The sequence below is a fragment of the Limimaricola cinnabarinus LL-001 genome (assembly GCF_000466965.1).
Taxonomy (GTDB): domain Bacteria; phylum Pseudomonadota; class Alphaproteobacteria; order Rhodobacterales; family Rhodobacteraceae; genus Limimaricola; species Limimaricola cinnabarinus.
Genome location: NZ_BATB01000005.1, coordinates 57,672 through 114,761, shown reverse-complemented (window position 1 = coordinate 114,761; position 57,090 = coordinate 57,672). Strand labels below are relative to the sequence as shown.

Below are 57,090 nucleotides of genomic sequence, written 5' to 3'. Positions count from 1 at the left end.
GCGATGTCGCGCGCGAGAATCTCCTCGGCCTCATCGAGCGCCATCACCCGCTCCAGCGCCTTCACCGGCGCCTCCGCGGGCAGAAGGATCCGCTGGTCGCGGTCGAGCACCAGATCCCAGCGCCGTTCGCCCATGCGCACCAGCCCCCGAATGCGCGGGGCGACGGGGGCGGCGGCGGCAAATAGCGCCAGCGCCTCGTCGATCTTTTCGCGCGCGCCGTCGCCCGCGATGAGAGGCAGGTCCGCGCGGTCGGAACGCGCCGGGATCATCCCGGTCATCACGCCCTCGGCATCGACGAGCCGCAGCCCGTCGACATAGCGCCACACCGCCACCGGAACCCGCTGGGTCACCGCGACCTCGAGCGTGCCGCCGGGGCGGACGCGCACCGTCGCGTCGGCCACCGCCGTCAGCTCGCGGATGCGGCTGCGGATCTCCGGCAGGTCGAGATCGAAGGAGGACACCGGCATCTTCTCGGGCAGGAACGCCTTGATCGCGGCGGCGAGCGCGGGCTCGGCGCCCTCGATCTCGACCGCGCCCACCATGAATTCGGGTCGCTGCTGGACCATCGCCTTGAGCCGGTCGACCTGCGCGGCGAATGCGGTGCGGTTGTCCTGCTGACCGAACCAGATGCCACCCACCGCCGCCACGAGCACGAGCGGCAGGCCGAAGCGCAATCCGATCCGGAAGGCCGGCGTCAGCATCAGCCGCTGGTAGCGGTAGCCCCAGCGCGTCGGCGCCGGATCGCGGCGCATGCCGTATTGCGGCTGGCGCCGGAACAGCGAAGTCAACGATCGCATGAGGCGTCCTCCACCAGCCAGCCGCAGAGCTCGGGAAACGAGATGCCGACCTTGGCCGCCTGCTCGGGCGCAAGCGAGGTCGGCGTCATGCCGGGCTGGGTGTTGGTCTCCAGAAGCACGAGGCCATCAAGCCCCCTGCCCTCGTCCCAACGGAAATCTGTGCGTGAAAGGCCACGGCAGCCCAAGGCGCGATGCGCGCGAAGCGCGTAGTCGAGACAGGCCTCGAAGATCTCCTGCGGAATCTCGGCGGGCACGACATGGCGCGAGCCGCCGGTCTTGTACTTGGCGTCGTAGTCGTACCAGCCATTCGTCACGATATCGGTCACGGTCAGCGCGCGGTCGCCCAGCACCGTGGTCGTCAGCTCGCGCCCCGGAAGGTAAGCCTCGACCATCACCGTCGCGGGCATATCTTGGGCAAGTTGCGGCGGCTGGTGCGCGCCTTCGGGCACGATATAGACGCCGACGCTGGAGCCTTCGTTGTAGGGTTTCACGACATAGGGCGGCGGCATGACATGGGCGGCCATCACCTCGGCCTTGGTGGCGAGGCGGCTCTCTGCCACTGGAAGCCCCTCGGCGCGAAAGGCGGTCTTGGTGGCTTCCTTGTCCATGGCCAGCGCCGAGGCCAGCACGCCCGAATGGGTATAGGGGATACGCAGCCATTCCAGCAGGCCCTGGATGCAGCCATCCTCGCCGCGCGGGCCGTGCAGGGCGTTGAAGACGACACCGGGAGCAAGGTCGCGCAGACGCTGGGGCAGGTCGGGGCCGGCATCGACCTCGATCACCTCATATCCTGCCTGCCGCAAGGCCGCCGCGCATTCGCGCCCCGTGGAAAGAGAGACCTCGCGCTCGGCCGAGGGTCCGCCCATCACCACGACAACCTTGGGATGTGTCCCGCTCGACATTCCCGCACTGCCCCATTCGCGCGCCGCTGAACGGCGCGTCATTGTTATGGCCCTTGTGGGCCTCCCCCGCTTGGCGGGGGCCGAATTATCCGTGTGTCACGCGCTCGGTTGCCCGACCCGCATGATTTCCCATTCTAGCGTCAGGCCCGAATGCTCGTAAACCCTTTTCCGGACCTTCTCGCCCAGAGCTTCGAGATCGGCCGCCGTCGCGTTGCCCGCATTGGTGAGAAAGTTCGGATGCTTGTCGTTCATCACGGCACCACCAAGCCGCGCGCCGCGCATCCCCGCCTCGTCGATCACCTTCCAAGCTTTCAACTCGTGGCTGTCATCGGCGCGCCCGGTTGAGGAGAATCCCACCGGATTGCGGAAGGTCGAGCCCGCCGTGCGGTCGCGGGTGGGCTGGCTGGCGTCTCGCTTGGCGATCTGCTCCTCCATCCGTGCCTCGAGCGCCACCGGATCGCCTTCGGGCGCGTCGAACACCGCCTCGACGATCACCGCGCCCTCCGGCAGACGGCTCGAACGATAGGCGAGGTCAAGCGCCGCGGCGGCAAGCGTTTCCGTTCGGCCATCGCGGTGGATCACCGTGACCTCGCGCAGCGCGTCGGCGACATAGGCGCCGTAGCAGCCCGCGTTCATCCGTACCGCGCCGCCGATGGCACCGGGGATGGTACGCAGGAAGGTCAGGTCGCGCCCCGCCTGCGCCGCCTTGCGCGCGACGTGCGAATCGAGCGCGGCCGCCCCGGCGATGACGCGGCCATCGGGTGCGATGTCGATGCCATTGAAGCCGCGCCCGAGCCGGATCACCACGCCGCGGACACCCCCGTCGCGCACGATGAGGTTGGAGCCGACGCCCATCGCGAAGACCGGCACGGAAGGGTCGAGGTCACGCAGGAAGGCTGCAAGATCCTCGCGGTCGGCGGGTTGGAACAGCCAGTCGGCCGGCCCGCCCACGCGCAGCCATGTCAGATCGGCGAGCGCGCGATTTGGGGTCAGCCGACCCCGCGTGTCGGGAAGTTCGCTGGGCATGCCGGTCATCACGCCCGCCCGAACCGCCGCTTGAGCCGCCGACCGGCCGCCATCAGTGGCCAGCGCAGCACCGAGGCCCCCGCCGCCATCATCGCCACGCCCGCGATCGGACCCAGCGCATAGGTGGTCCAGCCCAGAAGCGGCACGCCGATCACCACGAGGGCGGTGGCGCAGCTGCGGTGGTTGTCGCGCGAAGGCAGCATAGCGGCGAGATTGGCCGCAATCACCCACAGGCAGGCGACCGCCAGCGGCAGGGCCTGCGCCGCGCTCATCCGTCCTGTTCCAGCCTTGCGGGCAGCGCACCGGCCCAGGCACTGATCGTGCCCGCTCCGAGGCAGACAACGATATCGCCGGGACGAGCCTGCTCGCGCACCAGATGGGCCAGATCCTCCTCGGAGGTGACGGCGCGCGCGTGGCGATGGCCATGCCGGATCAGACCGGCGACGAGGTCGTCGCGTCCCGCCCCCTCGATCGGCTCTTCTCCAGCGGCGTAAATGTCCGAGATGCCGACCACGTCGCGTCGTTGAAACAGGTGCAGAAATCGTCGAACAGCGTGGCGAGCCGCGTGAAACGGTGCGGCTGGTGCACCGCGATCACCCGGCCTTCGCTGGCTTGGCGAGCCGCACGCAGCACGGCGGCGATCTCCACGGGGTGATGGCCGTAATCATCTATGATCGTGACGCCGTTCCATTCACCGACCTTGGTGAAGCGCCGGTTGACACCCCCGAACCCGGCAAGTGCCGCACGTATCTCATCGCGCTTCATGCCCAAATGCCGCGCCACGGCGACGGCGGCGAGCGCGTTCGACACGTTGTGATCGCCCGGCATCGGCAGGGTGCAGCCCTCGATCACCGTGCCCTCGGCGCGCAGCACCACGTCGAAATGCGCGATGCCGCCCTTGTAGGTCAGGTTGGCGGCACGCACGTCGGCCTGCGCGTTGAACCCGAAGGTGGTGACGCGGCGGTCGGTGACGCGGCCCACCAGCGCCTGCACTTCGGGATGGTCGGTGCAGCATACGGCGAGGCCGTAGAAAGGGATGTTCGACACGAAGTCGAGGAAGCCCTTGCGCAGCCCCTCGATCGAGCCCCAGTGATCCATGTGCTCGGGGTCGATGTTGGTCACGATGGCGATGGTGGCGGGTAGCCGGTTGAAGGTGCCGTCGCTCTCATCGGCCTCGACCACCATCCATTCGCCCTGCCCCATCCGGGCATTCGAGCCATAGGCATGGATGATGCCGCCATTGACCACGGTGGGGTCGAAATTGCCTGCGTCGAGCAGCGTCGCCACCATGGTCGTGGTGGTGGTCTTGCCATGGGTGCCGCCCACGGCGACGTTGGAGCGCAGCCGCATCAGCTCGGCCAGCATTTCGGCGCGGCGCACCACGGGAAGACCGCGGCGGCGGGCTTCGTCAAGCTCGAGGTTGCCCGGCTTGATCGCCGAGGAGATGACGACGACTTCGGCCCCTTCGAGGTTCTCGCCCGACTGGCCGATGAAGACCCGGGCCCCGAGGGTTTCGAGCCGCTCGGTGATTTTGGAGCCCTTCAGGTCCGAGCCTTGCACCGTGTAGCCTTGGTTCAGGAGCACCTCGGCGATGCCGGACATGCCGATGCCGCCGATGCCGACGAAGTGGATCGGGCCGACATCGAGCGGCAGTTTCGTGGCGGCGTTCATGGCTTGCGTCCCGTCCATCAAGAATCCGTGCCCTTCTGTCCATCCGCGAGGCGTTCCACAACCCCCGCCAACCGCTCTGCCGCGTCGGGAACGCCCGTGTCGCGCGCCGCATGCGCCATCCGCATCGCGCCGTCGCTGTTGCCGAGTACCAGCGCGATCCGCTGGGAGAGCGTCGTCACATGAAACTTGCTCTCGGGGAACATGATCGCCGCGCCGGCGTCGACGAGACCGCGCGCATTTGCGGTCTGATGATCCGCGGCGGCGGCCGCGAAGGGCACGAGGATCGAAGGCCGGCCAATGACGCTTAGATCCGCGATGGTCGAGGCGCCGGAGCGGCAGATGACCAGCTGCGCCTCGCTCATGCGTGTCGGAACATCGGCAAAAAAGGTCTGCACGTCGGCATCGATCCCCTCATCCGCGTAATAGGTGGAGACGCGCTGCACGTCCTCCTCGCGGGCCTGATGGCTGACCCGCACCCGGCGGCGCAGTTCGGCCGGAAGCTCGGCGATCGCGGGCGGCACCACGTCCGACAGGATGCGCGCGCCTTGGCTGCCACCGATTACGAGAACCGACATCGGGTAATCGCCCGGCGGAATGTAGGCCGCGCCCGAACGGTCGAGCACGGCGCGGCGTACCGGGTTGCCGGTATGGATCGCCTCGACGCCATCGGGCAGCGCGGTGGGCCAATTGCCGCAGGCCACGGCGTGGACGCGGCGCGCGAACAGCCCGTTGACTCGGCCCAGCACGCCGTTCTGCTCGTGGATCATGCGCGGCAGCTTGAGGACCGTTGCCGCCGAAAGCGCGGGAATCGAGGGGTAGCCACCAAAGCCAACCACCACCGAAGGCCGGTCGCGCATCATCCGGGTCACCGCCGCCGCCACGCCGCCGCCGATGCGAAACGGCGCGATCACCTTGGCCGAGAGGCCGCCGCGCGCGAAGGTGGCCGCACCCACCTGTTCGATCTCGACCTCGCGGGGGAAGTTCTGGGTATAGCGCGCGCCGCGCGCGTCGGTGGACAGCTTGACCCTCCAGCCGCGCGTCAGCATCAGCTCGGCAAGCGCCTGAGCAGGAAACATGTGGCCGCCGGTACCACCGGCGGCGATGACGAGAAGCGGCGCCGACATCAGCGGCCCCGCCGCAACAGGATGTCGCCGATGCCGCCCTGCGGACGGGTCCGGGTAAAGGCGAGGAGCATGCCGAGCGCGATGCCGGACGCGATCACCGAGGAGCCGCCATAGCTCACGAAGGGCAGCGTCATGCCTTTGGCCGGCAGGAGCCGCACCGCCACGCCCATGTTGATCATCGCCTGCACGCCGAAGGCACAGGCGAGGCCGGTGCCGGCCAGACGGATGAAGGTGTCGCGCTCCTTCATCAGCCGCATCAGCGAACGCACCACGATGGTGCAGTAGAGCACGATGATCGCGATCACGCAGACCAGCCCGTATTCCTCGGCCGCCACGGCGATGATGAAGTCGGTATGCGCGTCGGGAAGCGACCACTTCACCTGTCCCTCGCCGACGCCGACGCCGAAGAAGCCGCCCTCGCGGATCGCGTTGGTCGCATAGCCGAGCTGGGTGTTGGGATCGACCTCGGCCGAGAGGAAACCGTCGATGCGCCGGGCGAAGTGCTCGGAGTTGTTGTAGGCGAAGGTGCCGCCCAGAATGACCACACCTGCGAGGCCCGCCAGTAGCAACATCGGCGCGCCACCGACAAAATACATCACGCCCCAGGAGAACAGCACGAGCGCCGCCTGCCCGAAATCGGGCTGCAGCACGAGGAACATGACAATGGTGAAGGCCAGCGCGAAGGACCACAGCCGGCCCGGAGGACCCGAGGGCTCCATCCCTGCCGCCATGAACCATGCCGCCACGACGACGAAGCCGGGCTTGAGGAACTCCGACGGTTGGACCGAGGCAAAACCGAAGGAGAACCAGCGCACCGCGCCCTTGCCAAAATCGGTTCCGAAGACCGGCAGCAGCATCAGCGCGACGAAGGCCCCTGCAAAGCCCACGACTGCGAGGCGGCGCACCACCTGCGGCGTCATCATCGACACGCCCATCATCACCGCGAGCGAGACGATGCCGAAGAATGCCTGTCGGCTGACATAGTAAAACGGGTCAAGACCGTTGCGGGAGGCCAGCGGGGGCGAGGCCGCGAGCCCCAGCAGGATGCCGATCGCAAAGAGCAACAGGATGCAGGACATGGTCCAGACATCGATGGTCCGCCACCAGCGGGGGAGAATCGGATCGACGGTCCGTACGGGGACCGCCCCATGCACCATTTCGGTCATGAATCTGCTGCCTGATTGCCTCTGCCCTGCCCGCTTTTGCGGGTCTGTCGCACAAGACTAGCGCGAATATGCGCGATTGACCATGAAAATAACGTCCAGTCCCGGCGCTACCGAGGCTTGAGCCCGTGGCTGAAAAGCGGCAGGTCGCGGGGATGGACAACACACGTCATATCAACACGCTGATCCTCGGTGCCGGGGCCGCGGGCCTCTTCGCGGCGATGCATGCGGGCGGCGACACGCTCGTGATCGACCACGCCCGCGCGCCGGGCGAAAAGATCCGGATCTCGGGCGGCGGGCGCTGCAACTTCACCAACCTGCGCACCGGCCCCGAATGCTTTGTCGGGACCAACCCGCATTTCCACAAATCGGCGCTGGCGCGTTACACGCCATGGGATTTCCTCGACCTCGTGCAAAAGTACGGCATCGCTTGGCACGAAAAGACGCTGGGCCAGCTGTTCTGCGACGGCAAGGCCACCCAGATCGTCGCGATGCTGATGGCCGAGGCACGGGCCGCCGGAGCCGAGGTGTCGCTTCGGACTTCGCTGGTCGAGGTCGCCCGTGACGAAAGCGGGTTTCGCGCGGTGATCGAGCGGGCGGGACGGCGCGAGACGCTTCGCGCGGCCCGAGTCGTGGTGGCCACGGGCGGCAAGTCGATTCCCAAGATGGGCGCCACCGGGCTGGCCTACCGCATCGCTGAGCAGTTCGGCTTGCCCCTCACCGAAACCCGACCCGGCCTCGTGCCGCTGACCTTTCCGGACCGCTTTGCCGGTCTGTCCGGCGTGGCTCTGCCGGTGCGCGCGCAGGCCGACGGCCCCGCTTTTGATGAGGCGCTATTGTTCACGCATCGTGGGCTCTCCGGTCCCGCGATCCTGCAGGCCTCGTCCTACTGGCGCGAGGGCGGGGAGATCCGCATCGACCTCGCCCCCGACGGCAGGTTGGCCGAGGCCTTGCGCGGCGCGCGGCGCACGGATGGAAAAAAGGCGGTGAAGACGGTGCTGGCGCAGCATCTGCCCGCCCGGCTGATCGAGGCATGGGCCGAGGAGCATCCGATGCCCGGCAACATGGCCGACCAGTCCGACCGCGCCATCGACGCGCTGTGTGCCGCCTTGCGCGACTGGCGGCTGGTGCCTTCGGGTACCGAGGGCTACCGCACTGCCGAAGTGACGCTGGGAGGCGTGTCGACCGACGCGCTGTCGTCCAAGACGATGGAGGCGAAGACGGTGCCGGGGCTGCATTTCATTGGCGAATGCGTCGATGTCACCGGATGGCTCGGCGGTTACAACTTCCAATGGGCCTGGGCCTCGGGCTTTGCCGCCGGATCGGCGATCGCGCAGGGTGGCTGACCGCGCCCCGCGCGATCAGAGCCGGGCCTTGACCTCGCTCGCGAAATCCTCGCCGCGCTGCTCGAAATTGTCGTATTGATCGAAGCTCGCCGCCGCGGGGGCCAGAAGCACGGTGTCACCCGGCTCCGCCTCGGCCATGGCCCGCTCCACGGCGACGGCCATGCTGCCGCAGACCTCGGCCTCGACGCCTGAGAGCTTTACCGCGAAGGCTTTGGCCTCGCGGCCGATCACATAGGCCTTGGCGACGTTTGCCAGCCCCTCGCCCAAGCCCGACAGCCCGCCTTCCTTCTCGAGCCCGCCGCAGATCCAGCGGATGCGCGGAAAGGCGGAGAGCGCCTTGGCGGCGGCGTCGACATTGGTGGCCTTGCTGTCGTTGACGAAGGCCACGCCATCCCGTTCCGCCACCCGCTGCGAGCGGTGCGGCAGGCCGGGATAGGAGCGCAGCGCCGCCTCGATGCCGCGCGGCCCGAGGCCCAGCGCGCGTGCGACGGACCACGCAGCGCAGGCATTCTGGTGGTTGTGCGCCCCCGGCAGGCCGGGAATGTCGCGCAGATCGACCGAGGCGACCTGACGGCCCTTGCGGTACTCGCTGAGGAAACCCTTGCGCGCAAAGACATTCCAGCCGGGACCGGTGAGCTTGCGGCCCAAGGAGATCGCGATGACGCGATCGTCGGCGGCGGCGATGGCGAGCTGGTTGGCGAGGTAGCGGCCTTCGTTCTCGTCGACACCAATCACGGCGCGGTCCGGCCCGCCCTCGGAAAAGAGCCGCCGCTTGGCCGCGAAATATCCACCCGGCCCGGCATGCCGATCAAGGTGATCGGGCGAGAGGTTGGTCAGCACCGCGATGTCGGGCGTGAGCGCACGCGCCAGTTCCGTCTGGTAGCTCGACAGCTCCAACACCACCACCTCGCCGTCATGCGGCGGATCGAGATCGAGCACGCCGCGGCCGATATTGCCTGCAAGCTGCGCGGGGCGGCCGTTCTCGATCAATATGTGATGGACCAGCGCCGAGGTGGTCGACTTGCCGTTTGAGCCGGTAATGGCGACGACGCGGGGCAACGTGTCGAACTGGTCGAAATCTTCGGTCGCATAGCTGCGAAAGAACAGGCCGATGTCGTTGTCGACCGGCACCCCCGCCTCCCAAGCGGCTGCGATGGCGGCATGCGGCGCGGGATAGAGATGCGGAATGCCCGGAGAGGTGACGAGAAGCGACACGCCCTCGTAGGCGCTCGCACGGGTTAGGTCGCGCAGCTCGATGCCTTGGGCTTCGGCGGCCTCGCGCCCCGAAGGGCCGTCATCCCAAGCGACAACCTGCGCGCCGCCGGCCTTCAGCGCCGCCGCCGTGGCCCGGCCGGACCTGCCCAGCCCCAGCACCGCGACAATCTGGCCCTCATGTCCGCGAACCGGGATCATAGCTCTCTCCGTGAAATGCGTCTCAGCGCAGCTTCAGCGTGGCCAGGCCGATCATCGCGAGGATCAGCGAGATGATCCAGAATCGGATCACGATCTGCGGCTCGGACCAGCCCTTCTTTTCGTAGTGATGATGGATCGGCGCCATCAAGAAGACCCGGCGCCCGGTGCGCTTGAAGTAGAGCACCTGAATGATCACCGACAGCGCCTCGACCACGAAGAGCCCGCCGACGATCGACAACACGATCTCGTGCTTGGTCGCCACTGCAATGGCCCCGAGGCCGCCGCCCAGCGCGAGAGAGCCGGTGTCGCCCATGAAGACCGCCGCAGGCGGCGCGTTGTACCACAGAAAGCCGAGGCCCCCGCCGATCAGCCCCATGGTGAAGATCAGGATTTCGCCGGTGTCGGGCACGTAGTGGACGCCGAGATACTCGGTAAAATCGGTGCGGCCCACGGCATAGGCGATGACGCCAAAGGCACCGGCGGCGATCATCACCGGCATGATCGCAAGCCCGTCGAGACCGTCGGTGAGGTTCACCGCATTGGCGGCGCCGACGATGACGATCATCGAAAATGGCACGAACAGGATGCCGAGGTTGAGAAGCATCTCGTTATAGACCGGGAAGGCGAGCTGGTTGGTGAGGTTGTCGGGGTGATACATCGCCGCCCACCAACCCGCGAGTGCAGCGATGGTGAAACCGATCAGCAGCCGCAGCTTGCCCGAGACGCCATCGGTGTTCTGCTTGCGGACCTTGGCGTAGTCATCGGCAAAACCGATCATCGCGAAGCCCAGCGTCACGAAAAGCACCATCAGCACGTAAGGATTGTCGAGCCGCGCCCAGAGCAGCGTCGAGGTCATTACCGCGCCGACGATCAAGAGCCCGCCCATGGTCGGGGTGCCCGCCTTGGCGAAATGCCCCTCGGGGCCGTCGGTGCGGATCGGTTGGCCCTTGCCCTGGGTGCGACGCAGCACGTTGATCAGCGGCGGTCCGAAGATGAAACCGAACAGAAGCGACGTCAGAAAGGCCCCGCCCGCCCGAAAGGTGATGTAGCGAAACAGGTTGAAGAAGTCGCCGCCGTCGGACAGCAGCGTCAGCAGGTAGAGCATGGGTCTCAGGCCTCCTTGTCGCCGGAGGGTCTGCGTTGCCCCAGTTTGCGGATCGCGTCAACAAGACGGCTGACATGGCTGCCCTTGGAGCCTTTGACCAGCACGACATCGCCGGAATCGACCAGCCGCGCCGTCTCGGGGATCAGCTCCTCGACCCGCTCGACCCACGCCCGCGCTGCGCCTCGGGCAGCGCGTCGTGCAAGGCGCGCATCCGCGGCCCCACGCAATGCACCGTCCTGAGCGCGGCCATCGCCGGATCATTTGCCATCTCGGCGTGCATCCCGCGCTCGCGCGGGCCCAGTTCCAGCATGTCGCCCAGGATCGCGATGCGGCGACCGCGATGCACCCGCCCCACCCCGTCTCGAGTCCGGGCGGCGGCGAGCACCGCGAGCGAGGCCGACAGCGAGGTCGGGTTGGCGTTGAAACTGTCGTCGATCAATTCCAGCGTCTCACCGTCGCGAGCGGGGTCGATGACCACCGTTTCGCGGGTGCCGCGGCCGGCGGGTGGCGCCCATGCGGAAAGGTTGCAGATCGCACGGGCCCGGTCGGCGCCCATGGCCTGCGCCACGGCGATCACGCCCAGCGCGTTAACCATGAAATGCCGCCCCTCGGTCGCGACCTTGAGCATGATGTCGGTGCGCCACAGCCGCGCCTTGCCGACGGTGGCGCCTTCTCGCACATGCGCCTCGCGCAGCCTGTGATGGTTGCTGACGCCGCCGCCGAAACCGATGATCTTCGCCCCTGCCGCGCGGGCGCTGGCGCGCAGGATCGGGCTCACCGCAAGGTCGCCGTTGATCACGGCGCAGCCGCCCGGCTCCAGCCCCTCGAAGATCGCGGCCTTCTCCTGCGCGATCCCCTCGACGTTCTCGAAAGCTTCGAGATGCACGGCGGCGACGGTGGTGATCATCGCGACATGCGGCCGCGACATGCGGGCAAGCGGCGCGATCTCGCCGGGATGGTTCATGCCGATCTCGATCACCGCGAAGTCGGTGTCGGCGGGCATCCGCGCCAGCGTCAGCGGCACGCCCCAGTGGTTGTTGTAGCTCGCCTCCGCGGCATGGACGCGGCCCTGCCCTTCGAGCGCTGCGCGCAGCATCTCCTTGGTCGAGGTCTTGCCCACCGAACCGGTGATCGCCGCGATCCGGGCCCCGGTACGGGCACGGCCCGCGATGCCAAGCCGCTCCAGCGCCGGCAAGACCGCATCGACGATCAGCAGGGGCGCGTCTTCGGGCACGTCGTCGGGTACGCGGCTGACGAGGGCGGCGGCGGCCCCTTCTCAAGCGCCTGCGCCACGAAGTCGTGCCCGTCGCGCGCCGCCTCCAGCGCAACGAAGAGATCGCCGGGCTTCAGGGTGCGGGTGTCGATCGAGACGCCGTCGGCGTTCCAATCGCCTCTCGCGCGTCCACCCGTCGCGGCGGCGGCATCGGCTGCAGTCCAGAGAGTCATGCGTGTCCCTCCAGAGCGGCCACGGCGACCGAAGCCTGCTCGGCGTCGTCGAAGGGCAGAACATCGTCGCCGACGATCTGGCCGGTCTCGTGGCCCTTGCCGCAGATCAGCAGCGCGTCGCCCGGCCCCAGCGCATCGACGCCCCGAAGGATCGCCTCGGCGCGGTCGCCGGTCTCGGTCACGCTTTCGGCGCCGCCGATCACGCCGCGCGCCCCCTCCAGCACGGCGGCGCGAATCGATCCCGCGTCTTCGGACCGCGGATTGTCGTCGGTGACGATCACCGCGTCGGCGTGATGGGCGGCGGCCGCCCCCATCAAGGGTCGCTTTCCCCGGTCGCGGTCGCCGCCCGCACCGATGATGGCCACGATGCGGCCCATCACATGCGGGCGCAACGCCTTGAGCGCGGTCTCGACCGCGTCCGGGGTGTGGGCGTAATCAACAAAGACCGTCGCGCCGTTGTTGCGCCGGGCGGCAAGTTGCATCCGTCCGCGCACGGTGGTGAGTTCGGGCAGCGCGCGGAACACGTCGTCGGGGTCCTCTCCGGCACCGATTACCATCGCGGCGGCCAGAAGGACGTTTTCGGCCTGAAAGCCGCGACGAGGTCGAGACGGCACATGCGCGCCGTGCCTTGCCAGGCAAAGCGCAGCTCCTGACCGGTAGATTCGAATCGTTGCGCCAAAAGACGCAACCGAGCGCCCTCGGCGTGACCCACGCCGATCACCTCCTGTCCGCGCGCCGCGCAGCGCCGGGCGATCTCTGCGCCCTTGGTATCGTCGAGATTGACGGCGACCACGCCCTCTTCGGGCAGCACCCGATCGAACAGCGCGAGCTTGGCCTCGAAATAGGCTTCGAAGCTCTGGTGATAGTCGAGATGGTCTTGCGTGAAATTGGTGAAGCCCGCCGCCGCCGGCACCACCCCGTCGAGCCGGTGCTGGTCGAGACCGTGGCTCGACGCCTCCATCGCCACATGGGTCACCCCTTCGCGCGCGGCCCTGGCCAGAGCGCGGTGCAGGGTGATCGGCTCGGGCGTGGTGTGCTTGAGCGGATGGGTCCATGCCCCCTCGACCCCGGTGGTCCCGAGGTTGACGGCACGGTGTCCCAGCGCGGTCCAGATCTGTCGGGCGAAGGTCGAGACCGAGGTCTTGCCATTGGTGCCGGTCACGGCGACGAGGGTGCCGGGCGCGGGTCCGAACCACAACGCGGCGGCATGGGCCAGTGCCTGGCGCGGCTCTTCGGCGATGATCAGCGCCGCCGATGACGACGAGAGCGCGGATGCTGCGATGCGCGCGCCGTCCGCATCGGTAAGGATCGCCGCGGCGCCCCCTTCGAGGGCCGTCTCGACGAAACCCGCCCCGTGCGAGACCGAGCCGGGCAGCGCCGCAAAGAGATGACCTGGCCGCACCTCGCGGCTGTCCACCGACAGCCCCGTGAGACGCGCCTCGCGGCCGCCCTGCGCCGTCAGCCCCAGTTCGGCCAGCGTGGCCACCTTGCCGTCCATCTCAGCCCCTCGCGGATCAGTTCGCGGCCAGCGATATACCCTCAATGGGCGCGCCTTCAACCTGCGGTCTGAGACCCAGAAGCGGCGCGGTCCGCCGGATCATCTCGGAGGCGACGGGCACGGCGGTCCAACCGGCGGTGCGGCGCGGATCGATCCCGTGGTCTCGACCGGTTCGTCGAAGGTGACGACGAAGACGTATTCGGGATCTGTCGCGGGGAACATGCCCGCGAAAGTCGAGATCACCTTGTCCTTGTAGTAGCCGCCGCCATTTTCCTTGGGCTTGTCGGCGGTGCCGGTCTTGCCACCCACCTCGTAGCCTTCGACATCGCCCAAGCTCGCGGTGCCGCGGCTGACCACGGCGCGCAGCATGGCGCGCGTGGCGGCGGCGGTTTGCTCGCTCACCACCCGCTCGCCGGCGCGCGGTTGGCGTTGTGCAGCAGCGTCGGCGTCACCTTGATCCCACCATTGGCGAGTGTGGCATAACCGGCGGCGAGATGCAGCGGCGTGACGGAGAGCCCGTGGCCATAGGAGATCGTCATGGTCGAGATCTCGGACCACTGCGCTGGCAGCAATGGCTTGCCCGTGGGCGCCTCGACCATCTCGACCTCGGTGGGTTCGAGCATGCCGAGCCGACCGAGGAATTCGCGCTGTTTCTCGGCGCCGAACATCAAGGCGATGCGCGAGGTGCCGATGTTGGAGCTTTCCACAATCACGTCGGTGGCCGAGAGCTGCGGGCCGTAATCGTGGAAGTCGCGGATGCGGAACCGGCCCCATGTCATCGGGCCCTTGGTGTCGATCATGGTCGAGGGCTGGATCAGCCCCATCTCGAGGCCCTGCGCCACGGTAAAGATCTTGAACACCGAGCCCAGCTCGTAGACGCCCTGCACCATGCGATTGAAGAGCGGGCTGTCGGCGGGCGACCCCTTGATCAGCGGCCGGGGGCGGTTGTTGGGATCGAAATCCGGCAGGCTCGCCATGGCGACGATCTCACCGGTCTTGGCCTCCATCAGCACCGCTGCGGCGCCGCGCGCATTGAGCAGGTTCATACCGCCCAAGAGCACCTCCTCGACCGCCGACTGCACGGTGAGGTCGAGCGAAAGCTGCAAGGGCGCGCCTTCATTGGCAGGATCGCGCAGATAGGCGTCGAAGCGCCGCTCGACCCCCGCCACGCCGATCACCTCGGCCGAGGAGACGCCCTCGCGCCCATAGCTCGCGCCACCGAGAATGTGAGAGGCGATGGGGCCATTGGGATAGATCCGCATCTCGCGCGGGCCGAACAGCAGGCCCGGATCGCCGATGTCATGCACCGCCTGACGCTGCTCGGGGCTGATCTGCTTGCGAATCCACAGGAACTTGCGCGGGCCGGCGAAATCCTCGAGCAGCTCCTGCTCGTCGAGCTCGGGGAAGATCCGCACCAGTTCGGCCGCAGAGCGCGCCGGGTCGATCATCTGCGGCGGCTGGGCATAGAGCGCGTAGGTGTCGAGGTTGGTGGCGAGGATCCGGCCCTTGCGGTCGGCGATGTCGGCGCGCTGGGCAATAATCGGATTGCCCGAATCGGCGGCGCGCGGCTCTTCGGCGGGGGCGCCCGCCATGCCGCCCATCTTCAGAGCGATGGCACTGAAGGCGATGAAGAAAAAACCGCCGAGCACCAGCAGGCGGCCTTCGGCACGCGAGCGGGCGCGGTCGCGCACCTCTTCGTGGCGCAGGCGCAGGTTCTCGCGTTCGATCGCGTCGGGGTTCTCGCCGTGGTCGCGCGCCTTGAGGATACGCGCCAAGGGGCGCAGCGGGCGACGGATCACAGCGGCTCCTCATCGGTGTTCATGAAGGCCGAGGACACTTCGACCGGGTTCATGATCGGCGGCAGCATTTCGGGCGGGAAGCCGACCTGTTCGATCTGGCCGAAGGCTTCGGGCCGCAGCGGCAGAAGCCCGAGACGGTCGAAGTTGAGATCGGCGAGGTCGCGCAGGCGGTCTGGGCGGTTGAGATAGGCCCATTCGGCGTTGAGCATGCCAAGCCGCGCATGTGCGGCGCCAATGCGGGCATAGAGCTGTCGCACGTCACGCAAAGATTGCTGCGTGCTGTAGTTCTCCTGATAGGCCCAGAAGCCCAAGGCGACGACGGCCAGAGCCGACAGCACGTAGATCACGCCCCTCATCGACGTTTCTCCCCTTTGTTCAAGATAGGCATTCCCAGCGCGGCAGAATCGGCCCGCCCCGCCGGAGCATCGGTGCGCCGCGCCACCCTGAGCCGCGCCGAGCGGGCGCGCGGGTTGGCGGCGAGTTCCTCGTCATCGGGCCCGGCGGCCTTGCGCCCCACCAGTTCGAAGGCAGGCGGCGGTCCCTCGACCTCGGGCGCGAAGCGGTTGGCGTTGCCAGTGGCGCCGGCGCGCAGCTGCATGAAACGCTTTACCATACGGTCCTCGACCGAGTGGAAGGTCACCACGCCCAAAAGTCCGCCGGGCTTGAGCGCGCGTTCGGCGGCGGCAAGGCCCTCGTAAAGCTCGTCATATTCCTCGTTCACCGCGATGCGCAGCGCCTGAAAGCTGCGGGTCGCGGGGTTGGATTGTCCAGGCTTCTGGCGTGGCAGGCAGCGCGCGACGATCTCGGCCAGCTGCAACGTCGTGGTAACGGGGCGCGCCGCGACGATGGCGCGAGCAATGCGACGGCTCTGCCGCTCCTCGCCATAAAGGAACAGGATCCGCGCGAGATGCGCCTCCTCGGCCTCGTTCACGATGTCGGCGGCCGAGGGGCCGGTATTGCCCATGCGCATGTCGAGCGGGCCGTCTTTCTGGAACGAGAACCCGCGCTCGGCCTGATCGATCTGCATCGAGGAGACGCCGAGGTCGAGCACCACGCCGTCGAGCGACTCGCCTGCGAGCTGGTCGAGCTGCGAAAACCGTCCCTCGCGCATCTGCAGCCGATCACCGTATTGCCCGACCCATGCCTGCGCCATCCGGAATGTCGACGGATCGCGATCAACCGCGAAGACCCTGTCGGCGCCCGCGTCGAGAAGCGCCCGCGTATAGCCGCCCGCCCCGAAGGTGCCGTCGAGCCATACGCCTTCGATCGGGGCCAAGGCCGCGATCAGCGGTCGCAACAGGACGGGAACATGCGGTGCGTCGGTCATATCAAAGGCCTCCCACAAGGCTTAGTGGGTCGAAGCCCTCGGGCTGCTCTCCGAGCCAGTCGGCGGCGTCCTGGCCCACGGTGGTCTCGAAGGTGTCGGCCTTCCAGATTTCGAAATAGTCGCCGACGCCCATGAACAGAACCTCGCCCTGCTCCAGCCCCAGCTTGCGGCGCTGGCGGATCGGCATGACGATGCGGCCGTCGCGGTCGATCTCAAGCTTCATCGATTGGCCGAGATAGAGCCGGCTCACCATCTGCTTTTCCTTGGTGCCCGAGGGCATGGCCCGGATCTGGGCGTAGATGCGGTCGAACTCATTGACCGAGTAGACCCGCAGATTGTCCTTAAGGTGGTCGCCGAACTGCAGGTAAATCTTGGGGTTTAGTCCTTCGGTCCAGTCCGGATCACCGGCTTCGAGCACCCGGCGGAAATCGGCCGGGATGGACATGCGCCCTTTCCCGTCGATCTTTTGCGGATACTCTCCGGTGAACGCCAGCACGCCTATCGAGACCCTTGCCCATGCCCACCCAGGTCATCAGACCTTGTGTAACGAAAACGGCGGACCGAGCTGCTGCCACTGCTCGATCCGCCGCATCGTCCCGTTTCCGGGATGTCCGATCGCGCGCGCCACCTGGGGGGATGTCTGCTCGCTCGCGCGCCGGATCTCTTGTTAGAAAACAGCGGGTTGCCTGTATGAACCTGCTAATTTTTTGCCGATGGGGTCTTGTTGCCCCGTAATCGTCGTCCACCGTTTCCTTGGCCATAGGGATGCCATGGGAATTCATGGGAGGCAACAAATTTCAGGCCCGGAGTTAACCGTATCCCAACGCGATTCAACGCGTCACGTCTCGGAAATGTGAGAATTCATGGAAAAAACCGCAACATAAGGCGCAATAAGTAACAGCTTACACCATATGTTGATTAAGGCGCCGAGTAGCGGAAAGCCCCGGTCCTGCAGCATTGTCGCAACGCGCAACGGATTCCCCGAGGGCAAGTTCCGACAAGACCCTTCGAATCTTCGAAAAGATCGCCAAGTTGTGGGTAATTATGGGGATAACTTGATCCAGCCTGTCGAATCGACGCGCTCGATTCGAGCAAGCTGACGAACTCCCATGAGATCCCGGGACGCCATCCCATGCGATCCCGGCTGTGGCTACCGGGCTTTCGCAAGGGACGGTCGGGACCGGAAAGATCAGGCCACGCCGCCCGCGACGAGACCACGGGCAATCCGCTGGTAGGCCTCGGCCATCGCGCCTTCGCCCGCGGCGACCGGCACGCCCGCATCCCCGGCCCGCCGCGTGTCGAGGTCAATGGGCAGGCTGCCCAGCAGCGGCGCGCCGAGGCGCTCGGCCTCCTGCGCGACGCCACCATGACCGAAGATATGCGCCTCATGCCCGCATTCGGGACATATATAGAGAGACATGTTCTCGATCAGCCCCAACACGGGTGTCTTGAGCGTCTTGAACATGTCGATCGCCTTGCGCGCATCGAGAAGCGCTACGTCCTGCGGCGTCGACACGACGATCGCCCCCGTCAGATGCGTGCGCTGGCACAAGGTGAGCTGGATGTCGCCCGTGCCCGGCGGCAGATCGACGATGAGCACATCGAGTTCGCCCCAGGCCACCTGGCCCAAGAGCTGTTGCAGCGCCCCCATCAGCATCGGCCCGCGCCAGACCACCGCCTTGTCCGGGTCCAGCATCAGGCCAATCGACATCATGGTGACTCCATGCGCCCGCAGCGGTTCGATCGTCTTGCCGTCCGGCGAGCCGGGCCGCTTGGACACGCCCATCATGCGCGGCTGCGAGGGCCCATATATGTCGGCGTCGAGCAGACCGACCCGCCGCCCTTCGCGCGCGAGCGCCACGGCAAGGTTCGAGGCGACGGTGGACTTGCCCACGCCACCCTTGCCCGAGCCCACGGCGATGATCCGGTCGACGCCGGCAATGCGCTGCGGGCCGGCCTGGCCCGGCGGCTGGGGTGTCGGGTGGCGTCCGATCTTGAGGGAGGGTGCCTCTCCGGTGGATGCGGGGCGCGGCGTTGGGGCGCTGGGAGCCGCCGGCCCATGCGCCGTCAGCACCACGCTTACCAACTCGACACCCGGCAGGGCCCGCACCACCGCTTCGGCGGCTTGGCTTACCGGTTCGAGCTTGCGCGCCGTCGCCGCATCCGGCGCTTCGATGACGAATCGTACCTTGCCACCGTCGATACCGAGTGCGCGGATCATGTCGCGCGAAACGAGATCGCCGCCGTCGGGCAAACCGATGCGGCGCAGTTCTTCGAGGATTTGGTCGCGCGTCAGGGTCATCCGGGATCCGTTTCCTTGTCTGCCATCAGGCGCTTGCCCGATCTCCGGGCGAGACTCGCGTTTTGCCGCCCAAAGCGCAAGCAGCCATGAAAAAGTCACAATTACCTTGGGGAAGCCTATGATTTCATGAAACTTTTACCATGCGTTCGCTGCATAGCAGCATTGCCCATCCGGGGGATTGTGCATCCGCAGCATGCGCCTATTTTGAATATCGAAGACGCAATACGGCGCCTTTGACGACCGGTCCCGCAGTCTGGGGCCTACCAGAGAGCAGACCGGCCCGACATCGGGCCCCGAATGAAAGAGGTATGCAACATGGCATACACGACCGAAACCCGCAGCGCCGGCCTGGGCCAGCGCATCTCGGCCTTCCGCGCCAGCTTGGCTGACCGGATCGCGAAGAACAAGACCTATCGCTCGACCTATAACGAGCTGCAGGCGCTGACCGACCGTGATCTCGCCGATCTGGGCATCGCCCGGTCGATGATCAAGCGCATCGCGATCGAGGCCAGCGAGACCAAGTAAGTTTCCCAGTTCCCGACCGGTTCCTCCTCCTCCCTGAACCGGTCGCGAGCCGCGGCACCGCCTTTCCTCCTCTCTGGGCGACCCGCAACGAGGCGACGGCATCCTCCTCCTCCCTGATGCCGTCGCCTTGAAAGTTACCCGAATACGGGCCGCTCCCTCCTCCTCTCTGGGGCGCGCACGTAGATCAGACCGGCAGGGTCCTCCTCCTCCCTGACCCTGCCGGTCGCTCAGGATACGGATGCTCCTCCTCCCAGACAGGCATCCGTTGCATAGACCGGCCGGGCCCTCCTCCTCCCTGGTCCGAGCTGGTCGACCGAGACGGTCCCGGGTTCTCCTCCTCCTCCCTGAGGGCCCGCGCACCGGAACATGACGGCGGCGCCCCTCCTCCTCCCTGGCGTCGCCGTTTCTCGTTTTGGGACTTTCCATTCCCGTCGGAGGGTGCAGATTGGCGCACATGACAGCGCTCTCGCTTCTCCCCGCCCTCATGGGCTTTGCTCTCGTCACCCTGTTCACGCCGGGGCCCAACAACCTGATGCTGATGGCGTCGGGCGCCAATTTCGGCCTGCGCCGCTCGGTGCCCCACATGGCGGGGGTGGCGCTCGGCTTCGCGGCGATGGCAGGGCTCGTCGGGCTCGGGCTAGCGCAGGTGTTTGAGATCTGGCCCGCGCTGACCACCGTGCTGCGCGTGGTCTCGATCGGCTTCCTGCTCTGGCTCGCCTGGAAGATCGCCAGCGCCGCGCCGAAATCCGCCGCGGCGCCCGAAACCGAAGGGACGCCGCTCACCTTCCTGCAGGCGGCGGCTTTCCAATGGGTGAACCCAAAGGCTTGGGCCATGTCGGTAACGGCGACCAGCGCCTATGTCGGAGATGGCGGCCTGTGGGGCGTGGCGCTGGTGGTCGCGGTTTTCGCCGCGATGGGCACCGTCTCGGCGGGGCTATGGACCGTGCTGGGCCAGAGTCTGCGACGCCTGCTGTCGGAGCCGCGCCGGTTGCGGATCTTCAACTTCGTCATGGCGGGCCTGCTGGTCGCCACGCTTTGGCCGATTCTCGCCGCGCTGTGACGCGAAACGCCGGAGGCCCGCGAAAGCCTCCGGCGTTCAGATCGATCCCGACCGCCGGGATCAGCTCTCGGAATAGGCCTGCATGACCTCGTCGGAGGCTTCGAAGTTCGTCGTGACACTCTGCACGTCGTCGTCGTCTTCGAGGGTCTCGACCAGCTTCATCAACTTTTGCACGCCATCGAGATCGAGCGGGGTGCGGTTCTGCGGCTTCCAGATCAGCTTTGTGGTCTCGCTTTCGCCGAGGCTGGCCTCGAGCGCCGTCGCCACCTCGTTGAGGTCTGTGTCGGCGCAGTAGATCCAGTGGCCGTCCTCGTCGCTCTCGACATCCTCGGCGCCAGCTTCGATCGCGGCCATCATCACCGTGTCGGCATCGCCGACCTCGGCCTTGTAGAAGATCTCGCCCTTGCGATCGAACATGAACGACACCGAGCCGGTCTCGCCGAGATTGCCGCCGCTCTTGCCAAAGGTGGAGCGCACGTTCGAGGCGGTGCGGTTGCGGTTGTCGGTCATCGCTTCGACGATCACCGCGACGCCGTTGGGGCCATAGCCCTCGTAGCGGATCTCGTCATAGCTCTCGGCGTCGCCGCCTTGGGATTTCTTGATGGCGCGGTCGATCACGTCCTTGGGGACCGAGACCGACTTGGCCTCCTTGACGGCCATGCGCAGGCGCGGGTTCTTGTCGGGATCGGGGTCGCCCATCTTGGCGGCGACGGTGATCTCCTTGGAGAGCTTCGAGAACAGCTTGGAGCGCGCGGCGTCCTGCCGCCCCTTGCGGTGCTGGATGTTGGCCCATTTGGAATGGCCGGCCATGGCGGGGCTCCTGTCGTGATATGCGAAAGTCGGGGTCTCTATATGCCAGCCCCCCTGAAGGGGGCAAGCGCGCTCAGAGCGGGAAGAACAGCGGGATCACGATCGACGCCGTCAGGGCGGTGAGCACGTTGAGCGGCACGCCGATCCTGAGAAAGTCCGAGAACTTGTAGCCGCCGGGGCCATAGACCAGCGTGTTTGTCTGGTAGCCGATCGGCGTGGCAAAGCTGGCGGAGGCCCCGAACATCACCGCCACGATCAACGGGCGCGGGTCGACGCCCAGCGCCTGCGCAAGACCGATCGCCACCGGCGTCAGGATCACCGCCACCGCGTTGTTCGACACGATCTCCGTCAGGACCGAGGCCAGAAGGTAGACCACCAGCACCAGCGCCCAGCTCGGCAGATGCGTGAGCCACGGGGTCAACCAGTCGACCAGCAAGCTCACCGCGCCCGAGTGATCGAGCCCCGCCCCCACCGCCAGCATGCCGAAGATCAGCGCCAACAGCCGCCCGTCGATGAAGCCGAACGCCTCGTCCGCGTCGATGCAGCGCGTCAGCAGCACTACAGCCACGCCGATGAAACTCATCACCGCGATGTTGGCGACACCGATCGCCGAAAGGCCGACGATGGCAAAGAGCACGGCGAGCACGATCGGCGCGTGGCTGCGGCGATAGGCGCGCTCGGTCGGCTGCGCGACGTTGACGAGGTTCATGTCGGTGGCGAGGCGCTGGATGTCGGCCATCGAGCCTTCCAGCAGCAGCGTGTCGCCCACCCGCACCACGAGATCGTCGATCTGACGGCCGATGTTCTTGTCGCGGCGATGCACCGCGAGGGTGTAGACGCCGTAGCGGCGACGCAGGCGCAGATCGCCGAGCTTGCGACCGACCATGCGGCAATCGGGCGAGATCAGAACCTCGACCGTCGTGGTTTCGACCGCCGAAACCTGATCGACGCGGCGGAGGCTCTTGTTGGATTGCAGCGACAGAAGCTCGGTCATCGCGGTGCGCAGCACCACCCGGTCGCCGACTTCGAGCGTGACGCCAGTGAGGTTGCGCCTGAGCGAGGCGTCGCCCCGCACCACGTCGATCAGCCGCACGCCTTCGCGCTTGAACAGCTGCACGTCCGTGACCTCGCGGCCGATCAGGTTGCTGTCGGGCGGGATCACGGCTTCGGTGAAGAAACGCATCTTCGACTTGCCCGAAAGCAGGCCCGCCATCGAATCGCGATCGGGCAGCAGCTTGCGGCCGATAAGGCCGAGATAGGCCACAGCGACACTGGCCATGACGAGACCCGCACCGGTGATCTCGAAAATGCCGAAAGCTCCATGCCAGCAGCTTGCACGACGCCATCCACCAGCAGGTTGGTCGAGGTGCCGATCAGCGTCAGCATGCCGCCGAAGATCGCGAAGTAGCTCAGCGGGATCAGCAGCTTCGAGGGCTGGTGCCCCATCTGGCCGATAGCCGCACGAAAATCGGGATCATCACCACGACGATGGGCGTGTTGTTGATGAAGGCCGACATGGCGAGCACGGTGAAGGTGAGCGTGATCAGCGTCGTCTTGGGACGTTTTTTCGACATGGCGCGCGGCCTGAGCCGAGATCCAGTCGAGCGCACCGGTGCGTACCAAGGCCCCCACCACGACAAAGAGCGCGGCGATGGTCCACGGGGCCGGGTTGGCAAAGATGCCGATGGCGGTGGCCTCGGGCAGGATGCCCAGTACCAGCATCGCGATGGCGCCGGTGATTGCCACCACCTCAACGGGATATATCTCGCGCAGAAAAGCGAGGAACATCGCCAGCACGATCACCATGGCGGTGATCGCTTCAATTTCAGGCGACAGGGAAATGCCGAACATCGTCAGAACCTTTTCAGACGACCGTGATCACGGCCGGAGCATCGAATGGCCGAAGGCCGGGCCTCATGCGGGGCCGCTTTGCGACAACCGACCGCCCTGCCGCACCATCTCCAACCGCGTGGCGAGGCCGGTGCGATCGTCGGTCTCGACATAAAGACCCGACAGGGTGACTTCTTCCATCGCGGGCGTGAACCGCCCGCCCGGCATGCCGGTGATGAAGCGCCGGAGCGGTTCCTCCTTCTGCATGCCGATGACGCTGTCGTAATCGCCGCACATACCCGCATCGGACTGGAACGCAGTGCCACGCGGCAAGATTGTCGCATCCGCGGTTGGCACATGGGTGTGCGTACCCACCACGATCGAGGCGCGCCCGTCGCAGAAATGCCCCACCCCCATCTTCTCGCTCGTCGCCTCGCAATGGATGTCGATCAGCGACGCGGCCACGGTTCCACCCGGTGGATGCGCCTTGAGCACCGGCTCCAGTGCGGAGAAGGGATCGTCATAGGGCCGGCTCATGAAGACCTGCCCCAACGCCTGCGCCACGAGGACCTTTCGGCCCCGCGTCGCCTCGAACACCCGCGCGCCGGTGCCGGGGGCGGCTTTGGAGTAGTTGAGCGGACGGATGATGCGCGGCTCGCTCTCGCAAAAGCGCATCATGTCCTTCTGATCGAAGGCGTGGTCGCCCAAAGTGATCACGTCGGCGCCCGCCTCCAGGATGCCCTTGGCATGTTCGGCCGAAAGGCCACGCCCGCCGGTGGCGTTCTCGCCATTGACCACCACAAAATCGAGCCGCCAGTCACGGCGCAGGCCAGGAAGCCGCTCCGCCACGGCCTGCCGGCCACCGCGACCCATCACGTCGCCAAGGAACAATATTCTCATTCCGCAGGTGTTAGGGCGGTGATTTGCAAAGGGCAAGCGAAGCATCGCGGCCCGCCCTCGTCACGTGGCGACGCGGGGCAAACCGCCCGATCCGGCGACAGCGCAGGGCCCGGAACGCCCGTTCACGGGCGTCGCTCAGGACGGGACGACGATCCCGGATTCGGTAATGATCAGGTCCAAAGGCTGATCGGTCTCCTCGACCGGAATTTCGTCGGCCTCCTGCGCGGCAAAGGCGAACCCCACGGCCTGAACCGGCCCCGTGGCGCGCAGCAGCTCGAGCGTGCGGTCGTAGAATCCGCCGCCATAGCCGAGCCGGTGGCCGTGCCGGTCAAAGGCCACCAGCGGCAGGATGACGATCTGCGGCACGATCCAGTCGCCCGAAACGGGGATCCGCGCGCGAAATGCCCCTCCTTGAGCGCGCATCCCGGCATCCATTCGCGAAACCGGAGCGGCCGCTCCGCCCCTTCGATCACCGGCACGCCGACGCGGGCGGTCTCGGCGGCCTTGGCCATGGCGGGCAACGGGTCGATCTCACTGCGCATGGCCATGTAGCCCGCGACCGGCAGGCCCGGATGCCCTGCGATCCAGCGAGTCAGATGCTCGGCCTGTGCGCTTGCGTCGCGATGCGCCAGTTCGCGACGCAGAAACGCCGCCTCGCGCGCCGCCTTCTTGCGGGCCGCAAGGCCGGTATGTGCGCTCACAGCAGAATCACCGAGGCCAGCCCGAGAAAGGCGAAAAAGCCCACCACGTCGGTCACCGTGGTCACGAAGGTTCCCGAGGCCAGCGCCGGATCGACGCCGAAGCGGTCGAGCACCACCGGCACCACGACCCCCGACAGCCCGGCCACCACGAGGTTGATCACCATCGACACCGCGATGACGCCCCCCAGAAGCGGCGAGCCGAACCAGACAACACCGACGATGCCCATCACCACCGCGAAGGCGAGACCGTTGATCAGCCCGACGGCCACCTCGCGCCGGATCACCCGCCAGACGTTGGAGGTGGTCAGGTCGCGCGTGGCGATCGCCCGCACCGCGACGGTGAGCGACTGCGTGCCTGCGTTGCCGCCCATCGAGGCCACGATCGGCATGAGAACGGCCAGGGCCACGAGACCGGCGATGGTTTCTTCGAAGATCGAGATCACCAATGAGGCGATGATCGCCGTGCCGAGGTTCACGGCGAGCCATGGCAGCCGCTGCCGCGTCGTCTCGCGCACCGAATCCGACAGCTCGCTTTCGCCGCCGACACCGGCGAGGCGCAGGATGTCCTCCTCGTGCTCCTCGTCGAGCACGTTCATCGCGTCGTCGATGGTGATGACGCCGACCAGCCTGTCATCGTCGTCGACCACCGGGGCCGAGATCAGATGGTACTGGTTGAAGGCATAAGCCACCGCGCCCTCGTCATCCTCGACATGGAAGGTGCGGAAGCTCTCCTCGGTGATGTCGCGCAGCGGCGTGGCGCGCGACTTGGACAAGAGCCGCCCGATCTGAACATAGCCCACCGGCTTCATGCGTGGATCGACGAGCATCACGTGGTAGAACTGATCGGGCAGCGTCTCGGAGCGGCGCAGGAAGTCGATCGCCTCGCCCACGGTCCAGTGCTCGGGCGCACGCACCACCTCGACCTGCATCAAACGCCCGGCGGATTCCTCCGGGTAGGCCAGCGCCTTTTCGACCGCGATCCGGTCGATGGCGGCCAGCGCGTCGAGCACGGCGGCCTGCTGGTCCTCATCAAGATATTCGACGAGGTCGACCACATCGTCCGACTCCAGCTCGCGCACGGCCTGCGCCAACTCGGTCGGCGCGAGGCTCTGGATGATCTCCTCGCGCAGGTTGTCGTCGAGCTCCGACAGGATCTCGCCGTCCATGCCACCCTTCCACAGCGCCAGCAGCGCCCGGCGGTCGCGCGCGTCGATCTGTTCGAGAAGATCGGCGATGTCGGCGGCGTGCAGCGGCTCGAAGATCGCGTCGAGCCGGGCCACGTCCCCCGCCTCGACCGCGTCGAGCACCTCGTCGAACAGCCGCGCCGGCAGACCGAAATCGCCCTCGTCGTCCTGTGGCTCCTGGGGGTCGATCTTGTCGGTCATGGCGGCTCCCGATGTTTGCGCGGACCATAGTGGATGTTCGCGCGACGGCAACCGGGGGGCCGAGGCACGGGCGGATTTACCTGACGCCCGGCCGCTCCTATCGTCGCCGCATGACAAAGATATTGCACCTGGGCCAGACCCTGAGCTTCACCGGCGATCCTTTCGTGGAAGGCCCCGCCGCCGCCACCCATTCGAGCCGCGGCGGGGTGCTGATCGAGGGCGGCCGCGTCATCGCCACCGGCGAGGCCGACGCGCTGCGCGCGAACCATCCCGGGGCGGAGATGACCGATCACGGCGACGGGCTGATCCTGCCCGGCTTCGTCGATGCACACATGCATTATCCACAGACCGCGATGATCGCGAGCTGGGGCAAAAGGCTGATCGACTGGCTGAACAGCTATACCTTCCCCGAGGAGATGAAATTCGCCGACCGCGCCTATGCGGACGAGATCGCGGGGCGCACGCTCGACCTCGCCATCGCGCACGGCACCACGACGCTGACCAGCTTCTGCACGATCCATCCCGGCAGCGTCGATGCTTTCTTCGAGGCGACACAGGCGCGCGGCATGGCGGGCTTCGCGGGCAAGACCTGCATGGATCGCAACGCCCCCGACGGACTGCGCGACGATGCCCGAAGCGCGCATGACGACAGCGAGGCACTGATCGAACGCTGGCACAAGAAGGGCCGGGCCACCTATGTCATCACGCCGCGCTTCTCGCCCACCTCCAGCCCCGAGCAACTCTCGGCACTGGGCGCGCTCTGGGCGGCGCATCCGGACTGCCTGATGCAGACGCATCTGTCGGAGCAGGTGGACGAGATCGAATGGGTCAAGGGGCTCTACCCGCAGGCGCGCGATTACCTCGACACCTACGAGCAGCACGGCCTCTTGGGCGCGCGCGGCCTCTACGGTCACGCGATCCATCTCGAACCGCGCGAGACCGACCGACTGCGCGAGACCGGTGCCGGGCTGGTGCATTGCCCGACCTCGAACACCTTCATCGGGTCGGGGCTGTTCGACATGGCGACACGGGTGGCCGAAGGGCAGCGGATCGGGCTGGCCTCTGATACGGGCGGCGGCTCGTCCTTCTCGATGCTGCGGGTGATGGGCGCGGCCTATGAGATCGGCCAGCTGAAGCGCAACCCGATCCACCCGGCGCAGCTTCTTTGGCTCGCCACCGAAGGCTCGGCCACAGTGCTGCATTCGGAAGGAGAAATCGGCCGCCTCGCACCGGGGGCGATGGCGGACATGATCGTGCTCGACCTCGCCTCCACCCCCGGCATCGCCCAGCGCAGCGCGGTGGCCTCCGATATATGGGAGGCGCTGTTCCCGACCATCATGATGGGCGACGACCGCGCCATCGCGAAGACCTATGTCGCGGGGCGCCAGATGAAGGGCTGAGGCCCCTAGTCGCGTTCGTGCAACAGCGCCAGCGCCTCGGCATGGATTTGGGAGTTGGCCGCGGCAAGCACGCGGCCGCCCTCATGTGCCGGACGCCCCTCCCAATCGGTGACGACGCCGCCCGCGGCTTCGATCACCGCGATGGGGCCACAGATGTCATAGCTGTTGAGCCCCGCCTCGATCACCAGGTCGACCTGACCGAGGGCGACGAGCGCATAGGCGTAGCAGTCCATGCCGTAGCGGGTGAGCCGCGCGACCCGGCTCACCGCTTCGAAGCCCGCGCGATCCTGCGCCGTGCCGACCTCCGGGAAAGTGGTCATCACCGTCGCTTCGGCGAGCGGGCGCGCGGCACGGCCGCGCAGTGCCATCTCGCCGCGCGGCCCGGTGAGACGCGCGATGCCGAAACCGCCTTCGAAACGCTCTTCGATATAGGGTTGATCGATCAGGCCGAACAGCGGGCCCTCCGCACCGCATACCGAAATGAGCACGCCCCATGTCGGCGCTCCGCAGATATAGGCGCGCGTGCCGTCGATCGGGTCGAGCACCCATGTCAGGCCGCTGGTCCCGGGGGTCGCGCCATATTCCTCGCCCAGTATCGCGTCATCGGGGCGCCGCCGGGCCAGCACGGCACGCATCGCGCGTTCGGCAGCGCGGTCTGCCTCGGTCACGGGATCGAAACCTGCCGCATCCCCGGTCTTGTCGTCGGCGGCGATGGCCTGCCGGAAATGACGCAGGGTCTCGGGTCGTGCGGCATCGGCCAGCGCATGTGCGGTGGCAACGAGGTCCTGCGCGAGGTCGAAGGGGAGCGTGCCGGTCATGAAAAGCCCATCCAGATCGGACGGACAGCCCCGCCCCGACACGGGCGGTAACGCGCGGACGGTGCCCCGGTCAAGCCGGGGGCACCGCCGCGACCGGGCTCATTCAGGCCAAGTCTTTCAAGCGGCGTCGCTCAGCACCCGGGCCAGATCGAACAGGCGGCGGCGCTGTTGTTCCGGGATCGCGTAGTAGGAACGCAGAAGCTCCAGCGCCTCGCGATCGGCCATCACGTCGCCCGGCATGTCGCCGGGCCGCGCCTCGGGTTCGGCGGTGTCCATGCCTTCGAAGAAGAAGGAGACGGGCACGCCGAGCGCATGCGCGATGTCCCACAGCCGCGAGGCCGAGACACGGTTCATGCCGGTTTCGTACTTCTGGATCTGTTGGAACTTGATGCCGACCTTTTCGGCCAGCTGCTGCTGTGTCGTGCCGTTCATCCATCGTCTATGACGGATGCGCTTCCCGACATGAACGTCTACCGGATGCTTCATGTCTCGTCCCTTTTGCTCTTGCTTTTGCGAATATCGGCGACAACCCAGTGGACATCGCCTTGCGCGTGAAATGCTTCGCGGACACCATGCCCATCTATATACCCATATAGACACGCATCGGTTGCATCGGTCATCATTGCTTTTTGGTCATGAATCGGGGCATTGGATCACCGGAACCTGTCCGGAAGGACAGGAAAACGCCGCAAACTGATGTTTCCAAAGACGGATCACACAGGCTTGCCACCGCGTCGCGCACGGCACGCCTGTTGTTTCCCAAACGGACATGGGTCGACCTCGGTGATTGTCAACCGCAGCCTCGCCTTCGCCCTCCCCAAAGCGACCGCTTTTGCGGGATATGGCGGAGATCGGACCGCCGATCGCCGCCGCCTGCCGCCCTGAGCGATGAGGCTTCGCTGCAACCGGATGAGAGCCTTGCCGAAACTCTGTCTCGGCAAGGCTCCGCGATCTTGAATAATCGGCCCTGATCGCCAATATCGAGAGCAAGAGTTGTATTCCAACGGAGGTCTCGATGGCTGATTACAATACGATCCACGCGACGGCCGGGGCCCGGTCCGCACGGATCGACGAGGGGCTCCGCGCCCACATGAACAAGGTCTACGGCACGATGTCCGTGGGCATGCTGATCACCGCCGCCGCGGCTTGGGCCATTTCGGGTCTCGCGGTGACGACCGATCCCGGCATGGCCGCGGCGCAGATCGGCACCGGCAAATATCTCACCAGCTTCGGCGCGGCGATCTACACCTCGCCGCTGCGCTGGCTGATCATGTTCGCGCCTCTCCTGTTCGTCTTCGGCTTCTCGGCCGGCATGAACCGCATGTCCGCCGCGACCGCGCAGGTCGTGTTCTATGCCTTCGCGGCGGTGATGGGGCTGTCGCTCAGCTCGATCTTCCTCGTCTTCACCGGCGCGTCGATCATTCAGGTGTTCTTGATCACCGCCATCGCCTTCGCGGGCCTGTCGCTTTACGGCTACACCACCAAGAAGGACCTGTCGGGCTTCGGCACCTTCCTGATCATGGGCGTGATTGGCCTGATCGTCGCTTCGATCGTGAACATCTTCCTCGCCTCCTCGGCGGTGGCCTTCGCGATCTCGGTGCTGGGCGTTCTGATCTTCGCCGGCCTTACGGCCTATGACACTCAGAACATCAAGAACATCTACGTGAGCCACGCGGCCCACGGTGACAGCGAGTGGCTGGGCAAGGCCGCCATCATGGGCGCGCTGCAACTCTATCTCGACTTCATCAACATGTTCATGTTCCTGCTGCAGATCTTCGGCAATCGCGAATAAGCGGCACCAACAAGATGCGACCTTGGGGCCGGTGGACACACCGGCCCTTTTTCGTGGCCAAAGACCTGCCCTCGCGTCGTGCCAAGGCCGCGATTGCGGCGGCACGGAGCGCCGACTAGGCTCGCGCCAACCCGCAGGAGACCATGATGACCAACGACAGCCCCAATAGCTGGGATGCCCGCGCCGCCGCCCATTCCTTTTACGGTTTCACCGACCTGCCGACGGTGGCCGAACGCGGCACGATCGTCGTCACTCATGGCGAGGGACCCTATATCGTCGACACCGAGGGGCGGCGCTATCTCGACGCCAATTCCGGCCTTTGGAACATGGTCGCGGGCTTCGACCACCCCGGCATGATCGCCGCGGCCCAAGCGCAATACGCACGGTTTCCGGGCTACCACGCCTTTTTCGGCCGGATGTCGGACCAGACGGTGATGCTGTCGGAAAAGCTCGCCGAGGTTTCACCCTTCGACAATGCCAAGGTGTTCTATACCAATTCAGGCTCCGAAGCGAATGACAGCATGGTCAAGATGCTGTGGTTCCTCTGGGCCTCGGAGGGGCAGCCGCAGCGCCGCAAGATCCTTACCCGCGTCAACGCCTATCACGGCGTCACCGCCGTCTCCGCCTCAATGACCGGCAAGCCCTACAACGCCGTCTTCGGCCTACCGCTCGACGGCTTCGTCCATCTGTCCTGCCCGCATTATTGGCGCTTTGGCCAAGAGGGCGAGAGCGAGGCGCAGTTCACCCAGCGCATGGCCGACGAGTTAGAGGCGACCATCGCGCGCGAGGGGGCCGACACCATCGCGGGCTTCTTCGCCGAACCGGTGATGGGTGCCGGCGGTGTGATCCCGCCCAGCGAAGGATATTTCCAAGCAATCGCGCCGATCCTGCGCCGCCATGGCATTCCGCTCATCTCGGACGAGGTGATTACCGGCTTTGGGCGCACCGGCAATACATGGGGCTGCGAGACCTACGATTTCGTGCCGGACGCGATCATCTCATCGAAGAACCTCACTGCGGGCTTCTTTCCCATGGGGGCCGTAATCCTCGGCGAGGCGCTGGCCGATCGGATGCAGCGCGCGGCCGAGAAAATCGAGGAGTTTCCGCACGGTTTTACCGCCTCGGGCCACCCGGTCGGCTGCGCCATCGCGCTCAAGGCGATCGACGTGGTGATGAACGAAGGGTTGGCCGATAACGTGAGACGCCTGACGCCGCGCTTCGAGGCGGGCATGGCGCGGCTCGCGCAGCATCCGCATATCGGCGAGTGGCGCGGCAAGGGCTTCATGGGGGCGCTCGAGGCAGTGGCCGACAAGGCGACGAAGACGCCGTTCGCGGGGCACCTGTCGGTCAGCGAGCGGATCGCCAACGCCTGCACCGACCAGGGGCTGATCTGTCGCCCGCTGGGCCAGTCCATCGTGCTCTGCCCGCCCTTCATCCTCACCGAGGCCCAGATGGACGAGATGTTCACCAAGCTGGAAACGGCGCTCGACAAGGTCTTTGCCGAGGTCGCCTGACGGTCAAGCGGGCCGGACACAAGGTTCGGCCCGCCGGTTCATCCCTACGGAAACAAGCGGCGGGCGGTCCCTGCCCCGGTCATCTCGGGGAGCGGGTCACTTGCTCATGCGAGCCAGTTTGGATTGAAGCTCGGCGAGTTGCTTCTTGATGTCCTCGAGATTGTCGCCGTTGCCGTCCTGCCCAGGGCCGGTCGAGCCCATGACGCCGCCGGTCATCGCCTTGAAGAAGGCCTGTTGCTGCGCGCGCATCGCGTCGAAGCCGGGCATCTGCCCCATCGGCGAGACCTTGGTCATGTTCTCCATCATCTTCGACTGCCCGTCGCGCAGCATCTCGAAGGAGGCGGCGAGGAACTGCGGCACGACGGAGCTTGCCTGACTGGTGTAGCTGCGCACGAGATCGGTGAGCACATCGACCGGCAGCACGCTTTCGCCCCGACTCTCGTGCTCGGCGATGATCTGCAGCAGATACTGCCGCGTCAGGTCGTCGCCCGATTTCAGATCGACGATCTGGACCTCGCGGCCGGCGCGGATGAAGCCCGCGATATCCTCGAGCGTGACATAGTCGCTGGTCTCGGTGTTGTAGAGCCTGCGGCTGGCATAGCGCTTGATCAGAAGCGGTTTCGCGGTCTCGGCCATCTCGGTCCCCCCAAGGCATGATGCGCTGCAGCAAAGCCTAGGGTGATGTTTCCCAAAAGAAAGGGCGGGCTGCGCGTGGCAGCCCGCCCATACGGCGCGGGAGAATCGCCGCAGTGCGGCTTACTTCGACGCGGTCTGACCGGCCTGCGCGGTCGCCTTGCGGGTCGCGGCCTGTGCGTCGGCACCGGCCTTCTTGGCGGCGTTGGTCATGTCATCGCTCATGTCCTTGCCAGCCGAAAGCATCAGTTCGAGGGTCTCGGTCTGCAGCTTCTTGGCGATCTCGGCGAAGGCGGCCATGTGCTCGGAGGCAGCTTCGGCCGAGGCCGAGGCGAAATCGCTCATCGACTTGGCATAGTCGGCGGGCTCGGACTTGGCGCGGGTCACTTCGCCGAACTTGGCAAGCGTGTCCTGAGCCCATTTGGCCGACAGCTCGGTCGACTTCTGAGCGGCTTCGAGGTTGGCAGCCGACAGCTTCTCGGCGAGAGCGGTCTGGTTGCGGAAGGTCTCTTCCATGTTCTTGGTGTCGACGGGGAACGAACCCATCATGTCCTTGAAGATCGAAGTGAAATCTTGAGTATTGGCCATTGGAGGTCCCTTTCTGGTCGCAGGTGCGGCAGCTCGGTGGCTCCGCTTGTGAACTCGTAGACCGAATATGAATGCTGCACCGCAGCAATTCAAGATGTTTTTCTGCGGTGCAGCAAAAAAATTCCCTAGGGGCAAGCATCGGCCTATTCGGCTGCGAGGCGCCCCCCCGTCACGTATCGCCCAGGCGCCGGACCCAGCGCAGGATGCACCTTGGAGCCGGGCTGGCGTGCAGGCACAAGCTCGCCCGAACGCGGCTCCAGCCACTCGATCCAGGCCGGCCACCACGAGCCTTCGTGCCGGGTCGCGGCCTCTCTCCAGGCCTGCGCATTCTCGGCGGGTGCGGCGTTGGTCCAGTAGCCGTATTTCTTCTTGGCGGGCGGGTTGACGATCCCCGCGATGTGGCCCGATCCCGAAAGCACGAAGGTCTTGTCCTTCGACCCCATCTTCTGCACGCCGCGCCAGCTCGAATCCCACGCTGCGATATGGTCGCTCTCGCACCCCACGGCAAAGACCGGCACCGTCACGTCGGAAATCTTCGCCTCGTGTCCCGCGACGGTAAAGCCGGTGGTGGCGAAGCGGTCCTGCTGACACAGCCCGCGCAGGTATTCGACCGCCATGCGCGCGGGAAGGTTGGTGCCGTCGCCGTTCCAGTAGAGCAGGTCGAAGGCGGGGGGCGCCTCGCCCATCATGTAGCTGCGGATCGCGGGCTGATAGATCAGGTCACGCGCGCGCAGGAAGGAGAAGGTCCGCGACATGTAGAACTTGTCGAGCACGCCCGCCTCGCGCGCTTCGGCCTCGATCCCGTCAACGAAGTCATCATCGAGAAAGACGCCGACCTCCCCTTGATCGGAAAAGTCGGTGAGCGTGGTGAAGAAGGTGGCCGAGTTGACCGACTTGTCCTTGCGCGCCTTGAGCACCGACAGCGCAAGCCCCAGCGTCGTGCCCGCGATGCAGTAGCCGACGGCGTTGACCTTCTTGACGCCGCAGATTTCCTTGACCACCTCGATCGCCTGAACATAGCCGTCCTCGACATAGTCGGTCATGCCGATTTCGGCATAGCTCGGATCGGGATTGATCCAGCTCACCACGAAGAGGGTGTAGCCCTGATCGACCACGTGGCGGATCAGGCTGTTCTGCGGCTTGAGATCCAGAATGTAGAACTTGTTGATCCATGGTGGGAACAGCACGATCGGCGTCTCGCGCACGTCATCGGTGGTAGGCGAATACTGGATCAGCTCGAACAGATGGTTGCGAAACACCACCTCGCCCGGTGTGGTGGCGAGGTTCTCGCCCACGCGAAAGGCGTCGCCGTCGGCCAGCGTCACCACGAGATTGCCCTCATTGGCCTCGAGATCGCGCACGAGGTTCTCCAGACCGTCGATCAGGCTCTGGCCATCGGTCTCAAGTGCCTTTTGCAGCGCGTCAGGGTTGGTGGCGAGAAAGTTGGTCGGGCTGAACATGTCGACGATCTGCCCGGCGAAGTAGTCGAGCCGCTTCTTTTCGCGCGGCTCCAACCCCTCGATTGAATCGATCGCCGTGCGCACGTTCGGCATTGGTGAGGTATTGCTGCTTGATGAAGGCGAACCACGGATGCGTGTTCCACAGCGGGTTGGCAAAGCGGCGGTCGCTCGGCCCATCGCCGGGCGCGGGCGTCGCGGCCCCCTGTACCATCTTCTGCTGGGTTTCGACGTAATGCTGCAGCGTCTTGCCCCAATACCCGAGCTGATGCTCCATCAGCTTGGCGGGATCGCGCATCATTTCGGACCAGTAAGTCCCGGCTGCCTTCAAGTAGAGGTCGTGCTTGGGCCCCTGCAAGCGCTGGGCACCTTGCGACCCCGCCCCATAGCTCCCACAAGCCTTTGCGTCAGTGTCTCGATCCGGGCGAGATTCTGCTCGAGCCGTTCCTTGGCTTTCGTGGCCAAAGCGTCACCGCTCACGCTCTCGTCGTTAGCCCTGTTCTGATGGTCAGTTGTCATACGCCCCCCCACGCCCTAGTTTGCAGCTGCAGCATGCGGCCTGCCGGGACGGGCCTGCGCCCCATGTGCCGCCGAGGCGGGGTTGGCCCCGGTGGACCAATGACCCCTGCCTGGAGCAGTCTTATGAAGTATATGCCCACCTATGACCTTATGGAAAGCGTGCGCAACACCAACCAGTGGTTGGGTGCGACTGCACGGGCCATGGGAGACCATCCGGCCATGGCGATGACCGCCAATCCGGTGATGCAGATTCTGCGGGCCTGGGGCGACGTGACCGAGCGCAGCTTCGCCCGCATGGTGGCCAAGCCCGACTGGGGTATCCCTTCGGTTTCCGGCCCCGATGGCAAGGACCATATCGTCCGCGTCGAGACGCTGCTGGAGCTGCCCTTCGGCGACCTGATCCGCTTTACCATCCCCGGCAGAAAATCGCCGAGGCGGCGCGTCCTCCTGGTGGCACCGATGTCGGGCCATTACGCCACGCTGCTGCGCAAGACGGTGATCAGCCTTCTGCCCGATTGCGACGTGCACATCACCGACTGGCACAACGCCCGAGACATCCCCGTCAGCGCGGGCAAGTTCGACGTCGAGGATTACACCAAATACGTCGCCGAGTTCATGCGCCATCTCGGGCCCGACTTGCACGTGATCGCCGTGTGCCAGCCGGTGCCGCTGACGCTCGCCGCCACGGCGATGCTGGCCGAGGACGACCCGTCCGCGCAGCCGCGCTCGCTGACCCTGATCGGCGGGCCGGTGGACCCCGACGCCGCCGCCACCGACGTGACCGATTTCGGCAGCCGCGTCACCATGGGGCAGCTCGAACACTCGATGATTCAGCGCGTGGGCTTCAAGTACAAGGGCGTGGGCCGCGAGGTCTATCCGGGGCTGCTGCAGCTTGCCTCCTTTATCGCGATGAACGCCTCGACCCATGCGCAGGCCTTCACCGACCAGATCTTCCGCGCCGCTCATGGTAAGGCGTCCGAGCACGACAAGCACAACCAGTTCTACGACGAATACCTCGCCGTGATGGACATGACGGCTGAGTTCTACCTCTCGACCGTGGACCGGGTCTTCAAGTCGCGCGATATCGCGCGCAACGCGTTCAGCGTGGATGGCCGCAGGCTCGACCTGGGCAAGATCACATCGGTGGCGGTAAAGATCGTCGAGGGCGAAAAGGACGACATTTCGGCCCCGGGCCAATGCCTCGCCGCGCTTGATCTCCTGACCGGCCTTTCCGACGACAAGAAGGCCGCGCATCTGGAGCCCGGCGCCGGGCATTACGGCATCTTCGCCGGGTCGAGCTGGCGCAACAACATCCGCCCGCTGGTGCTTCAGTTCATCGACGACAATTCCGACGCCCCCGCCAAGCCGACCGCCAAGGTCGAAACGCCCAAGCCGCGCCCGGCCAAACCTGCCGCCGCCAAGCCCGTCAAGGAGGCCAAGGCAAAGCCAGCTGCAAAATCCGTCGCAAAGCCCAAGCCCGCAGCGACCACGAAGGCCGAAAACCCGAAGCCAAGCGCTGTGCCGGCTCGCGCCAATGTCGCGGCACCCGAAGCAAAGACCGCCGAGGCCCCAAAGCCCGCGCCTGCGAAGCCGACGCTGGTCAGCACCAACGACCCCAAGCCGACGCCCGGTGCCGCGAAGGCCGAAGCGCCCGAGGGCGGGGACGCCAGGACCGCCGAGCCGCAGAATGACAAGGCAAAGCCGGGCGACGTCCAGATTGCCAAATCGCAGAGCGACAAGGCGAAACCGGGCGATGCCCAGACCGAAACACGGCCCGGCACGCCGGACCGCGCGGCCAACACCTGAGCGATCAGGCGGCGGCCAGCGATCTGGCCGCCGCCACCACGCCACCCGTGGCATGCGGATCGACAGGGCCGAAAGCCCCGCCTCGATCACCCCAAGCGCCCCCATCACCATATGCGCGTTGACATGGCCCATATGGCCGATCCGGAACCAGCCTTCGGGCGGCGTCCGCCCCAGCCCGATCCCCAAGGTCACCCCCATCTCGGCTTCACACCATGCGCGCAGCCGGTCGGCGTCCGGTGCGCCGAGGTGAATCGAGGTCACGGCATGGCTGCGGGCGCGCGCCTCGCGGACCCCAAGCCGCATCTCGCCCTCGCGGCCCCAAGCCCCCACTGCCGCCCAGATCGCGGTGGCCAGAATGGCGTGGCGATGCCAGACCTGTTCGATCCCCTCCTCGACGATCAGGTCGAGCGCGGCCCGCAGGGCGTAGAGATGGTGGGTCGGCGCAGTACCAGCGAAATGCTGGTAATAAAGGTCGGGGGCGGCACGCGGGGTCCAGTCCCAGTAGGGCGTGACCATGTCGGCCCGCCGCCGCGCTTCGGCGGCGCGTTCATTGAAAAAGACAAATCCCAGCCCCGGCGGCGTCATCAGCCCCTTCTGGCTCGCCGTGATGGCGACGTCGACGCCCCACGCGTCCATCTCGAACCGGTCGCAGCCCATTGAGGCGATGCAGTCGGCCATCAAGAGCGCCGGATGGCCGCAAGCCGCCAGAGCGGCGCGGTAGTCGGCCATCTCGGCGCGCACCCCGGTCGCGGTGTCGACGTGGCAGGCGATGACGGCACGAATCTCGTGGGCCGCGTCGTCCCGCAGACGCGCCTCGAGCCGGTCGGGCGTCACCGGCCCCGCCCCGTCGCTTTCGATCACCTTGACCTGCGCCCCGAGCGCGCGCGCCGTCGCGGCCCAGCCCTGCCCGAAATGCCCCGAAACCAGCGCCAGCACCCTGTCGTCGCGCTTGAGCACGTTCAACAGCGCCGCCTCCCACATGCCATGGCCGTTCGCGATATAGATCGCGGCATGATGGTCGGTGCCCGCGATGCGGCGCAGGTCGGGAAACAGCGTCTCCGTCATATCGTGAAGGGCGCCGGTATAGATGTTGGGCGCGGGCCGCTGCATCGCCGCGAGCACCCGGTCGGGCATGACCGAGGGGCCGGGAATGGCGAGATAGGGACGGCCGTGGGAAAGCGTCATGCGGGGGGCCTCGCAGGGAATGGGCGGCAATTGGATCGGCGCGCAGCCTCGCGCCGCCCCGGCCCGCCGTCAACGCCCCTTCAGCGTCCCAGCGCCCGCGCCAGCGCCGCCTCGACCTGCGCCACCTCGGCTTCGCCATCCTCGGGCATCGCGCCATGCAGGTTGTTGAGATCGCTGACGTAGCCGCGGATCTGCTCGCGCAGCGAGGCGCGGCTGCGGTCTGGCAGTATCCCCGCGCCACGCAGTTCCGCCTCGGTGGTCGGAGTCTTCTCGGGGTATTTCGTCAGGTCGGCGAGCCGCAGCCCCGCGGTGATGCCGCGTCCGCGCGAAAAGAAGCTGCGGTAATCGCGCACCGCCACCAGACCCATCGGTTCGGGCCCGATCCCCGCCGCATGCAACCGGGCGAACATGACCCAATTCTCGGCCACCCGGCGCAGCACCGGCGTGGAGAAGGCGCGCGCCCAATTCTCGGCGTCGCCGCGCCGGTCAAAACCACCCAGCACTTCCTCGCGCCGTGGCGCCTTGTGGTAGATACAGTGCTGAAGCCCCGACACAGCATGCATGATCTTGACCTGCGGCCCCGGCAGATAGACGGCCCAGGCACCCCACTTCACCCGGCAGACCCGCCCGGCGACCGTGGCATGGCTCGGCCAGAGCCGCACCTTGTCGATGACCTCGACCCGTTCCTCGTCCATGCCCGCCACTCCTGTCTGCGTCTCTGCCCTAGGCCGCGATCCCGGTCCCGTCAAACCCCGGCCTCCGCTCGCCCGCCCCCTCGCCCGCTTGCGAGGTGGGGCGGGGATGCTTATGCAAAGGCCGGATGCACCGATGGGATGGGCAATGAAGCTTCTCGACGATCTGAAGGCCTGGGAACGGCGCACCCGCACGCGACACCACAACCTCGACGAACCCGAGGCCCGGCGGCGCGCGCTGGCGAGCTACCTGATCCTCGACCACGCGATCCTGCGCTATTGGTGGACCAACTTCCACCTCGTGACGCCGGGCGTTTTCCGCTCGAACCAGCCGACGCATGGCCGGTTCGGCCGGATGGCCAAGATCGGCATTCGCACCGTCATCAATCTGCGTGGCGAAGGCACGCATCCGCGTTACCTGTTCGAGGCCGAAAGCTGCCGGGCGCTGGGCCTGCGCCTCGTCTCGACCCAGCTCTCGGCCCGCAAGGCCGCCCCGCCCCGAGAGATCCTGCGGCTCTTCGACCTGTTGCGCGAAGTCGAGCGCCCCGTTGTGATGCATTGCAAGTCGGGGGCCGACCGCGCCGGGTTCGCCTCGGCGCTGCACCTTCTGGCCGAAGGCCACTCGATCGAGGAGGCGCGCCGGCAGCTGCATCCGCGCTTCCTGCATTTCCGCCGCTCGCGCACCGGTGTACTCGATCACATTCTCGACCTTTATGCCGCCCGTCTCGAACAGGGGCCGATCGGCATCGAAGAGTGGATCGCCACGGAATACGACGCCGAAGCGGCGCAACGGAGCTTCGATGCCAAGCGGGCCGCGACATGACCGCGACGCTGCGCCCTCCTGCCGACGCAGACCCCCGCCCGCCCGCTCTCGACCGGCGCGGGCTCTTTCTCTGGCTGTGGCGCAACTATCTTGCACGGCACTGGCGCTGGCTCGTCGTCGCGATGATCCTGATGGCGATCGAGGGCGGCTCGCTGGGGCTTTTCGCATCGATGATGAAACCGATGTTCGACGAGGTCTTCGTCGCCGGAAAGACCGAGGCCCTGTGGATGGTGGGCGTCGTGGTGATGGGCGTCTTCATCGTGCGCGCCGTCACCTCGCTCGGTCAAAGGGTGCTGATGACGACGATCCGCGAGCGGTCCGCCGCGGCGCTGCGCTCCGATCTTCTGGGGCACCTGATGCGGCTCGACGGTGGCTGGCATCAGGCCCATCCGCCGGGCTACCTGATCGAGCGGGTGCAGGGCGACGTCTCGGCGATCAACCAGGTCTGGGCGACCCTCGTCACGGGGGCGGGCCGCGATCTCACCTCGGTCATCGCCCTTTTTGCCGTGGCGTTGTCGGTCGAATGGCGCTGGACGCTGGTGGCGCTGATCGGCATCCCGATCCTCGTGCTGCCCTCGCTCATCGCGCAGAAATACGTGCGCCGACGCTCGCGCAGTTCGCGTGAGATCGCGGCGCGGATGTCGACCCGCCTCGATGAAGTGTTCCACGGCATTGCGCCGATCAAGCTCAACGCGCTCGAAGGCTACCAATCCGAACGCTATGGCCGCCTTGTCCAGGCCCGTGTGCGGGCAGAGATCCGCGCGGCTTCGGGTCAGGCCGCGATCCCTTCGATGATCGACATCATGACCGGTCTCGGTTTTCTCGGCGTGCTGTTCTATGGCGGCGCAGAAATTATCGCGGGCGACAAGTCGGTGGGCCAGTTCATGGCCTTCTTCACCGCCATGAGCCTCGCCTTCGAGCCGCTGCGCCGGCTGGGCAACATCTCGGGTCAATGGCAGACTGCGGCTGCCAGCCTCGAACGCCTGCGGGCGATCTTCGATGCCAAGCCGACGCTGACCTCGCCCGCGACGCCGCGCTCCGCCCCGACCGGCGCGCCCGAGATCCGTCTGGACGACGTGCACCTCACCTATGGCGACCTACCAGTTCTGCGCGGTGCGAGTTTCACCGCCCGGGCCGGGCGCACCACGGCCCTGGTGGGGGCCTCCGGGGCGGGCAAGAGCACCGTGTTCAACCTGCTCGCACGTCTCGTCGATCCGCAATCGGGCGAAATCAGCATCGGCGGCGTGCCGACCCGCGCATTGGCGCTCGACGATCTGCGCGGGCTGATCTCGGTGGTCACGCAGGACGCGCTGCTGTTCGACGAGACGATCCGCGACAACATCCTCTTGGGACGCACAGATGTTTCCGAGGCGCGCCTGCGCGAGGCGCTCGATGCGGCGCATGTGTCGGATTTCCTGCCGCGCCTGTCGAAGGGTCTCGACAGCCCCGCGGGGCCGCGCGGCTCGGCTTTGTCGGGCGGCCAGCGCCAGCGCGTCGCCATCGCGCGGGCGCTGTTGCGCGACACGCCGGTGCTGCTGCTCGACGAGGCGACGAGCGCGCTCGACACCATATCCGAGTCGGTCGTGCAGCAGGCGCTGGAACGGCTCAGTGAGGGGCGCACGACCTTGGTGATCGCGCACCGCCTCTCGACGGTGCAGGGCGCCGACAGCATCGTGGTGATGGATCAGGGCGAGGTCGTCGATCAGGGCAGCCATGCCGAGCTTCTGGCGCGCGGCGGGCTCTATGCGGATCTGCACGCCTTGCAGTTTCGCGACCCCGAGACGGGCTGACGCGGGCGCCGCGCGGCTCTATGTAGGGCGCATGACACAAGACCGCACCATCATCGCCGTCACAGGCACCGACCGCGAGGAGTTCCTTCAGGGGCTCGTCACCAACGACATCGCGCGCGAGAGAGACGGCCTCGCCTATACCGCGCTGCTCACGCCGCAGGGCAAGCTCATCGCCGACTTCTTTGTGAAGGGCGAGGCGGATCGGCTTCTGATCGACGTGGCCTCCGACGTCGCGGCGCAGCTCTTTCAGCGGCTGTCGATGTACAAGCTGCGTGCCGACGTGGCGCTGGCCGAAGCCGATCTGAAGGTTTCGCGCGGCACCGGCCTCGCCCCTGAGGACGCCCTTCCCGATCCGCGGCACCCGGCACTGGGCTGGCGGCTCTATGGGGCGCAGGCGGGCGATGATGGCAGCGACTGGGCCGCGATCCGCGTCGAACACCTGATCCCCGAATGGGGCGCCGAGCTTGGCCCCGAGACCTATATCCTCGAAGCGGGCTTCGAGCGGATGGGTGGCGTCGATTTCAAGAAGGGGTGCTATGTGGGCCAAGAGGTTACCGCGCGGATGAAGCACAAGACCGAGCTGCGCAAGGGTTTCGCCCGCGTCGCGGTCGAGGGGGATGCCGCCCCTGGCGCGCAGATCCTGTCGAACGACAAAGCCGTCGGTACGCTGCACAGCCGCGCGGGCGACCGGGCCATTGCGTGGCTGCGCTTCGACCGAGCCGAGGGCGAAATGCGGGCCGGCGAGGCCCGCGTGATCCGGATCGATTAGAGCAGTGCCGGGCGCAGCCGGACGGCCATCGCCTCCCATGCCGCCTCGCTCGACGCGGTAAGCAAGTAACCCGCGTCGCGCGCCAGACCGAGATGATAGTCATCCCCGTCCAGCATCCGCGCCACACCGCCCGCGCGCGTCACCGCCAGTGCCCCTGCCGCGTGATCCCACGGGTTCAGCACGGCGGCAAGGGCGGCTTCGGCGTGGCCCTGTGCGATCAACCGATACTCATGGCACGAGCAGCGCAGCCCGCCAACCCGGCCAAACTCCGCAAAGGTCGCGGCCAGCGCTGGGCGCCTCTCGCGCGGCACCAGCGCCAGCGGCAGATAGACGGTCATCAGCGCGGGATCGGCGATCGGGGAGGTCGCGAGGCGGCAGCGGTTGCCATCCGCCGTCACCATCTCGCAGGGGCCATCCTCGCGTGCCTCGACCCGGTCGTCGAGCAGCGGGTCGTAAAGGATGCCATGCGTCACCCTGCCCCGCGCCCCAAGCGCGAGGATCATGCCGAACAGGGCCAGACCGCGTGCGAAGTTCCAAGTGCCGTCGACGGGGTCGATGATCGCCGATAGCTCCGCCGTCCCGAGACCGTCGAGCAGGGAGGCATTTGCCGACACCGCCTCCTCGCCTACGATCAGCGCCTGAGGCAGACGCGCGCGCAGCGCCTCGGTGATCCGGACCTCGGCGGCGGTATCGGCCTCGGTGACGAGGTCGTGGGGATCGGACTTCGTGGCGATGTCGCCCGCGCCAAGATTGCGAAATCGCGGCAGGATCTCGGCCCGCGCCGCCGCTCTCAGGATCGCCGTCAGTTCGCCATTGTCGATCATCACCACCCCCGTCGCCATGCAAAAGGGCGGCCCCGGTGGAGCCGCCCCGTTCAGGTGCAGTCTGACGATCCCCGCTCCGGCCGCAAGGCGCCAAGCGGATCAGGCGCGCTCGGCGTATTCCATGGTCTCGGTGTTGACCACGATGTCCTCGTCCTGACCGACGAAGGGGGGCACCATCACGCGGATGCCGTTGTCGAGCAGAGCGGGCTTGAAGCTATTGGCCGCCGTCTGGCCCTTCACGACCGGCTCGGTTTCGACGATTCTGCAGATCACCTTCTGCGGCAGGGTGACGTTGAGCGCCTCCTCGCCGTAATATTCGATATGCACCGTCATGCCGTCCTGCAGGAACGGGCGACGTTCGCCCAGAAGCTCGGCAGGCAGGGCGATCTGGTCATAGGTTTCGCTGTCCATGAAGGTCAGCATCCCGTCGGTCTCGAACAGGAACTGCTGGTCCTTCTGGTCGAGGCGCACGCGCTCGACCTTGTCAGCGGAGCGGAACCGCTCGTTGAGCTTGGAGCCGTTGCGCAGGTTCTTCATCTCGACCTGTGCGAAGGCACCGCCCTTGCCGGGTTTCACGTGATCGACCTTCACGGCGGCCCAGAGGCCACCATTATGCTCGAGGATGTTGCCGGGGCGGATTTCGTTACCGTTGATCTTGGGCATGTCGGTCCATGTGACGGAATTAAGGCGATGGGTTGATCGAGATTGGCCCCCGCCTATATCTCGCAGGTCGCCTCAAGGCAAGCTGAGCCAGCCCCGCAAGGTCGTCATGCGAAGAGCCATGCACTCACGTCATGGCTGCCATTCCAAAAAGGCGGCCCGAATCATGGCGGAAACGGGCTAGTCACCGGGACGCATTGGCGACAAGAGCAAAAAGAACGTAAGGAAGCATGATGAAGGATTTCGTTGACGGCACCGCCTACAACAACGAGCAGGGCAACCGTGCCCGCAAGCTCTTCGCGGCCGTCGTCCTTGCCGCCCTGGATGACGCCATCGCCGACGACAAGAAATATGGCAACGGCCCCGAGCAGATCGCCCGCTGGGCCCGTTCGCGCGACGGCCGTGAAGTGCTGTCCTGTGCCGGAATCGACCCCAACGAGCGTGTGGTCGCCGGCTGATGGAGTTCGTCGGCAAGGGTGTGCGTACCTCGGTCGCCCTGTCGCGCGAAGAGAGCGAGCGTCGTCACGCCGCCGAACTCGAATCTCGCGCCGCCTGATCCGACGCCTCTCGACCCGAAAAACGCGCGGCTCCTCCGGAGCCGCGTTTTTTTGTCAAAAAACAAAGCGCCAGATGCCCGAGGAGCCCAGTTCGGCCAACAGCAACAGAACCATACCCACACGCAGGGCGATGGAGCGAAACCGCCATAGCATCCATGCCGTCAAGCAGATCGACACCCCCGCCTCAAGCGGCCCGAAGATCCCGGCATGGTTGTTACGGTCCCAATAGCTGTAGGGTGAGTCGAATTTCCAGTCGGTCAGGGGCCAGAACATCGGACGCGCGTCGCTGCCATGCAGCGGGAAATCCAGCGCGAGGTGCAGCAGCCCCGCCCCCGCGAAGGCCGTGACCACCGGCCAGCGCCGCCACACCCCGAGGCCCAGAAGCGCGCCCCAGAGCAGGAAGGAATTGTCGATGGCGAAGACCGCCATCCACGCGTCCGAAAAGTAATATTCGCCGAAGATCACGCGTGCAGGCACGTCAGAGACGAGGCGCGCCCAAGCCACCATGAGGTAGAGAGACAGGTCCGGCGCCAGCCGCCCAAAAGCGCCGCCGCCGTGACCCGTGCATGGCCCGGCCGCCCGAAGGCCGCCGCGCCGAAGATCAGATGCGCCGGGGTGTTCATGCACTTTTCCTTTCGCGGTCGCGCCCCTAGACAGCTAACTCAGTCGGGATGAACCGGAAAGCCGGGCAATCGGAGGGCGCATGGCACGGGCGATCATGATCCAGGGCGCAGGCTCGAATGTCGGCAAGTCGATGATCGTCGCGGGGCTGGCGCGCGCGGCGCATCTCAGGGGCTTGTCGGTCGCACCGTTCAAACCGCAGAACATGTCCAACAATGCCGCCGTGACGGCGGATGGCGGCGAGATCGGCCGCGCGCAGGCGTTGCAGGCCCGCGCCTCGGGCCTCGCGCCGCTCATCGACATGAACCCTGTGCTTCTCAAGCCTGAGAGCGAAACCGGCGCGCAGGTCGTTGTGCAGGGCCAGCGCCTCACCACGGCGCGGGCCCGCGACTACGCGGCGCTCAAGCTCACGCTTATGCCACGGGTGCTCGAGAGCTTTCACAGGCTTGCGGCAAGGCATGAGCTGATCATCGTCGAGGGGGCGGGCAGCCCGGCGGAGGTGAACCTTCGCGCGGGCGACATCGCCAATATGGGGTTCGCCCAGGCCGCGGGCGTGCCCGTCATCCTCTTGGGCGACATCGACCGGGGCGGCGTCATCGCGCAGCTCGTGGGTAGCCACGTGGTGCTGGCGCCTGAGGATGCCGCGCTGATCCGGGGCTTTGCCGTCAACAAGTTTCGCGGCGATGCCAGTCTCTTTGCCGATGGCATGGCGTTCATCGCGACCCGCACCGGTTGGACACCGCTGGGGATCGTACCGCATTTCGCCGATGCCTGGCGATTGCCGGCCGAGGACGCGGCGGAGATCGTCACGCGCCCCGGCGGGCCGATCCGGATCGCGGTGCCACGGTTGAACCGCATTGCCAATTTCGACGACCTCGATCCGCTCTCGGCCGAACCCGATGTCAGCGTGACAATGATCGAACCGGGCCGCCCCCTGCCCGGCGACGCCGACCTCGTGCTCATCCCGGGCACCAAATCGACCATCGCGGACCTCGCCGCATTTCGCGCCGAGGGCTGGGACATCGATCTGCGCGCGCATCTGCGACGCGGCGGGCGGATCATGGGGATCTGTGGTGGATACCAGATGCTCGGCCGCAGCATCGCCGACCCTGAGGGCATTGAAGGATCGCCCTCGACTGTCGAGGGGCTCGGGCTCCTGGACGTGGAGACGGTGATGCGGCCTGAAAAGCGGCTTGGCCTTGTCGAGGCGCGGCTGTGCGACGACGGCACGCCGCTCAGGGGCTATGAAATCCATATCGGTCAGACCGATGGGTTCGGCCAAGCCAATCCTTGGATCGAGATCGATGGCCGCCCCGAAGGCGCGGCAAGCGCGGATGGGCGTGTGCGCGGTTGCTATCTACATGGGCTCTTCGCCGACGACCGGTTTCGCGCCCGGATGCTCGCGGAGCTGGGCGGGACCGGGCGCACGGCCTATGAGGACGGCGTGGAGGCGACGCTGGATGCGCTCGCCGCGCATTTGGAGGCACATCTCGACATCGATCGGCTGCTGGCCCTCGCCGCCCCGGTCTAGCGCGGCAAGCCTCAGTCGACCTCGCCGCTGGCGAGAGCGCGAAAGATCTCGCGGCGCACGAGCTTGCGCAGGTTGCTGGTAATCCGGTCGCCGAGTGGACCGCGCAACTCGTCGCGCAGCACCTCGACGATCAGCTCACGCAGCATGCCCTCGTCGATCTGCGGCGCACCTGCCGGGACGGGCCCGGGTGCTTCGGCGGCAGCGGGGATCTCCTCGGCCGGGGCTTCGTGCAGGGCTCGGAGCTCGGTCACCTCGGCCATGTCCGCCGGATGCATGGCCTCGGGCGCCGGCTCGGAACGTTCCGCCACCGGAGCCTCGACCTCATCCGTCTCCTCGTCGGCAAGCGTCTCCTCGTCGGCAAGGCCGTCGTGGAAACCGGCCTCGGGCACAGGCGCGATGGAGCTCACTCCTTCGGCGGGATGCCCGCCGGACCTGACGGACGCTTGGGAATTGGGGTGTCGGCGGCTGAGGAACGGGGCGTCCTCCGGGCGGGCCTGTGCCCAATCCATCACCGGGGCCGGTTCGCTTCCGTCGGGCTCCCACTCATCGACCTGGTGGGTGATCGCGGCCTCGAGCTCGGCGATCGTCGCCTCGAGACGCGATCGAAGGGCCGAATCCTGCGGTTTGTGGGCCGTGGGAAACGAGGGCGCCTCGAAATCCTCGTCGGTCTGGTCGCGCTCTGCTTTAAGGACTCGACCGACGTTCCCCGGAAACGGCGTCGGCGCTGTGGGCGCTGTGGCCTCCTGCGGCTCGGGGCGCCCCGCGACACGCAGCGCCGGGGTCAGCATCAAGGGCGCCGAACTGCGACGTTCGTCACGGCCCTGCGTCGGGGAAACCGGGGCATGCAGGCTCCGATCGACGGGGCGCGGGCCGGTCTTAGCGGGCGCGCCCTGCGGATCGCCATCCGCGAGCAGCCTGCGGATGGACGACAGCACATCCTCGATTTCGACACTCTTGACGGGATCGGACATGTTCTACCCTGCTTGCCTCGGGTGAAGTCTAGCGAAGGCCGCGGCACCCGGCAATGATCCTGCCGGGTGCGGATCAACGGCCGATGGCCTCGAGCACGCGATCGAGCGCGCGGCCCTGCTCCGAGCTGCCGGAGGGCGCGTTGCGCACGAGGTTGTAATAGGCGGCGGGGTCGTAGATCTGCACCGCCAAACCGAGCTGCCGGGCATCCAGCATCCCGATCGACGACAGCACCACGTAGGTCGCCAAGGTCTCGTCCATCTGAGCCGACACGAGCGAGGCGCGGGCGTCGAGCAGATCCTGCTCGGCGTTGAGCACATCGAGCGTCGTGCGCGCACCCAGCCTGGCCTCTTCGCGCAATCCATCGAAGGCCACCTGCGCGGCACGGACCTCCCGGCCCGACGCCTCGATACTGGCGCGCGCGACGGTCAGGCTGGTATAGGCGTTGGCCACCGCCTGCTCGACCACCCGGCTGGCGCGCAGCAGCGCCGAACGCGCCGCGTCCCGACGCGATTTCGACTGGCGCAGCTGACTGGCCAGCGAACCGCCCGTGTAGAGCTGCTGGCTGACGGAAAGGCCGATCTGTTCGCTGTCGTCGAAATCATCATTGACCGAGACGCTGCCCTGCAGCGAGAGCTCCGGACGGTTGGCGGCTTCGGCACGTTGGATGTTGAGCTCGGCCACGGTGATCGCATGCTGCGCCTCGACGAGGGACGGGTGATTGCGCCGTGCAAGGGCCTGCGCCTCGGCCAGCGAGCCGGGGATTCGCGCATCCGGGACGTCGGCGAGATTGCCCGGCCGTCGGCCTACGGCCGCCGTGAATTCGGCCTGCGCATTGGCAAGAACGCCCTCTTCGGATGCCAGAAGGCTGCGGGCCGATGCGAGCCGGGCCTCGGCCAGGGACACATCGGTCCGGGTGACCTCGCCGACCTCGAACCGGTCCCGAGCCGCTTGGAGTTCCGTCGTGATCAGGCGCAGGTTGTTGCGCCGCAACTCGACGAAAGCGTCGGCCCGCTGCACTTCCATGTAGGCCGAAACCACACGTTGAAGCATGTCCTGCTCGATTCGACGCAGCTGCTCGCGGCTCGAGAGGACGAGTGCCTTCTGGGCGTCGAGGGCATAGCGGCTCTGGCCGCCATCATAGAGCAGCAGGGAGGCCGACAGCGTAGCCGAGCTGCTGATGTCGTAGGGATCGACGCCGACGGCATCGCGCAGGGGGCCGCTTGTCGACAACGCCGTCTGCGCCGACCAACTGATGATCGGGCGCAAGGTCGCGAGGGATTGCGCGACGTTTTCGTCGGCCGCGCGAAGCAAGGCCCGGTTCTGCTCAAGTAATCCGCTGTGCTCGTAGCTGTAGGCCAGCGCATCCGCGAGCGTCTCGCCCCGTGCCGCGCCGGTCATGGCGGCGGCAAGACCGGCGCCCAGAATCAAGCTTCCCCAAAAATGCCGCATAATGCCCGCCTTGTTTTTCTTGTTGCTCGTCAGCCTACAACACGAAGTCCCGTGTCGACTCGAAGCCCTTCAAAAGCGGGGCTCCGGCATTGAAGGCGAAGCGCCATGAGATCCGGCCGTCGATCTTGTGACCGATTCGGACCACGCCCAGCGCGCCTTCCGCGAAGATCGCCGCGACCCGCCCGCCTTCGCGCAGCTGCTCGACCAATGCGTCGGGAAAGCGCTCGATGGCGCCTTGCAGGATGATCACGTCGTAAGGGCCGCTCTTGGGCGCACCTTCGGACAGCGTGCCGCAGACTACGGCAGCGTTGTCGACACCGTTTTCGGAGAGGATGGCCTGCGCCTCGGCGGCGCGCTGCTCGTCATCCTCGACGGCCGCCACGAAGCCCGCCAGCCGCGCCAGCAGCGCCGTGGAGTAGCCAAGCCCGCATCCCAGATCGAGCACCGCGTCCTGCGGTTCGATCTCCAGACCGTCGAGCATCTTGGCCAACGTGCGCGGCTCGAGCACGACCCGATCGCTGCCAAGCGGCAGATTCTCGCCCACATACGCGGCTTCGCGCATCGCGGCAGGCACATATGTCTCACGCGGAACCCCGAGCATCGCGTCGATGATCGGAAATTTCGTCACGTCCGAGGGTCGCACCTGCGTGTCGACCATGAAGACGCGGCGGGTCGCATAATCAACCACGGACCGGACTCTTTCGTTCAGTTTCGCCATGGCCCTGATGCCACAACCCCGGCGTAGCGGCAACTGCGCAGGGCTTCGGGACCGACGCCACATCCGCAGGGAGACCTGAGGGCCACACCCCTGCTCATGCCGGATCATGGCTCCGGACCGCCCCGAACGGCCGAAGCGCACCGGTTTTCGCACTCTTCGGCACCATGGGGCGCTTGCGAACCTGCCCTTCCGCGCAGACCGGACGCCAGCCCCTTATCGTCTTCCGCCCCTTGTCAGGAGGGCTATCAGAACGGCCCTTAGGCCCGCAGCAACGGCGCACCGCACCCAACATTGATAAAGCGCGACCGCCCGAGGCATGGAACGCCGAATGTCGAGGGAAACGGCTCGGCCCTCTTGCGGCCCTCACCGAACATTTATATAGGAACGGCGGCTGGCGGGTTGGCGGAGAGGTTACGCAGCGGATTGCAAATCCGTGTAGACCGGTTCGATTCCGGTACCCGCCTCCATTTCCTTCTAAATCATAGGGTTAGCGACTTAGAGGTCGGGTGTGACACAAAGTGGGACACACGCCCTATGATGTTGTCATCCTATCTAAGCCCCTCACGGCATGGGGTTTACTACTTCCGCTGGCCCCTCCCCGCCTCAGATAGCCAACCTAGAAGAACCGTCCGGTTGTCCCTGCGGACCCGTTGCCCTGATCGGGCTGGCGATCTGGCCCGCTATCTTGCATCTTGTGGTCGATTGATACGCGAGACCAATACCTTGGCAGGACTAAGACAAGACGAGATACGCGAGAAGGTGCAGGCCTACTTCACTGCACAACTGGAACAGTACATCGACTGGCTGGACCGGCGCGGCTTGTCGAAGAATGCTCTAGCCGATGCCCGCGAAGAGATGCTGGACCATGAGAGTTTCATGGACATCAACAGCGCGAACCCGACTTGGCTGCCAGTGCAGCCATTCAAGAGGAAGATGGGCGTCTCGGATGCCGATTGGGACGCCAGCCTGCCCCGGATCGCGACCGAGCTAAGGAAGGGTCGCCGGGACATGCTGAGGCGCGTTCTGGAGGCCGCTGAGCGCCTTGAGCATTATTCCTATGGTGAGGCCCCGGCCATTACTGCTGCCGCTCCTGCGCCCGCTCTGCCAGCCTCTTCGACCTTGGGTGAGGCGGTGGATGATTTCATCGCGGAGCATTCGCGCCAATGGGCTGGCAAGACCATCGGCCAGAACCGGGCTTACCTGAATATCCTTGTCGAATACTTCGGTTCTGATCGGCTGCTTGCCACGATCACCAAGCAGGATGCGAGCGAGGTCAAGAAGATCTTGCAGGCGCTACCGTCCAGCCGGAACACCAAGCCCGAGCTGAAAGCCATGCCGTTGATGCAAGTCATCAAGGAACCGGGCCACAAGAAGATCGCGGCCAAGACGATCAACAGCCATATCCAAATGTTCAAGATGTTCTTCGACTGGGCGGAACGGCACGGACATTCGCCGCACACGCTGTTTGAAGGGATGAAGGTAAAAAAGGACAAGGCCAGCGAGAGTGAACGCAGGCCCTTCACACCGAACCAAGCGCGCCTGATCTACACCGAGTTGACGGACAACCCCTCCGGACTGGTGCGCAAAGATAGCCACAAGTGGGGGATGCTCTTGGGCATGTTCACCGGGGCACGTTTGAACGAGATTTGCCAGCTCGACATTGCCGATGTGAAGCAGGACGGCGACACATGGTTCCTAAACATCACCGACGAAGGCGACGATAACAAAAGCGTAAAGTCCAATGCAGGCAGGCGTAAAGTGCCTCTGCACTCCGAGTTGATCCGTCTAGACTTTCTCGACTTCGTGGATAGCCGCCGGAACGGCACACGCTTGTTCCCAGATTACAGCTACAGCGCCAACGGCGGCTATGGCCGCAACTTGGGCCGGTGGTGCAATGAGAGTTTCTTGCCCAAGTTGGGTATCAAGCAACCTGGCCTCGTCTTCCATAGCCTACGGCACACCGTAGTAACGCGGTTGGGACAATCAAACGTGCCAGAGCCGATCATCCAGTGCATCATTGGCCATGCCCGGTCAGGCGTGACGCAGGAAGTGTATCTGAGAGAGGGTTACACGCTGGAACAGTTGAAAGAGGCCATTGACCGCTTCGCCATTAGCAGAGCAACCTAGCTGGCAGGCTGGCCGAGGTCATCGCGCATGGCCCCTTCCATCTTATAGGCAAAACGGCCGGCTTCGGCGCGGATCGCTTCAAGCGCTTCGGAGGTCATCGCCTCTTCGGTGACTTGCGCAATCCAGTCCGGGTCAATTTTGTCCATGCGTCCAAGGTTAGCCAGTTGTGCAACGAGGAACGCCGCGCCGTTGGTGTGCATATCGAAATCGGATAATTTAAGACCGGTTGCCTGCACTGTCCCGTCGAATGCACCGAGTGCAGCGGCGGCGATCTCTTTGTCTACAAGGTCGCGCTTGATCGCTGCCAGATAGCCGATGTGGTGCTCTGCCGCCGCAAGCTGCACGTGCTCCAGTTCATCGAACCTAGGCGAAACGTCTGTGCCAAGCTCAGCATCACCGGCGGGCACTGAAGCGGTCGATTTCTCTTCGTGCTTGAGCGGCACGATAAAGTTGCCATGCGCAGTCGGGTTCATCGTGATCGCACAAAACGCGGTTATGGTGAAGGCTATGCCCAACGGCTTGATGAACGCCAAGAGTAGTATGGCAACGACGACAAACAGCCACCACTGCGCCCTAAATAGCGGCATAACCCCAGTTGCTAACAGGAGCTTCATCTGCAGGTTCCAGAAGTAACGTCCGATAATCCCCAAGCTGGACCTTACAGCGTCGAAGCCCTCTGCTGCGGCCCCGAAGGCAACATCACTGTCAAAGGGCTGATGATCTTGGCTCATCGGATGTTCCAGTCACTTAGGTCTGCATCTATTCGACCTGCGCAACGAAGGCGAAGCGGCCAAATTATCTGAATTTTAGATACCTGCTTTTGAGATATAGTCAACGCGCCCAGTGCAACAGCATGGGGCGCTCATGCCTAAAACTCTAGGAGATCATAGGCATGATGCTCTTGTCCGCTATCTCATTGAAAAGAGGGGCGAGGCAGGTTTGAAGCAGGTAGACCTTGCAGAGCGGATGAAGGTCTATCAGTCCTTCATCGCGCGTCTGGAAAGCGGCCAACGCCGCGTGGATGTGGTGGAACTGATCAAGCTGAGCGAGGTGCTTGGTTTCGACCCGACCGAGATTGTGGACAAGCTGGCCAAGCTGTCGGAATGAGCCTGCACCGCCCGGACTTATTTCCCCAGCAATGGGGGGAACCAGTTTATAGACCCGACAATTCCATACATATAGACAGGCCCTCGCATAGTGCCAAGTATGAGCGGCCTATACGTTTAGCGCCTCCGTCTTGAATGCAGCTTTGAAGTCAGTATTAGTTTGCCCTGCCTCATTGAAAAAGGGCAGTCCAAGAACGGTATAGTCCCGACCTTGGAATACCGTCTCAAGTCTTGCCTTGGCTTTCACTTGCTCAAGGAAATTTTGCTTCCAGTCATCTTGTGGTCGCAACTGGTCGCCTTTGGGCTCAATGAATAGCTGCAAGATCATGTTTGCCTCTTGCCCCTTCTTCCTCAGAAACAGAACAAAGTCAGGCTCAAAGGCGCGTCCGGTATCGAAGTCGTATAGCTTAACCGCCTTTTCATTCCGTAGCAGGTAGAAGTCGTCAAACACGCCGCGCAACCGGGCTTCCTGATCGTGCATGTACTTGATAAAGTGCTTTTCCTGATCGGTGCCGTAACTGTCATCATAAGCGTGCCAGTCCTTGCCACTCAGGTCGATTTGGTCCAGCCCCGGAACATTGCTTTCGGTCCAGCTAAGTCCGGTCTCGCCTTCGATCCGCAGTTTAAGCACCTTGTCGGTGAAGCGGTCCTTGATGCGTTCCGGCTTGAAGTCCTTCGTGCCGATATACTCGACACTCTCACGCTTCACTCCGCTTTCGATCTGGTGCAGGACGTATTGCGCGATGTCCAGCTTTTGCCGCGCCGTCAGGTTGGCCAAGTCATCGGGCAAGCCGCGCACACTCACTGTGACGCCGCATAAATACGTGTCAGAGGTGACAAACTGTGAAGCGCTTGCAAGTTGGGGAAAATAGGTCCGCAAGCTAGCGAAGTGGAAAAAGTCGTTGGTGTCCATCGCGAAGCTCAGAATAGCCCTCCCGAAATCGACCAGCTTGAAGTCGCGGGATACCGGTTCCTTGGTGGAAGGCGTTAACGTTAACTGCCCACCGCCGAAGGCAGAGGCTTCTGTCACCCGGCCTGTCATCAGGTTGGGATAGGTAAAGCGGCCTTCGATCTTGTAGGCGTTCAGCCTTCCACACCGTCACGCGGGTTCTTCACACGGTCATTTACCCACACATGATCGCGCTCATACAGGTCAGTCTGCTTGAAGTTGTCTTTGAGCCGCAGCCGCACAGTCCGTGCGGTCTCGTCCAGCATCCCGGTCTCGCGCAGAGCGTTACGGATGTCTTGGATGTACTTTGGGTTGTGCGAGCAGTGGTAGTGCAGTTCCTCTAAGATGCGCAGGGGCATATCCACGGCGCTATCGTACTTGCGCTTTTCCCGCGCAGCGTCGGGCTGGTCCGGGGCCATGAATGGGAAGTACCGCGCCCCGCGTCCAATCAACTGCGCCTCAGCCATCGTGGTCTTGCCCACCTTGTTGGCCTTGCCGTCGCGGGTGTCATACAGGCGCACGATGTCGAACAGGTTCAGCACGTCCCAGCCTTCGTTCAGCTTATCGACAGCAAAGATCACCCGTATCTCGTTATCGCGATCCTCCAAGGCGTTAAGTTCTATCTGTCTGTTTTCCAAGTCTTTGGGGTTGTTGACGTTCATCACCTTCTCGGGGGCGAAATCGCCCTTTAGCTCACGGGCGAAATCCGCGCCGCTCATGCCCCTTTTATCTATTATGTAGGTGAAGGCCCGCGAAAGGGTTTCATCGCCCTCTGAGCGGCCCCTGAGGGCCTCTAGCGCCTCCCCTGAAAGCCCAGCCACCATCGCCGCGAACGTCGCTTCGTTGTCGGCGCTTTCCTTGATCGTCTTGGACTTCATCAGGATCACCGGTTTGCAATGCAGCCCATGCGCCTCGGCCACCTTGCGGCGATACTGGCTCAGGACCATCGCTTGCATCATCCGGGCCTCGGGTGGCAGGTCGGCCTGCCGCAACTCGATGTCCTTGGAATAGCCGTCTTCGCGAAACTCCCTCAGCGAATAGTCATAGAGTATTTTGTCGCGATACTTCGCCCGTATCGCCTCGTGGCTCAGGTCCACCGTTGCGGTAAACTCCAACAGCATGTTCTCGGGGTGCTGGCCGAATATCTCGGATACCGTGCCTTCCCAACTGGCCTTCGCTGCCTTCTCGCCTTCCGTCAGCGTCTTCTTCGTCTCGGCGTTTAGGTGGTGCGCTTCGTCCGAGATCATCACCACCTTATAGTCGCGGAAGTCTTCGATTGTGACAGCATTCTCTTTCGGGGCCTGCATCCTTGTGTGCAGCCCCTGAATGGTGGTGAAGTGGATGTTGATCGCTTCGCCCGACACCGCGTCGAACGTGTCAACCGCGCGGATGTCCACCGGCTTGTCGGCAATGCGTACACTGGGCGCGAACAGGTGCTTGGCCGATGCGGGATTGAGAAAGTTTTCCTTAGTCTTCTCGATGATCTGCGCGGAGTTCACGAAGAACAGGAAATTGCGATAGCCACGCCGGTACAGGTCCAGGATCAGCGCCGCCATCAGCACCGTCTTGCCGCTGCCCGTGGCCATGTGGAACAGCAGGTGCGGGGCCATGGGCCGCGCCTCGTACTTGTCGATGTAGAACAGCCAGCGTTCCAGCGCCGTACGTTGATAGGGACGCAAGGTGATCTTGGGGGCAAGGTTGCCCATGATGTCTTCGGGGATGTCAGACTTGAGCGCGCCATACTTGGCCAGCGCGTCAAACTCTAGGGTAAGCGTCTGGCTCATGCGTCCAGCCTATAGAAAGAGCGGGTCGCGCAGGCGTCTTCGTCGGAGATGTCGAAGTCCGCATCGCCAAGGGAACCGAGATTGACATAGAGGTGATTGACATCAAGGCAGTCCATCAACACGCGCTTTGCGTCTTCCAACTGGAGCAGAGCGAAGTTGTCAGCGTCAAAGGCGGTCAGGTCCACGTCATAGCGCAGATAGCCGGTGGCTTGGATATCGGCATGGATGGTTTGCAGCGCGGCCATGTCTGGGGCCGCTTCGATCCGGTCAGCGAAGGCAGCGTTAGAGGCCGCAAGTTCGGCATAGACAAAAGATCCACCACCTTGCCACTCGACGGCTTTGGAAATACCACCCTGTTCGCCTTCGATGACTTTCTTGAGGCGTGATGCAGGCAACTCAAGAATGTAGTCCATCTGTTCAACGGCGATCCAGCGACGGCCCATCTTGTGCGCAACTGCCGCTGTCGTCCCCGACCCGGAATAGAAGTCCAAAACGATGTCACCGGGATTGGTGGCGATTTGGACAATGCGTTGTAACAGTCGCTCAGGCTTTGGCGTGAAGTCAGATGCTTCGTCCGAACCGACGATTGCATTCAACTCTTTCTTTGCCTGTTCATTCGTCCCCGCATCTTGATGTGCCCACCAAGTCGATGACTGGATACCGTTTTCGTCCTTGAGGTACTTCTTGCGTCTCGGCTGATTACTTCCATCCCTGCCGAACCAAAGACGCTTCTCTTTCTCAAGGATGCGGTATTCATCTTCAGTTACTTTCCAGCAATAACCTTCTGGCGGATAGAACCTGTCGCCTGACGGCGCTGTGATCCAATACATCTGGTTTTCACGGCCCCACTTGCCATTTTTCTTTTGGTTCTGGGCAGTGAAGTCTCTGTGAACCCACGGTCCTTTAGGGTCATTGTCTGGGTTTCTATACTCCGCGCGCTGCTTGTCTGTCATGGGCAAGCGATTGGCGCCTTCCTCAAAGATGGTCTTAAAAGTACCGTTGGACCGCTTGGTTGTGCCTTGCTCACGGGCAAAAACAAGAATGTTGTCATGTGAGTTGCCAAGAATAACACGGTCGTCGGGTGAAGTTCTCTTTTGCCACGCAATGTGTGCTACAAACTTTTCACGCCCGAAGACTTCATCCATCATCACTTTCGCGTAGTGTACTTCTGTATCATCCAGTGTGACGAAGATTGCACCATCGCGGGTGAGTAGCGACTTCGCGATTTCAAGTCGCCCCTTGAAGAAGGTCAGCCAAGCCGAATGGTTGAAGCGGTCATTGTACCGGAACCCGTCATTGCCCGTATTATAGGGCGGATCGATATAGATCAGTTTCACCTTACTCGCGTAGCGCGCTTTTAGGGAATGCAGGGCCAACAGGTTGTTGCCCTTTAGGAGCAAGTTGTCGTCCTCCGACACCTCGCCCACGGGCTTGGCCTTGCTCTCAGCCACGGCCTCCGCATTCCAGCGTTGCCAGCCGGTCATCACCTTGGGTTCAAACAGGCGGGTGATGTCGTCCGGGGCCAACGTCGTGTTCCAGAACACCTCGTTCCGGCCGCGGTCCTCCTTCGTCATGCCGCCTTCCAGCACACAGTCCTTGTAAGGCCACGCCAGCACCACGTCGCGCGACTGGCTCAGGTAGTCGCCCCGCCCATCGGCTAGGCCGATCCGGTTCTTGAAGGCGGTGTAGCTGTCGGGCAGGAAGGCCTTGTTGGACACGAAGTCCTGAAACTTCACCTTGTCGAAGACCAGCGCACCCGCCACCTCAGTGAAGAAGTGACCCTTGATGGTATCAGATTGCATCAGCAGGGCCAGCAGGCGCGGGTCCATGTTTAATGCTGCTTCGATCACCGCGTTCTTGAGTATCGCCCCATCAG

At 65.3% G+C, this 57,090-nt stretch carries 43 protein-coding genes, 1 tRNA gene and 10 pseudogenes (2 of these 54 running past the window's edge); 15 read left to right on the top strand and 39 right to left on the bottom strand.

What is annotated here, in order from left to right; genetic code table 11:
• From MBELCI_RS03630 to MBELCI_RS03600, 7 genes and pseudogenes are all read right to left on the bottom strand, one after another.
• On the bottom strand, positions 1-797 hold the 5' portion of the coding sequence (locus tag MBELCI_RS03630; RefSeq protein ID WP_045319656.1) for a cell division protein FtsQ/DivIB. The gene continues 91 nt to the left of window position 1, outside the view; only the first 797 of its 888 coding nucleotides appear in the window; the start codon lies at positions 795-797; its stop codon lies beyond the left edge, outside the window.
• Entirely contained in the window at positions 785-1,699 is a 915-nt protein-coding gene (locus MBELCI_RS03625) for a D-alanine--D-alanine ligase (RefSeq protein WP_081698476.1), read from the bottom strand. The genes MBELCI_RS03630 and MBELCI_RS03625 overlap by 13 nt, the downstream gene beginning before the upstream one ends.
• A 96-nt stretch (positions 1,700-1,795) precedes the next feature.
• Positions 1,796-2,725, bottom strand: coding sequence for a UDP-N-acetylmuramate dehydrogenase (gene murB / locus MBELCI_RS03620; RefSeq protein WP_045319666.1), 930 nt, complete (start codon positions 2,723-2,725; stop codon positions 1,796-1,798).
• An 8-nt stretch (positions 2,726-2,733) separates the two neighbouring features.
• The gene (locus tag MBELCI_RS03615; RefSeq protein ID WP_021692796.1) at positions 2,734-2,997 is read right to left on the bottom strand and encodes a DUF2484 family protein; all 264 of its coding nucleotides are present in this window, start codon (positions 2,995-2,997) and stop codon (positions 2,734-2,736) included.
• Positions 2,994-4,396: pseudogene (murC, locus tag MBELCI_RS03610) on the bottom strand (UDP-N-acetylmuramate--L-alanine ligase). Before murC ends, MBELCI_RS03615 begins: the two are co-directional and overlap by 4 nt.
• Before the next feature lie 17 nt (positions 4,397-4,413).
• Positions 4,414-5,520 carry a UDP-N-acetylglucosamine--N-acetylmuramyl-(pentapeptide) pyrophosphoryl-undecaprenol N-acetylglucosamine transferase gene (locus MBELCI_RS03605; RefSeq protein WP_021692794.1) on the bottom strand — a complete coding sequence of 369 codons (1,107 nt, stop codon included), beginning with the start codon at positions 5,518-5,520 and terminating at the stop codon, positions 4,414-4,416.
• Positions 5,520-6,686, bottom strand: coding sequence for a peptidoglycan glycosyltransferase FtsW (locus tag MBELCI_RS03600; protein ID WP_021692793.1), 1,167 nt, complete (start codon positions 6,684-6,686; stop codon positions 5,520-5,522). The genes MBELCI_RS03605 and MBELCI_RS03600 overlap by 1 nt, the downstream gene beginning before the upstream one ends.
• A 152-nt stretch (positions 6,687-6,838) precedes the next feature.
• On the opposite strand from MBELCI_RS03600, the gene MBELCI_RS03595 reads away from it, so the two are divergent.
• Positions 6,839-8,029: a BaiN/RdsA family NAD(P)/FAD-dependent oxidoreductase gene (locus tag MBELCI_RS03595; protein WP_045319654.1), complete on the top strand. Its 1,191-nt coding sequence runs from the start codon at positions 6,839-6,841 to the stop codon at positions 8,027-8,029.
• A 15-nt stretch (positions 8,030-8,044) separates the two neighbouring features.
• Here MBELCI_RS03595 and murD read toward each other — a convergent pair whose 3' ends face one another.
• The 9 genes and pseudogenes from murD to MBELCI_RS03550 all read right to left on the bottom strand — a co-directional run bounded on the left by murD (position 8,045) and on the right by MBELCI_RS03550 (position 18,919).
• Positions 8,045-9,442: a UDP-N-acetylmuramoyl-L-alanine--D-glutamate ligase gene (murD, locus tag MBELCI_RS03590; protein ID WP_021692791.1), complete on the bottom strand. Its 1,398-nt coding sequence runs from the start codon at positions 9,440-9,442 to the stop codon at positions 8,045-8,047.
• Positions 9,443-9,464: 22 nt separating this feature from the next.
• Positions 9,465-10,547, bottom strand: a complete 1,083-nt coding sequence (gene mraY, locus MBELCI_RS03585) for a phospho-N-acetylmuramoyl-pentapeptide-transferase (protein WP_021692790.1) — start codon at positions 10,545-10,547, stop codon at positions 9,465-9,467.
• A gap of 5 nt (positions 10,548-10,552) precedes the next feature.
• A pseudogene (locus MBELCI_RS03580) lies at positions 10,553-11,993 on the bottom strand (UDP-N-acetylmuramoyl-tripeptide--D-alanyl-D-alanine ligase).
• Positions 11,990-13,491: pseudogene (locus tag MBELCI_RS03575) on the bottom strand (UDP-N-acetylmuramoyl-L-alanyl-D-glutamate--2,6-diaminopimelate ligase). The pseudogenes MBELCI_RS03580 and MBELCI_RS03575 overlap by 4 nt, the downstream one beginning before the upstream one ends.
• 16 nt (positions 13,492-13,507) lie before the next feature.
• Positions 13,508-15,290 (bottom strand): annotated as a pseudogene (locus MBELCI_RS03570) (peptidoglycan D,D-transpeptidase FtsI family protein).
• The gene (gene ftsL, locus MBELCI_RS03565; RefSeq protein ID WP_021692786.1) at positions 15,287-15,646 is read right to left on the bottom strand and encodes a cell division protein FtsL; all 360 of its coding nucleotides are present in this window, start codon (positions 15,644-15,646) and stop codon (positions 15,287-15,289) included. Before ftsL ends, MBELCI_RS03570 begins: the two are co-directional and overlap by 4 nt.
• Complete coding sequence (rsmH, locus tag MBELCI_RS03560) at positions 15,643-16,617, bottom strand: 16S rRNA (cytosine(1402)-N(4))-methyltransferase RsmH (protein ID WP_021692785.1); 975 nt, start codon at positions 16,615-16,617, stop codon at positions 15,643-15,645. Before rsmH ends, ftsL begins: the two co-directional genes overlap by 4 nt.
• A 1-nt stretch (position 16,618) precedes the next feature.
• Positions 16,619-17,113, bottom strand: coding sequence for a division/cell wall cluster transcriptional repressor MraZ (locus tag MBELCI_RS03555; RefSeq protein WP_052512671.1), 495 nt, complete (start codon positions 17,111-17,113; stop codon positions 16,619-16,621).
• Between the two features lie 693 nt (positions 17,114-17,806).
• The gene (locus MBELCI_RS03550; RefSeq protein WP_021692783.1) at positions 17,807-18,919 is read right to left on the bottom strand and encodes an Mrp/NBP35 family ATP-binding protein; all 1,113 of its coding nucleotides are present in this window, start codon (positions 18,917-18,919) and stop codon (positions 17,807-17,809) included.
• A gap of 315 nt (positions 18,920-19,234) precedes the next feature.
• Here MBELCI_RS03550 and MBELCI_RS03545 point away from each other — a divergent pair, with 315 nt between their 5' ends.
• Positions 19,235-19,444: a DUF1127 domain-containing protein gene (locus MBELCI_RS03545; RefSeq protein ID WP_021692782.1), complete on the top strand. Its 210-nt coding sequence runs from the start codon at positions 19,235-19,237 to the stop codon at positions 19,442-19,444.
• A 454-nt stretch (positions 19,445-19,898) separates the two neighbouring features.
• Entirely contained in the window at positions 19,899-20,504 is a 606-nt protein-coding gene (locus tag MBELCI_RS03540; RefSeq protein WP_045319653.1) for a LysE family translocator, read from the top strand.
• A 60-nt stretch (positions 20,505-20,564) separates the two neighbouring features.
• On the opposite strand, the gene MBELCI_RS03535 is transcribed toward MBELCI_RS03540, so the two are convergent.
• The 5 genes and pseudogenes from MBELCI_RS03535 to mgtE all read right to left on the bottom strand — a co-directional run bounded on the left by MBELCI_RS03535 (position 20,565) and on the right by mgtE (position 26,130).
• Positions 20,565-21,314: a YebC/PmpR family DNA-binding transcriptional regulator gene (locus MBELCI_RS03535; RefSeq protein ID WP_021692780.1), complete on the bottom strand. Its 750-nt coding sequence runs from the start codon at positions 21,312-21,314 to the stop codon at positions 20,565-20,567.
• Positions 21,315-21,387: 73 nt separating this feature from the next.
• A pseudogene (locus MBELCI_RS03530) lies at positions 21,388-23,165 on the bottom strand (SLC13 family permease).
• Between the two features lie 63 nt (positions 23,166-23,228).
• Positions 23,229-24,044: a TIGR00282 family metallophosphoesterase gene (locus tag MBELCI_RS03525; protein ID WP_045319652.1), complete on the bottom strand. Its 816-nt coding sequence runs from the start codon at positions 24,042-24,044 to the stop codon at positions 23,229-23,231.
• Between the two features lie 135 nt (positions 24,045-24,179).
• Positions 24,180-24,745: pseudogene (locus MBELCI_RS03520) on the bottom strand (5-formyltetrahydrofolate cyclo-ligase).
• A complete protein-coding gene (mgtE, locus tag MBELCI_RS03515; RefSeq protein WP_021692776.1) occupies positions 24,742-26,130 on the bottom strand; it encodes a magnesium transporter in 1,389 nt (462 codons plus the stop codon). Before mgtE ends, MBELCI_RS03520 begins: the two are co-directional and overlap by 4 nt.
• 110 nt (positions 26,131-26,240) lie before the next feature.
• On the opposite strand from mgtE, the gene guaD reads away from it, so the two are divergent.
• A complete protein-coding gene (gene guaD, locus MBELCI_RS03510) occupies positions 26,241-27,530 on the top strand; it encodes a guanine deaminase (RefSeq protein ID WP_045319651.1) in 1,290 nt (429 codons plus the stop codon).
• 5 nt (positions 27,531-27,535) lie between these two features.
• Here guaD and MBELCI_RS03505 read toward each other — a convergent pair whose 3' ends face one another.
• Together MBELCI_RS03505 and MBELCI_RS03500 are read right to left on the bottom strand one after the other, a co-directional pair.
• On the bottom strand, positions 27,536-28,348 hold the full coding sequence (locus MBELCI_RS03505; RefSeq protein ID WP_021692773.1) for an inositol monophosphatase family protein: 813 nt from the start codon (positions 28,346-28,348) through the stop codon (positions 27,536-27,538).
• A 117-nt stretch (positions 28,349-28,465) separates the two neighbouring features.
• Positions 28,466-28,834, bottom strand: a complete 369-nt coding sequence (locus MBELCI_RS03500) for a helix-turn-helix domain-containing protein (RefSeq protein ID WP_021692772.1) — start codon at positions 28,832-28,834, stop codon at positions 28,466-28,468.
• A 529-nt stretch (positions 28,835-29,363) separates the two neighbouring features.
• On the opposite strand from MBELCI_RS03500, the gene MBELCI_RS03495 reads away from it, so the two are divergent.
• Entirely contained in the window at positions 29,364-30,140 is a 777-nt protein-coding gene (locus tag MBELCI_RS03495; protein WP_021692770.1) for a Bax inhibitor-1/YccA family protein, read from the top strand.
• A 146-nt stretch (positions 30,141-30,286) separates the two neighbouring features.
• A complete protein-coding gene (locus MBELCI_RS03490) occupies positions 30,287-31,654 on the top strand; it encodes an aminotransferase (RefSeq protein ID WP_045319650.1) in 1,368 nt (455 codons plus the stop codon).
• A 96-nt stretch (positions 31,655-31,750) separates the two neighbouring features.
• On the opposite strand, the gene phaR is transcribed toward MBELCI_RS03490, so the two are convergent.
• The 3 genes and pseudogenes from phaR to MBELCI_RS03475 form a co-directional block, all read right to left on the bottom strand.
• Positions 31,751-32,290 (bottom strand): polyhydroxyalkanoate synthesis repressor PhaR, encoded by a 540-nt coding sequence (gene phaR, locus MBELCI_RS03485; protein WP_021692768.1) that lies wholly within the window; start codon positions 32,288-32,290, stop codon positions 31,751-31,753.
• A gap of 120 nt (positions 32,291-32,410) precedes the next feature.
• On the bottom strand, positions 32,411-32,875 hold the full coding sequence (locus MBELCI_RS03480; protein ID WP_021692767.1) for a phasin family protein: 465 nt from the start codon (positions 32,873-32,875) through the stop codon (positions 32,411-32,413).
• 143 nt (positions 32,876-33,018) lie between these two features.
• A pseudogene (locus tag MBELCI_RS03475) lies at positions 33,019-34,851 on the bottom strand (PHA/PHB synthase family protein).
• 123 nt (positions 34,852-34,974) lie between these two features.
• Between MBELCI_RS03475 and phaZ the strand changes: the two are divergent.
• Positions 34,975-36,228 (top strand): annotated as a pseudogene (gene phaZ / locus MBELCI_RS03470) (polyhydroxyalkanoate depolymerase); the annotation flags it as partial.
• Positions 36,229-36,661: 433 nt separating this feature from the next.
• Here the strand turns inward: phaZ and MBELCI_RS19755 are convergent.
• Together MBELCI_RS19755 and MBELCI_RS03465 are read right to left on the bottom strand one after the other, a co-directional pair.
• Positions 36,662-37,842: pseudogene (locus MBELCI_RS19755) on the bottom strand (pyridoxal-phosphate-dependent aminotransferase family protein).
• 80 nt (positions 37,843-37,922) lie between these two features.
• Positions 37,923-38,537: a hypothetical protein gene (locus MBELCI_RS03465; RefSeq protein WP_021692763.1), complete on the bottom strand. Its 615-nt coding sequence runs from the start codon at positions 38,535-38,537 to the stop codon at positions 37,923-37,925.
• Positions 38,538-38,682: 145 nt separating this feature from the next.
• Here MBELCI_RS03465 and MBELCI_RS03460 point away from each other — a divergent pair, with 145 nt between their 5' ends.
• Genes MBELCI_RS03460 through ygfZ form a run of 3 tightly spaced genes read left to right on the top strand, consistent with a single transcriptional unit; the run spans position 38,683 to position 41,916 of the window.
• Positions 38,683-39,357, top strand: a complete 675-nt coding sequence (locus MBELCI_RS03460; RefSeq protein WP_021692762.1) for a tyrosine-protein phosphatase — start codon at positions 38,683-38,685, stop codon at positions 39,355-39,357.
• Complete coding sequence (locus tag MBELCI_RS03455) at positions 39,354-41,147, top strand: ABC transporter ATP-binding protein (RefSeq protein WP_021692761.1); 1,794 nt, start codon at positions 39,354-39,356, stop codon at positions 41,145-41,147. The genes MBELCI_RS03460 and MBELCI_RS03455 overlap by 4 nt, the downstream gene beginning before the upstream one ends.
• Before the next feature lie 31 nt (positions 41,148-41,178).
• Complete coding sequence (gene ygfZ / locus MBELCI_RS03450) at positions 41,179-41,916, top strand: CAF17-like 4Fe-4S cluster assembly/insertion protein YgfZ (RefSeq protein ID WP_021692760.1); 738 nt, start codon at positions 41,179-41,181, stop codon at positions 41,914-41,916.
• Here the strand turns inward: ygfZ and MBELCI_RS03445 are convergent.
• Positions 41,913-42,740, bottom strand: a complete 828-nt coding sequence (locus tag MBELCI_RS03445; RefSeq protein WP_052512672.1) for an inositol monophosphatase family protein — start codon at positions 42,738-42,740, stop codon at positions 41,913-41,915. The two genes, ygfZ and MBELCI_RS03445, sit on opposite strands and share 4 nt — an antisense overlap.
• A gap of 99 nt (positions 42,741-42,839) precedes the next feature.
• Positions 42,840-43,403 (bottom strand): elongation factor P, encoded by a 564-nt coding sequence (gene efp / locus MBELCI_RS03440; protein WP_021692758.1) that lies wholly within the window; start codon positions 43,401-43,403, stop codon positions 42,840-42,842.
• 230 nt (positions 43,404-43,633) lie between these two features.
• Between efp and MBELCI_RS03435 the strand changes: the two are divergent.
• Positions 43,634-43,956: pseudogene (locus tag MBELCI_RS03435) on the top strand (DUF6280 family protein).
• A gap of 55 nt (positions 43,957-44,011) precedes the next feature.
• Here the strand turns inward: MBELCI_RS03435 and MBELCI_RS03430 are convergent.
• Positions 44,012-44,422, bottom strand: coding sequence for a cobalamin biosynthesis protein CobQ (locus MBELCI_RS03430; RefSeq protein ID WP_369385341.1), 411 nt, complete (start codon positions 44,420-44,422; stop codon positions 44,012-44,014).
• On the bottom strand, positions 44,419-44,580 hold the full coding sequence (locus MBELCI_RS22460; RefSeq protein ID WP_021692755.1) for a hypothetical protein: 162 nt from the start codon (positions 44,578-44,580) through the stop codon (positions 44,419-44,421). The genes MBELCI_RS03430 and MBELCI_RS22460 overlap by 4 nt, the downstream gene beginning before the upstream one ends.
• An 80-nt stretch (positions 44,581-44,660) precedes the next feature.
• Here MBELCI_RS22460 and MBELCI_RS03425 point away from each other — a divergent pair, with 80 nt between their 5' ends.
• The gene (locus tag MBELCI_RS03425) at positions 44,661-46,109 is read left to right on the top strand and encodes a cobyric acid synthase (RefSeq protein ID WP_021692754.1); all 1,449 of its coding nucleotides are present in this window, start codon (positions 44,661-44,663) and stop codon (positions 46,107-46,109) included.
• An 11-nt stretch (positions 46,110-46,120) separates the two neighbouring features.
• Here the strand turns inward: MBELCI_RS03425 and MBELCI_RS03420 are convergent, their stop codons facing one another.
• The 3 genes from MBELCI_RS03420 to MBELCI_RS03410 form a co-directional block, all read right to left on the bottom strand.
• Positions 46,121-47,080: a hypothetical protein gene (locus MBELCI_RS03420; protein WP_021692753.1), complete on the bottom strand. Its 960-nt coding sequence runs from the start codon at positions 47,078-47,080 to the stop codon at positions 46,121-46,123.
• Positions 47,081-47,153: 73 nt separating this feature from the next.
• The gene (locus tag MBELCI_RS03415) at positions 47,154-48,509 is read right to left on the bottom strand and encodes a TolC family outer membrane protein (RefSeq protein WP_110546314.1); all 1,356 of its coding nucleotides are present in this window, start codon (positions 48,507-48,509) and stop codon (positions 47,154-47,156) included.
• A 55-nt stretch (positions 48,510-48,564) separates the two neighbouring features.
• Complete coding sequence (locus MBELCI_RS03410; RefSeq protein ID WP_021692751.1) at positions 48,565-49,218, bottom strand: protein-L-isoaspartate O-methyltransferase family protein; 654 nt, start codon at positions 49,216-49,218, stop codon at positions 48,565-48,567.
• Between the two features lie 423 nt (positions 49,219-49,641).
• On the opposite strand from MBELCI_RS03410, the gene MBELCI_RS03405 reads away from it, so the two are divergent.
• Positions 49,642-49,715 (top strand) — tRNA-Cys (locus MBELCI_RS03405).
• 292 nt (positions 49,716-50,007) lie between these two features.
• The gene (locus MBELCI_RS03400; RefSeq protein ID WP_235047562.1) at positions 50,008-51,375 is read left to right on the top strand and encodes a tyrosine-type recombinase/integrase; all 1,368 of its coding nucleotides are present in this window, start codon (positions 50,008-50,010) and stop codon (positions 51,373-51,375) included.
• Here the strand turns inward: MBELCI_RS03400 and MBELCI_RS03395 are convergent.
• Positions 51,372-52,106, bottom strand: coding sequence for a hypothetical protein (locus MBELCI_RS03395; protein ID WP_045319648.1), 735 nt, complete (start codon positions 52,104-52,106; stop codon positions 51,372-51,374). The two genes, MBELCI_RS03400 and MBELCI_RS03395, sit on opposite strands and share 4 nt — an antisense overlap.
• A gap of 133 nt (positions 52,107-52,239) precedes the next feature.
• On the opposite strand from MBELCI_RS03395, the gene MBELCI_RS03390 reads away from it, so the two are divergent.
• Positions 52,240-52,482: a helix-turn-helix domain-containing protein gene (locus tag MBELCI_RS03390; protein ID WP_045319663.1), complete on the top strand. Its 243-nt coding sequence runs from the start codon at positions 52,240-52,242 to the stop codon at positions 52,480-52,482.
• A 108-nt stretch (positions 52,483-52,590) separates the two neighbouring features.
• Here MBELCI_RS03390 and MBELCI_RS19145 read toward each other — a convergent pair whose 3' ends face one another.
• The 3 genes in view from MBELCI_RS19145 to MBELCI_RS03380 are tightly spaced (at most 53 nt apart) and all read right to left on the bottom strand, a layout consistent with a single transcriptional unit that may run on beyond the window.
• Positions 52,591-53,511: an HI_1054 family type III restriction endonuclease gene (locus tag MBELCI_RS19145; protein WP_052512670.1), complete on the bottom strand. Its 921-nt coding sequence runs from the start codon at positions 53,509-53,511 to the stop codon at positions 52,591-52,593.
• Positions 53,512-53,564: 53 nt separating this feature from the next.
• Positions 53,565-55,214 (bottom strand): DEAD/DEAH box helicase family protein, encoded by a 1,650-nt coding sequence (locus MBELCI_RS19140; RefSeq protein WP_021692747.1) that lies wholly within the window; start codon positions 55,212-55,214, stop codon positions 53,565-53,567.
• Positions 55,211-57,090, bottom strand: partial view of a DNA methyltransferase gene (locus MBELCI_RS03380; protein ID WP_021692746.1) — the 3' portion only. 58 nt of this gene lie beyond the right edge of the window; the window shows 1,880 of its 1,938 coding nt (coding positions 59-1,938); the start codon falls outside the window, past its right edge; the stop codon is at positions 55,211-55,213. The genes MBELCI_RS19140 and MBELCI_RS03380 overlap by 4 nt, the downstream gene beginning before the upstream one ends.

Coding starts and splice junctions, on each gene's coding strand:
- MBELCI_RS03605 (WP_021692794.1), bottom strand. CDS start 5,520: ATGTCGGCGCCGCTTCTCGTCATCGCCGCCGGTGGTACCGGCGGCCAC.
- MBELCI_RS03600 (WP_021692793.1), bottom strand. CDS start 6,686: ATGACCGAAATGGTGCATGGGGCGGTCCCCGTACGGACCGTCGATCCG.
- efp (WP_021692758.1), bottom strand. CDS start 43,403: ATGCCCAAGATCAACGGTAACGAAATCCGCCCCGGCAACATCCTCGAG.
- MBELCI_RS19140 (WP_021692747.1), bottom strand. CDS start 55,214: ATGAGCCAGACGCTTACCCTAGAGTTTGACGCGCTGGCCAAGTATGGC.
- MBELCI_RS03595 (WP_045319654.1), top strand. CDS start 6,839: ATGGACAACACACGTCATATCAACACGCTGATCCTCGGTGCCGGGGCC.
- guaD (WP_045319651.1), top strand. CDS start 26,241: ATGACAAAGATATTGCACCTGGGCCAGACCCTGAGCTTCACCGGCGAT.
- MBELCI_RS03425 (WP_021692754.1), top strand. CDS start 44,661: ATGGCACGGGCGATCATGATCCAGGGCGCAGGCTCGAATGTCGGCAAG.
- MBELCI_RS03480 (WP_021692767.1), bottom strand. CDS start 32,875: ATGGCCAATACTCAAGATTTCACTTCGATCTTCAAGGACATGATGGGT.
- MBELCI_RS03490 (WP_045319650.1), top strand. CDS start 30,287: ATGACCAACGACAGCCCCAATAGCTGGGATGCCCGCGCCGCCGCCCAT.
- murB (WP_045319666.1), bottom strand. CDS start 2,725: ATGCCCAGCGAACTTCCCGACACGCGGGGTCGGCTGACCCCAAATCGC.
- MBELCI_RS03525 (WP_045319652.1), bottom strand. CDS start 24,044: ATGAGAATATTGTTCCTTGGCGACGTGATGGGTCGCGGTGGCCGGCAG.
- MBELCI_RS03545 (WP_021692782.1), top strand. CDS start 19,235: ATGGCATACACGACCGAAACCCGCAGCGCCGGCCTGGGCCAGCGCATC.
- rsmH (WP_021692785.1), bottom strand. CDS start 16,617: ATGACCGACGCACCGCATGTTCCCGTCCTGTTGCGACCGCTGATCGCG.
- MBELCI_RS03500 (WP_021692772.1), bottom strand. CDS start 28,834: ATGAAGCATCCGGTAGACGTTCATGTCGGGAAGCGCATCCGTCATAGA.
- MBELCI_RS03465 (WP_021692763.1), bottom strand. CDS start 38,537: ATGGACGAGGAACGGGTCGAGGTCATCGACAAGGTGCGGCTCTGGCCG.
- ftsL (WP_021692786.1), bottom strand. CDS start 15,646: ATGAGGGGCGTGATCTACGTGCTGTCGGCTCTGGCCGTCGTCGCCTTG.
- MBELCI_RS03535 (WP_021692780.1), bottom strand. CDS start 21,314: ATGGCCGGCCATTCCAAATGGGCCAACATCCAGCACCGCAAGGGGCGG.
- MBELCI_RS03395 (WP_045319648.1), bottom strand. CDS start 52,106: ATGAGCCAAGATCATCAGCCCTTTGACAGTGATGTTGCCTTCGGGGCC.
- MBELCI_RS03540 (WP_045319653.1), top strand. CDS start 19,899: ATGACAGCGCTCTCGCTTCTCCCCGCCCTCATGGGCTTTGCTCTCGTC.
- MBELCI_RS03460 (WP_021692762.1), top strand. CDS start 38,683: ATGAAGCTTCTCGACGATCTGAAGGCCTGGGAACGGCGCACCCGCACG.
- phaR (WP_021692768.1), bottom strand. CDS start 32,290: ATGGCCGAGACCGCGAAACCGCTTCTGATCAAGCGCTATGCCAGCCGC.
- mgtE (WP_021692776.1), bottom strand. CDS start 26,130: ATGACCGACAAGATCGACCCCCAGGAGCCACAGGACGACGAGGGCGAT.
- ygfZ (WP_021692760.1), top strand. CDS start 41,179: ATGACACAAGACCGCACCATCATCGCCGTCACAGGCACCGACCGCGAG.
- mraY (WP_021692790.1), bottom strand. CDS start 10,547: ATGCTCTACCTGCTGACGCTGCTGTCCGACGGCGGCGACTTCTTCAAC.
- MBELCI_RS03495 (WP_021692770.1), top strand. CDS start 29,364: ATGGCTGATTACAATACGATCCACGCGACGGCCGGGGCCCGGTCCGCA.
- MBELCI_RS03550 (WP_021692783.1), bottom strand. CDS start 18,919: ATGACCCTGACGCGCGACCAAATCCTCGAAGAACTGCGCCGCATCGGT.
- MBELCI_RS03420 (WP_021692753.1), bottom strand. CDS start 47,080: ATGTCCGATCCCGTCAAGAGTGTCGAAATCGAGGATGTGCTGTCGTCC.
- MBELCI_RS22460 (WP_021692755.1), bottom strand. CDS start 44,580: ATGAACACCCCGGCGCATCTGATCTTCGGCGCGGCGGCCTTCGGGCGG.
- MBELCI_RS03455 (WP_021692761.1), top strand. CDS start 39,354: ATGACCGCGACGCTGCGCCCTCCTGCCGACGCAGACCCCCGCCCGCCC.
- MBELCI_RS03505 (WP_021692773.1), bottom strand. CDS start 28,348: ATGACCGGCACGCTCCCCTTCGACCTCGCGCAGGACCTCGTTGCCACC.
- MBELCI_RS03390 (WP_045319663.1), top strand. CDS start 52,240: ATGCCTAAAACTCTAGGAGATCATAGGCATGATGCTCTTGTCCGCTAT.
- MBELCI_RS03625 (WP_081698476.1), bottom strand. CDS start 1,699: ATGTCGAGCGGGACACATCCCAAGGTTGTCGTGGTGATGGGCGGACCC.
- MBELCI_RS03445 (WP_052512672.1), bottom strand. CDS start 42,740: ATGATCGACAATGGCGAACTGACGGCGATCCTGAGAGCGGCGGCGCGG.
- MBELCI_RS03615 (WP_021692796.1), bottom strand. CDS start 2,997: ATGAGCGCGGCGCAGGCCCTGCCGCTGGCGGTCGCCTGCCTGTGGGTG.
- murD (WP_021692791.1), bottom strand. CDS start 9,442: ATGATCCCGGTTCGCGGACATGAGGGCCAGATTGTCGCGGTGCTGGGG.